At 40.0% G+C, this 57,671-nt stretch carries 58 protein-coding genes and 4 tRNA genes (2 of these 62 only partly in view); 35 read left to right on the top strand and 27 right to left on the bottom strand.

Going from position 1 to position 57,671, the window contains the following annotated elements; all coding sequences use genetic code 11:
* The 22 genes from JR334_09070 to dnaA form a co-directional block, all read right to left on the bottom strand.
* On the bottom strand, positions 1 to 527 hold the 5' portion of the coding sequence (locus JR334_09070) for a biotin transporter BioY (protein QRN85111.1). It extends 16 nt beyond the left edge of the window; 527 of the gene's 543 nt are visible here — the first part of the coding sequence; it begins with the start codon at positions 525 to 527; the stop codon falls past the left edge of the window.
* Positions 511 to 1,137 carry a biotin--[acetyl-CoA-carboxylase] ligase gene (locus JR334_09065; protein QRN85110.1) on the bottom strand — a complete coding sequence of 209 codons (627 nt, stop codon included), beginning with the start codon at positions 1,135 to 1,137 and terminating at the stop codon, positions 511 to 513. Before JR334_09065 ends, JR334_09070 begins: the two co-directional genes overlap by 17 nt.
* 175 nt (positions 1,138 to 1,312) lie before the next feature.
* Positions 1,313 to 1,768, bottom strand: coding sequence for a (2Fe-2S)-binding protein (locus tag JR334_09060; protein ID QRN86902.1), 456 nt, complete (start codon positions 1,766 to 1,768; stop codon positions 1,313 to 1,315).
* Positions 1,764 to 2,633: an FAD binding domain-containing protein gene (locus tag JR334_09055; GenBank protein ID QRN85109.1), complete on the bottom strand. Its 870-nt coding sequence runs from the start codon at positions 2,631 to 2,633 to the stop codon at positions 1,764 to 1,766. Before JR334_09055 ends, JR334_09060 begins: the two co-directional genes overlap by 5 nt.
* Before the next feature lie 2 nt (positions 2,634 to 2,635).
* Positions 2,636 to 4,900: a xanthine dehydrogenase family protein gene (locus JR334_09050; GenBank protein ID QRN85108.1), complete on the bottom strand. Its 2,265-nt coding sequence runs from the start codon at positions 4,898 to 4,900 to the stop codon at positions 2,636 to 2,638.
* Between the two features lie 15 nt (positions 4,901 to 4,915).
* Positions 4,916 to 6,271, bottom strand: a complete 1,356-nt coding sequence (locus JR334_09045; protein ID QRN85107.1) for an amidohydrolase — start codon at positions 6,269 to 6,271, stop codon at positions 4,916 to 4,918.
* A 175-nt stretch (positions 6,272 to 6,446) separates the two neighbouring features.
* Positions 6,447 to 8,900 (bottom strand): DsrE/DsrF/DrsH-like family protein, encoded by a 2,454-nt coding sequence (locus JR334_09040; GenBank protein ID QRN85106.1) that lies wholly within the window; start codon positions 8,898 to 8,900, stop codon positions 6,447 to 6,449.
* 109 nt (positions 8,901 to 9,009) lie between these two features.
* A complete protein-coding gene (locus JR334_09035; protein ID QRN85105.1) occupies positions 9,010 to 9,474 on the bottom strand; it encodes an acyl-CoA thioesterase in 465 nt (154 codons plus the stop codon).
* Between the two features lie 150 nt (positions 9,475 to 9,624).
* Positions 9,625 to 10,659 carry a DNA methylase gene (locus JR334_09030; protein ID QRN85104.1) on the bottom strand — a complete coding sequence of 345 codons (1,035 nt, stop codon included), beginning with the start codon at positions 10,657 to 10,659 and terminating at the stop codon, positions 9,625 to 9,627.
* Between the two features lie 81 nt (positions 10,660 to 10,740).
* Positions 10,741 to 10,817 (bottom strand) — tRNA-Arg (locus tag JR334_09025).
* A 44-nt stretch (positions 10,818 to 10,861) separates the two neighbouring features.
* Positions 10,862 to 10,955: transfer RNA gene (locus tag JR334_09020), tRNA-Ser, on the bottom strand.
* A gap of 11 nt (positions 10,956 to 10,966) precedes the next feature.
* Positions 10,967 to 11,055 (bottom strand) — tRNA-Ser (locus JR334_09015).
* Between the two features lie 71 nt (positions 11,056 to 11,126).
* Positions 11,127 to 12,398 (bottom strand): serine--tRNA ligase, encoded by a 1,272-nt coding sequence (gene serS, locus JR334_09010; protein ID QRN85103.1) that lies wholly within the window; start codon positions 12,396 to 12,398, stop codon positions 11,127 to 11,129.
* On the bottom strand, positions 12,391 to 13,743 hold the full coding sequence (locus JR334_09005) for an amidohydrolase (protein ID QRN85102.1): 1,353 nt from the start codon (positions 13,741 to 13,743) through the stop codon (positions 12,391 to 12,393). Before JR334_09005 ends, serS begins: the two co-directional genes overlap by 8 nt.
* A gap of 42 nt (positions 13,744 to 13,785) precedes the next feature.
* Entirely contained in the window at positions 13,786 to 16,224 is a 2,439-nt protein-coding gene (gene gyrA, locus JR334_09000; GenBank protein QRN85101.1) for a DNA gyrase subunit A, read from the bottom strand.
* A gap of 60 nt (positions 16,225 to 16,284) precedes the next feature.
* Positions 16,285 to 17,277: an AIR synthase family protein gene (locus JR334_08995; protein QRN85100.1), complete on the bottom strand. Its 993-nt coding sequence runs from the start codon at positions 17,275 to 17,277 to the stop codon at positions 16,285 to 16,287.
* Between the two features lies 1 nt (position 17,278).
* A complete protein-coding gene (locus JR334_08990) occupies positions 17,279 to 19,153 on the bottom strand; it encodes an ABC-F family ATP-binding cassette domain-containing protein (protein QRN85099.1) in 1,875 nt (624 codons plus the stop codon).
* Between the two features lie 33 nt (positions 19,154 to 19,186).
* The gene (gyrB, locus tag JR334_08985) at positions 19,187 to 21,103 is read right to left on the bottom strand and encodes a DNA topoisomerase (ATP-hydrolyzing) subunit B (GenBank protein ID QRN85098.1); all 1,917 of its coding nucleotides are present in this window, start codon (positions 21,101 to 21,103) and stop codon (positions 19,187 to 19,189) included.
* A 100-nt stretch (positions 21,104 to 21,203) separates the two neighbouring features.
* A complete protein-coding gene (recF, locus tag JR334_08980; protein QRN85097.1) occupies positions 21,204 to 22,307 on the bottom strand; it encodes a DNA replication/repair protein RecF in 1,104 nt (367 codons plus the stop codon).
* Between the two features lie 5 nt (positions 22,308 to 22,312).
* Entirely contained in the window at positions 22,313 to 22,531 is a 219-nt protein-coding gene (locus JR334_08975) for an RNA-binding S4 domain-containing protein (GenBank protein QRN85096.1), read from the bottom strand.
* Positions 22,531 to 23,661: a DNA polymerase III subunit beta gene (dnaN, locus tag JR334_08970; protein QRN85095.1), complete on the bottom strand. Its 1,131-nt coding sequence runs from the start codon at positions 23,659 to 23,661 to the stop codon at positions 22,531 to 22,533. Before dnaN ends, JR334_08975 begins: the two co-directional genes overlap by 1 nt.
* A 150-nt stretch (positions 23,662 to 23,811) precedes the next feature.
* Positions 23,812 to 25,188: a chromosomal replication initiator protein DnaA gene (gene dnaA / locus JR334_08965; GenBank protein ID QRN85094.1), complete on the bottom strand. Its 1,377-nt coding sequence runs from the start codon at positions 25,186 to 25,188 to the stop codon at positions 23,812 to 23,814.
* A 443-nt stretch (positions 25,189 to 25,631) separates the two neighbouring features.
* Between dnaA and rpmH the strand changes: the two genes are divergently transcribed.
* The 11 genes from rpmH (at position 25,632) to JR334_08910 (ending at position 33,930) form a co-directional block, all read left to right on the top strand.
* Complete coding sequence (gene rpmH, locus JR334_08960; protein QRN85093.1) at positions 25,632 to 25,766, top strand: 50S ribosomal protein L34; 135 nt, start codon at positions 25,632 to 25,634, stop codon at positions 25,764 to 25,766.
* Positions 25,767 to 25,811: 45 nt separating this feature from the next.
* The gene (gene rnpA, locus JR334_08955) at positions 25,812 to 26,156 is read left to right on the top strand and encodes a ribonuclease P protein component (GenBank protein ID QRN85092.1); all 345 of its coding nucleotides are present in this window, start codon (positions 25,812 to 25,814) and stop codon (positions 26,154 to 26,156) included.
* Positions 26,157 to 26,160: 4 nt separating this feature from the next.
* The gene (gene yidD, locus JR334_08950) at positions 26,161 to 26,370 is read left to right on the top strand and encodes a membrane protein insertion efficiency factor YidD (protein ID QRN85091.1); all 210 of its coding nucleotides are present in this window, start codon (positions 26,161 to 26,163) and stop codon (positions 26,368 to 26,370) included.
* Between the two features lie 29 nt (positions 26,371 to 26,399).
* Positions 26,400 to 27,059 carry a membrane protein insertase YidC gene (locus JR334_08945; protein QRN85090.1) on the top strand — a complete coding sequence of 220 codons (660 nt, stop codon included), beginning with the start codon at positions 26,400 to 26,402 and terminating at the stop codon, positions 27,057 to 27,059.
* On the top strand, positions 27,059 to 27,682 hold the full coding sequence (locus tag JR334_08940) for a protein jag (protein ID QRN85089.1): 624 nt from the start codon (positions 27,059 to 27,061) through the stop codon (positions 27,680 to 27,682). The genes JR334_08945 and JR334_08940 overlap by 1 nt, the downstream gene beginning before the upstream one ends.
* A 47-nt stretch (positions 27,683 to 27,729) precedes the next feature.
* A complete protein-coding gene (gene mnmE / locus JR334_08935) occupies positions 27,730 to 29,103 on the top strand; it encodes a tRNA uridine-5-carboxymethylaminomethyl(34) synthesis GTPase MnmE (GenBank protein ID QRN85088.1) in 1,374 nt (457 codons plus the stop codon).
* 8 nt (positions 29,104 to 29,111) lie between these two features.
* Positions 29,112 to 31,007 carry a tRNA uridine-5-carboxymethylaminomethyl(34) synthesis enzyme MnmG gene (gene mnmG / locus JR334_08930; GenBank protein ID QRN85087.1) on the top strand — a complete coding sequence of 632 codons (1,896 nt, stop codon included), beginning with the start codon at positions 29,112 to 29,114 and terminating at the stop codon, positions 31,005 to 31,007.
* Positions 30,991 to 31,695, top strand: coding sequence for a 16S rRNA (guanine(527)-N(7))-methyltransferase RsmG (gene rsmG, locus JR334_08925; protein QRN85086.1), 705 nt, complete (start codon positions 30,991 to 30,993; stop codon positions 31,693 to 31,695). The genes mnmG and rsmG overlap by 17 nt, the downstream gene beginning before the upstream one ends.
* 84 nt (positions 31,696 to 31,779) lie before the next feature.
* Positions 31,780 to 32,541 carry a ParA family protein gene (locus JR334_08920; GenBank protein QRN85085.1) on the top strand — a complete coding sequence of 254 codons (762 nt, stop codon included), beginning with the start codon at positions 31,780 to 31,782 and terminating at the stop codon, positions 32,539 to 32,541.
* Positions 32,534 to 33,379: a ParB/RepB/Spo0J family partition protein gene (locus JR334_08915; GenBank protein QRN85084.1), complete on the top strand. Its 846-nt coding sequence runs from the start codon at positions 32,534 to 32,536 to the stop codon at positions 33,377 to 33,379. Before JR334_08920 ends, JR334_08915 begins: the two co-directional genes overlap by 8 nt.
* A gap of 41 nt (positions 33,380 to 33,420) precedes the next feature.
* On the top strand, positions 33,421 to 33,930 hold the full coding sequence (locus tag JR334_08910; GenBank protein QRN85083.1) for a DUF2179 domain-containing protein: 510 nt from the start codon (positions 33,421 to 33,423) through the stop codon (positions 33,928 to 33,930).
* Between the two features lie 54 nt (positions 33,931 to 33,984).
* On the opposite strand, the gene JR334_08905 is transcribed toward JR334_08910, so the two are convergent.
* On the bottom strand, positions 33,985 to 34,959 hold the full coding sequence (locus tag JR334_08905) for a BMP family protein (GenBank protein ID QRN86901.1): 975 nt from the start codon (positions 34,957 to 34,959) through the stop codon (positions 33,985 to 33,987).
* Between the two features lie 250 nt (positions 34,960 to 35,209).
* Here JR334_08905 and JR334_08900 point away from each other — a divergent pair, with 250 nt between their 5' ends.
* The 5 genes from JR334_08900 (at position 35,210) to JR334_08880 (ending at position 38,648) form a co-directional block, all read left to right on the top strand.
* Complete coding sequence (locus tag JR334_08900) at positions 35,210 to 35,467, top strand: cysteine-rich small domain-containing protein (protein QRN85082.1); 258 nt, start codon at positions 35,210 to 35,212, stop codon at positions 35,465 to 35,467.
* 270 nt (positions 35,468 to 35,737) lie between these two features.
* Positions 35,738 to 35,814: transfer RNA gene (locus JR334_08895), tRNA-Arg, on the top strand.
* 65 nt (positions 35,815 to 35,879) lie between these two features.
* Positions 35,880 to 36,329: a nucleoside deaminase gene (locus tag JR334_08890; GenBank protein QRN85081.1), complete on the top strand. Its 450-nt coding sequence runs from the start codon at positions 35,880 to 35,882 to the stop codon at positions 36,327 to 36,329.
* A 90-nt stretch (positions 36,330 to 36,419) separates the two neighbouring features.
* Positions 36,420 to 37,655 carry a diaminopropionate ammonia-lyase gene (gene dpaL / locus JR334_08885; GenBank protein QRN85080.1) on the top strand — a complete coding sequence of 412 codons (1,236 nt, stop codon included), beginning with the start codon at positions 36,420 to 36,422 and terminating at the stop codon, positions 37,653 to 37,655.
* 45 nt (positions 37,656 to 37,700) lie between these two features.
* Positions 37,701 to 38,648 carry an NAD(P)-binding domain-containing protein gene (locus JR334_08880; protein QRN85079.1) on the top strand — a complete coding sequence of 316 codons (948 nt, stop codon included), beginning with the start codon at positions 37,701 to 37,703 and terminating at the stop codon, positions 38,646 to 38,648.
* Between the two features lie 290 nt (positions 38,649 to 38,938).
* Here JR334_08880 and JR334_08875 read toward each other — a convergent pair whose 3' ends face one another.
* Together JR334_08875 and JR334_08870 are read right to left on the bottom strand one after the other, a co-directional pair.
* Entirely contained in the window at positions 38,939 to 39,616 is a 678-nt protein-coding gene (locus JR334_08875) for a glucosaminidase domain-containing protein (GenBank protein QRN85078.1), read from the bottom strand.
* Between the two features lie 226 nt (positions 39,617 to 39,842).
* The gene (locus JR334_08870; protein QRN85077.1) at positions 39,843 to 41,591 is read right to left on the bottom strand and encodes a hypothetical protein; all 1,749 of its coding nucleotides are present in this window, start codon (positions 41,589 to 41,591) and stop codon (positions 39,843 to 39,845) included.
* A 76-nt stretch (positions 41,592 to 41,667) separates the two neighbouring features.
* On the opposite strand from JR334_08870, the gene JR334_08865 reads away from it, so the two are divergent.
* The 5 genes from JR334_08865 (at position 41,668) to JR334_08845 (ending at position 45,855) form a co-directional block, all read left to right on the top strand.
* A complete protein-coding gene (locus JR334_08865) occupies positions 41,668 to 42,906 on the top strand; it encodes an MFS transporter (GenBank protein QRN85076.1) in 1,239 nt (412 codons plus the stop codon).
* On the top strand, positions 42,884 to 43,813 hold the full coding sequence (gene fba, locus JR334_08860) for a class II fructose-1,6-bisphosphate aldolase (GenBank protein QRN85075.1): 930 nt from the start codon (positions 42,884 to 42,886) through the stop codon (positions 43,811 to 43,813). Before JR334_08865 ends, fba begins: the two co-directional genes overlap by 23 nt.
* 107 nt (positions 43,814 to 43,920) lie before the next feature.
* Positions 43,921 to 44,643 (top strand): HAD family hydrolase, encoded by a 723-nt coding sequence (locus JR334_08855; GenBank protein ID QRN85074.1) that lies wholly within the window; start codon positions 43,921 to 43,923, stop codon positions 44,641 to 44,643.
* Positions 44,644 to 44,645: 2 nt separating this feature from the next.
* Positions 44,646 to 45,341 carry a 2,3-bisphosphoglycerate-dependent phosphoglycerate mutase gene (locus tag JR334_08850; protein QRN85073.1) on the top strand — a complete coding sequence of 232 codons (696 nt, stop codon included), beginning with the start codon at positions 44,646 to 44,648 and terminating at the stop codon, positions 45,339 to 45,341.
* Positions 45,334 to 45,855, top strand: a complete 522-nt coding sequence (locus JR334_08845; GenBank protein QRN85072.1) for an NUDIX hydrolase — start codon at positions 45,334 to 45,336, stop codon at positions 45,853 to 45,855. Before JR334_08850 ends, JR334_08845 begins: the two co-directional genes overlap by 8 nt.
* Before the next feature lie 83 nt (positions 45,856 to 45,938).
* Here JR334_08845 and JR334_08840 read toward each other — a convergent pair whose 3' ends face one another.
* Both JR334_08840 and JR334_08835 read right to left on the bottom strand, forming a co-directional pair.
* Positions 45,939 to 47,576 (bottom strand): Na/Pi cotransporter family protein, encoded by a 1,638-nt coding sequence (locus JR334_08840; protein QRN85071.1) that lies wholly within the window; start codon positions 47,574 to 47,576, stop codon positions 45,939 to 45,941.
* A gap of 110 nt (positions 47,577 to 47,686) precedes the next feature.
* Positions 47,687 to 48,712: a hypothetical protein gene (locus tag JR334_08835; GenBank protein QRN85070.1), complete on the bottom strand. Its 1,026-nt coding sequence runs from the start codon at positions 48,710 to 48,712 to the stop codon at positions 47,687 to 47,689.
* A 214-nt stretch (positions 48,713 to 48,926) separates the two neighbouring features.
* Here JR334_08835 and JR334_08830 point away from each other — a divergent pair, with 214 nt between their 5' ends.
* The 14 genes from JR334_08830 to JR334_08765 all read left to right on the top strand — a co-directional run.
* The gene (locus tag JR334_08830; GenBank protein ID QRN85069.1) at positions 48,927 to 49,937 is read left to right on the top strand and encodes a hypothetical protein; all 1,011 of its coding nucleotides are present in this window, start codon (positions 48,927 to 48,929) and stop codon (positions 49,935 to 49,937) included.
* On the top strand, positions 49,934 to 51,133 hold the full coding sequence (locus JR334_08825) for a CpaF family protein (protein ID QRN85068.1): 1,200 nt from the start codon (positions 49,934 to 49,936) through the stop codon (positions 51,131 to 51,133). Before JR334_08830 ends, JR334_08825 begins: the two co-directional genes overlap by 4 nt.
* Positions 51,130 to 51,834, top strand: coding sequence for a type II secretion system F family protein (locus JR334_08820; GenBank protein ID QRN85067.1), 705 nt, complete (start codon positions 51,130 to 51,132; stop codon positions 51,832 to 51,834). Before JR334_08825 ends, JR334_08820 begins: the two co-directional genes overlap by 4 nt.
* Positions 51,810 to 52,529: a type II secretion system F family protein gene (locus JR334_08815; protein ID QRN85066.1), complete on the top strand. Its 720-nt coding sequence runs from the start codon at positions 51,810 to 51,812 to the stop codon at positions 52,527 to 52,529. Before JR334_08820 ends, JR334_08815 begins: the two co-directional genes overlap by 25 nt.
* A 13-nt stretch (positions 52,530 to 52,542) precedes the next feature.
* A complete protein-coding gene (locus tag JR334_08810) occupies positions 52,543 to 52,752 on the top strand; it encodes a hypothetical protein (GenBank protein ID QRN85065.1) in 210 nt (69 codons plus the stop codon).
* On the top strand, positions 52,742 to 53,416 hold the full coding sequence (locus JR334_08805) for a hypothetical protein (protein QRN85064.1): 675 nt from the start codon (positions 52,742 to 52,744) through the stop codon (positions 53,414 to 53,416). The genes JR334_08810 and JR334_08805 overlap by 11 nt, the downstream gene beginning before the upstream one ends.
* 19 nt (positions 53,417 to 53,435) lie before the next feature.
* On the top strand, positions 53,436 to 53,618 hold the full coding sequence (locus tag JR334_08800; protein QRN85063.1) for a DUF951 domain-containing protein: 183 nt from the start codon (positions 53,436 to 53,438) through the stop codon (positions 53,616 to 53,618).
* Between the two features lie 100 nt (positions 53,619 to 53,718).
* On the top strand, positions 53,719 to 54,006 hold the full coding sequence (locus tag JR334_08795; GenBank protein ID QRN85062.1) for a 30S ribosomal protein S6: 288 nt from the start codon (positions 53,719 to 53,721) through the stop codon (positions 54,004 to 54,006).
* Positions 54,007 to 54,022: 16 nt separating this feature from the next.
* Positions 54,023 to 54,433 carry a single-stranded DNA-binding protein gene (locus JR334_08790; protein ID QRN85061.1) on the top strand — a complete coding sequence of 137 codons (411 nt, stop codon included), beginning with the start codon at positions 54,023 to 54,025 and terminating at the stop codon, positions 54,431 to 54,433.
* A gap of 18 nt (positions 54,434 to 54,451) precedes the next feature.
* Positions 54,452 to 54,685: a 30S ribosomal protein S18 gene (locus tag JR334_08785; GenBank protein QRN85060.1), complete on the top strand. Its 234-nt coding sequence runs from the start codon at positions 54,452 to 54,454 to the stop codon at positions 54,683 to 54,685.
* A gap of 88 nt (positions 54,686 to 54,773) precedes the next feature.
* Entirely contained in the window at positions 54,774 to 55,787 is a 1,014-nt protein-coding gene (locus JR334_08780; protein ID QRN85059.1) for a YybS family protein, read from the top strand.
* Positions 55,768 to 56,217 (top strand): 50S ribosomal protein L9, encoded by a 450-nt coding sequence (locus JR334_08775; protein ID QRN85058.1) that lies wholly within the window; start codon positions 55,768 to 55,770, stop codon positions 56,215 to 56,217. The genes JR334_08780 and JR334_08775 overlap by 20 nt, the downstream gene beginning before the upstream one ends.
* Positions 56,218 to 56,226: 9 nt before the next feature.
* Entirely contained in the window at positions 56,227 to 57,537 is a 1,311-nt protein-coding gene (gene dnaB / locus JR334_08770) for a replicative DNA helicase (GenBank protein ID QRN85057.1), read from the top strand.
* A 63-nt stretch (positions 57,538 to 57,600) separates the two neighbouring features.
* Positions 57,601 to 57,671 carry the start of a QueT transporter family protein gene (locus JR334_08765; GenBank protein QRN85056.1) on the top strand. It continues 382 nt past the right edge of the window, so the window shows 71 of its 453 coding nt (coding positions 1–71); the start codon lies at positions 57,601 to 57,603; its stop codon lies off the right edge, out of view.

Genomic DNA, 57,671 nt, shown 5'->3' with positions numbered 1-57,671 from the left:
GCATTGGTACGTTTTAATTTCAAATAAAGCAAAACGCCAAGCATGCCGGTTACAAAGTCTTTTGCGACAAAGGGAATAGCGCCCAAACTAAGCGCTTGGTAAATATCGATGGGTGATTCTTGAATAAAACGAATAACAAAAAATAAATAGGTAACACCAAATAAATAAATAATGAATAAAGCCATCACAACAATCAAGAAACCACGTTTCATCGAAATAATTTGTTCGCCCATCTTGCCTATAGCCATTGCCGCAAATACAAAGCCAATAATATAGCCAAAGTTTGGAGAAACTACATAACCTAGTCCACCTCCTGTCGAAAATACTGGGAGCCCAATCAACCCTAGTACCATATAAGCCAGCATTGCTAGCCCACCCCATTTGGCTCCTAAGAGTAGAGCACCCACAATGCATACTGTCGTTTGCAGCGTCATCGGGATCGTTCCTATGGGAATCTTAAGGTGCGCACTGACAGCCATCAAAGCAATGACAATAGACGAACGCGTAAGTTTATTCAGTTGTCTCATACATCCTCCTTACATGTTTTTCTGCTTTCTCCTTTCCGATGGTTACTTGCCCCAAAAAGGAAATCATCAGGGCAAAACGATCTTCGACACCTTGCATTCTTCTTTTCTTGATACAAGCGAGGAGTGGTTCCACTTGCATCAAAGGCTCTAACCTCATCCCGGTAGCTTCTAAAACGGAAGTCGCAAGGTAATCTTTTTTGGCAAACGTTTCTTTTGCTTGTAAAAAATTAATACCCATCCCAAGCATCAGGTGGTCTTCACCGTTTTCTACAAATCGTTCCGCCAGCAGTCCACCTACCTTTCTTCCTTGAAGTAAGATGTCATTGGGCCATTTGAGATTTGTCTGTATGCCAAGGGATGAAAAATAATCCTGTATGCCCAAGGCGGCGAAAACACTAACCCAGATGTCTTGGGTCAAATCTTTCGACAAGCCCATATACCAGGTGCAATACAAGCCCCCTTTTTCAGAATCCCAATGATGGTTTTTAGTCCCTCTTCCTGCTGTCTGTCTCTCACTAATAATCAAATGTTCTCGGCTGTTGCCGTTTTTGATTCCTCTTCTGCATGCAGCATTGGTGGAATCAACCGTTTCCAAAACAATTTTCTCCACGCTCTCACTCCTATCATTACGATTTTACCAAAATTGCTTTGAATGTCAAATATTCTCATACTGAAAGCTATTATACGGAAAGAATAAGCGCTGTCTTAAGAAGATTTTCCGGATCCTTTTTTTGGAATGCTTATATATAAAAACCGGCCACCCTCACAAAGGGCAGCCGGTATCTTTATCGTTCTGATTCTTTTTTTATGGCCTTAATTATCGGCATATAACCTGTACAGCGGCAAAGATTACCCGAGATCGCCTGTCGTATTTCTTCTTCGCTTGGATTCTTATTTTCCTGCAACAACGCCTTCGAACTCATCAGCATTCCAGGTGTACAGAAGCCGCACTGAACAGCATGTTCCTCCACAAAAGATTGTTGCAAACTAGATAATTCGCCATCTTTCGCAAGGCCTTCAACCGTTTCCACTTTCTGCCCCTGGGCCTGTATTGCGAGTACCGTGCAGGAATTGACTGCATGGCCATTCAGAATGACTGTACAGGCACCACATTCGCCTACTTCGCAACCCCTCTTGGTACCAGTCATGCCAAGGTATTCCCTTAAAACATCCAGCAATGTAGCTGTTATGGGTACCCTAATGTTCTGTTGTTCTTCATTTAACCAAAAGTGGAGATTAATCTGTTTCAATGTCCCAACCCCCTTTATTTAACACTTCAATAAGTAGACGACGCGTAAGGTTCTCTATAGCAGGAAACTTCCAAGTTGCTGACGCTCTCCTGCCAGATATGGTCTCCACTCTTTTAAGGGTTTCCTGTGCAATTTTATTTATATTTTCCACACTTCCGTCATTTTTTAATACTTCGCAAGTGTCACTTAGGTCTAGTGGTGTCGGCGTAGCCGCTCCAATAACCAGTTTAATCTCTGCTATCTTTTTTTCTTCCATGCATAACAGTGCCGCTCCGTTCAATCTAGCAATAGCAGCCGCATTTCTCCGGCCCACTTTTATGAAGTGCGAGATACATTCCTTCTTAATTGGACAACGAATTTTACAAATCAACTCGCCTTCTTCTAGGACTGTAGTCTTATTTCCTGTCAAAAACTCTCGTACGAGTAGAACTCTTTTTTGTCCCAAACGCTTTAAAACCACCTCGGCATCCAATAATACCCAAATCGGAGCTAGGTCTGCAGCTGGACTAGCATTGGCCAACGAACCCCCAATGGTTCCTCGGTTTCGTATTTGCGGCGAACCTACCTGACTCGCTGCTTGAGCCAACATTGGCAGAGCTTCTTTTACAAGCTCACTCTTCATTAGGTCCGAGTATGTCACCGTAGCCCCTAGTACCAGAGTATCTTCTTCTATTTCAATGTGCCGAAGACTTCCGACCTTAGACAAGTCGGCAAATTCTGTCGGTTTATCATCCTCATCCATCTCACGCATTTGGATTAGCAAATCGGTACCACCCGCTACCATAGTTTTTTTGCCATCCGCGATTTCTGTTAGCAAAGCGTCTAGTGTTTCACTAGCAATCCATTGCTCTTCCATGATTATTCCTCCCTCCGGCTGGCTGCTAGGACATGCTCTAAATCCGCAGGCAGTTCATATATTCTAGTTCCCAAGGCATCTGATATAGCATTCGTGATAGCTGGAGCTACAATAGAGGTAACCGGTTCACCCAAACCTTTTGCACCGAGAGGACCGATTGCTGAGTGATCTTGGACAATCACTGGCTCAATCTGCCCAATGTCCATAGCTGTGGGCAGTAGGTAGGAATCCAAATTAGTATTTTGAATTTGACCATCTCTCAATTTTACTTCTTCCATCAGAGCATACCCAATTCCCATGGCTACCCCACCACATATTTGACCATACACTTCTTCAATATTCAGGGCTGTTCCAACATCGTGTACTGCGATAAAGCGAATGATTTTGGTTTTACCTGAATCCAAATCGACTTCTACCTCACAACCACAAGCACCATAGACATAGTTGAAATAGGCATCGCCCTGGCCTTTTTCCCAGTCCCAGACCAATTTGGGTGCAGCCCACCAACCATTGCCATACAGATTATCGCAGTTGGAAAAAGTCATTTTCACGGCTTCATCGAAACTTACTTCTATTTCCGGATTATCTTTTAGACGGATTTTTTCTCCTTCATAAACTAATTCGGCATTATTTTTGAACCATTTTTGGCCAGCCAACGCTTTATGGATTTTTTCTTTAATTATTTCCACTGCCATGACGGTAGCATTACCAGCAATAACAGTACCCCTTGAGGCTACCGTAGGTCCTGAATCTGGGACATAGTCCGTATCTAATTTGCTAACACGACAACGGCTCGGATTAATACCCAGCATCTCACTTACAATGCGCACCATCATGGTTTGACAGCCCTGTCCGACTTCACTTAAGCCACAGTATATTAAGACACTGCCGTCCTTTTCTATATGCACATTCACGCCTGCCGTATCGATTCCTTCACCGCCTGCGCCCAAGGCTTCCCCTCTATGTAGCGCAGCAATACCAAATCCACGGCGCAAGGGCCCCGTCTGTTTCTTATTAAAATTATCTATGCGTATTTTGGTTTCTTCGTACTTAGACGCTTCTTCCAGTTTATCCAAACATTCTTTCATGCTTACACCAGTAAGAATCTGGCCTGTAGCATGCTCATCTCCATCTTTTAGAGCATTTTTTCGACGAAGTAACAGTGGATCCATTCCCAATTTTTCCGCCAATTTATCCATAACCACTTCTATCCCATAGTCCACTTGAGGTGAACCAAAGCCCCTTAGCGAATCAGAATAAATCTGGTTTGTATACACTACCTTCACATCTGTATGAATATTCGGAATAAGATAGGGTCCGGAAGACTCTACACAAGATCGCCAGCCAACCATGGCTGACTTTGATAGATACGCTCCTGCATCACTAAGGATATCCACTTGCAATCCAGTCAGGGTTCCATCTTTTTTAGCACCAATCTTGTATTGCATTTTATAGGGATGGCGTTTGGTGCATTCCGTAATGGATTCCTCTCGGTTGTAGGTCATCTTAGCGGGTCTACCCGACAAACGGGACACTAGCGCTACCCGGGAACCCAATAAACTCATATCGTAATCTTTGCCACCAAAGGATCCCCCTACTGTTGAACTAATCAAGCGCACCTTGTTGACACTAAGGCCAAGCGTCTCTGACACAACTCGCCTCACGTTGAAAGGGCTCTTGGGTGGACAGTAAAGTTCTAAATGATCCTCTTGCCAAACTGCCACCGCTGATTCCGGTTCGATGGCCGCATGCTGCACTCTATGGGTGCAGACCTCTTGTTCCACGATTACATCCGCCTCATTCCAACCTTTTTCTGTATCACCATGGTGCATGGTAATCGTCTTCTCTAGGTTACTATCACCATGAATGGCTGGTAGTTTATCTAAAATCGCTTCGGAAGGATCGAAAACAGCTGGAATCTCATTATAGCGAACGACTACTTTAGCAGCTGCGCTTCTGGCAATTTGTTGGCTACTTGCCACCACAATTGCGATGCCATCTCCCACAAATCGCACCCGCTTCTTGGCTAAAACCGGGCGTTCCTTATCCTTACCAGCTATTCCTGGGATGTCATCATACGTAATTACGGACAAAACACCTTCTTGCTTTAAAGCCTCTTTTGTATCTATGGACAGAATATCTCCATGTGCTATGCTGCTGCGTACCATGGCCCCGTAGACCATTTTTGGAAATATCATATCGTCGGCATACTTGGCACTACCTGTGATTTTCGCTTTAACATCTACTCGCGGTATCTCTTTAAACATTTATCCTCCTTGGTATTAGGAAATTTTGCGTTTAATTGCACGTGCTCTAAGTTGGCATTCCTCGATCAATGCTTTTTCATCCACACCAACGACTTTGCGATTTCGCATTACAACCTTTCCGTCTACAATGCTAGTATCAACATCATTCCCATTGGCACAAAAAACCACGGCCGAAGCAGGCTTATGTACTGGAGCAATATGCGGCTTCTTCCAGTCCACCAAAATCATATCCGCAATGTAACCGGGTTGTAAGCGACCTAAATCTTCCTGTCCTAGCGCTTTTGCCCCTTCAACGCAGGCCATTTTCAAAACATCTTCTGCTGAAAGAATCATAGGATCTAGCGTATTTACCTTATGTAAAATCACGGCTGTCTTTAATACTTCCATCATGTCCTGTGCATTGTTGCTACCAGGTCCATCTGTTCCTAGGCAAACAGAAATACCCATCTTACGCATCTCAGGTACTCTAGCAATACCATCTGCCAGATACATATTGGCTACTGGACAATGTACGACACTAGCTTTGGCTGCTCTCGTTAGTTCCAATTCTTCATCGTCAAGCCAAATTGCATGAGCCAACTGCGTATTTTCCCCTAAGATACCCATGGAATCAAAAAAGTTTACATTTCGTTTCCCATACATTTCTATACATTTTTCCACTACATCTTCCGTTTCAGCAGTATGAATCTGATACATTAAGCCATTGGCCTTGGCATAGTCATACGTCCTTTGATAAAGCCCAACCGTGCAGCCCCATGGGTTGATAGGACCAACAGACAGTTGCAGGCGACCGTTCTCGCTGTTGTGATACTTCTCAGTCAGACGAACTAGTGAAGAATAAATGGTTTCGTCTTCTTCTTGCAAAAGCGGCGTATAGTTATAGTTTGAAAAAGTCCGGCAAAGCGTGCCACGAATTCCCGTATCCTTCATAGCTTCAAGAATCAGATCGGATGAGTCTTGGAAGGTATGTACATAGTGCTGGTCAATAACTGCCGTCGCTCCATTCTTCAGATTCTCTACGCATCCTAGTAAACCGCTAAGAGCGAAATCCCCATGTTCCATATTCGCTGCAAAAGGCCAAATCTCTTCTTTAAGCCAAGGATATAACAATTTGTCATCTGCAAATCCTCTTGTGAAGGTCTGGAATAAATGCGAATGAGCGTTAACCATACCAGGCATTAGAATCATACCTTCAGCATCAATAATCTGGGAGGCTTTCTGTTTGATTTCACCCATATTTTCTCTGGTTTTTCCCACTTCCGTGATTCGACCATTTTCCATATACAGGTATCCGTCCTCGATTACAGTGTTGTCTGGGTCCAACGTCAGAATCCAAGCGTTCTCAATCAATATGCTCTTTTTTTCTTGCATCTCTACACCCCTTATTTGAATTAAAAAAGACCGAAAAAAAGTTTTCTCGGTCTTAATGCGGTCTTCTAAACCCACTTTATCAATTTATTTAATTTCATAATAATGCAAGTTGGTTCAGATTGCAAGTACTATGTTAATCGTATAACCCTTTTCTTTTCCTAGCAACTATTCTTCTCTATACAAATAGATTAAAGTTGGCTGCATCCGTTTCTCCCAAATAAGAAGCTACGCCTGCATACTCGATGCCATCAATTAATTCTTCCTTCTGCAAGCCCATAATATCCATGCTCATCGTACAAGCCACAATCTTTACGCCACTTTCTAATGCAGAATTTACCAAATCTTCCAAACTGGTTACGTTCTTATCCTTCATAACCTTTTGCATCATCTTGGTACCCATACCACCCATATTCATCTTAGATAAGGTTAGTTTTTTAGCACCACGAGGCATCATCATGCCAAACATACGCTCAATTGGTGATTTTTTTAAAGAAATCTTGCTATCTTTCCTTAAAATATTCAATCCCCAAAAAGTAAAGAACAGGGTCATTTGTTTGCCCATAGCCGCAGCACCATTGGCGATGATAAAAGCTGCAATGGCCTTATCTAGGTCTCCACTAAATACCACCATGGTTCCATTATCGCCGGAGACAGTTCCTTGGCTTTTTGCCACTTCTCCACCTTTCGCAATGCTAACCTTGAAACCCTCTGGCGTTCTTTCTTCATGCAGAAAACGGTTTCCTGTTTTAATTGACCAGGCTTTGGCATCAGACGGAAATCCTGGATCTGTCGCCATAACTTCTAGCACTTCTCCAGGCCTAAGCTCCTGCATCTTCTTGTTTACTTCCATAATCGGACCGGGACACTGCATACCACAAGCATCCACTTTAATTACAGCTTTGGATTCCACATTTTGTTTAATCTGGTCGCCATAGCTCATGGCATTTTGTATGCCCAATACATCCTTCAGGCTATAATCTTTGATCGCTCTTCTATAGTGGGTATATCCACCAAGTAAGTTTCTTACTTTGAACCCTTTTTGCATCAATATTCTGGCTCCAATGTATCCTCGGATGCCTACTGCACAATAAATTATGACTTCCTTATCTTTATCCAATTCACCAATACGTTTCCGCAAAGAGTTGATTGGTATATGTATAGATGGATCAATCTTGCCCAATTCGCGCTCTTCAGCCTCACGCACGTCCAAAAGCTGAGTCGTCTTAGGGTCTAATGTTGCAATTTCATCCCAGTCGATACTACCCATCCTACCTGTGAGCACATTATCTGCTACGAAACCGGCCATATTCACGGGATCCTTAGCACTAGAATAAGGTGGTGCATAAGCAAGCTCCAAATCCTTCAGGTCATCTATTGTTCCCTTGAAGCGAATGGCAGTAGCAATTACATCAATACGTTTATCGACCCCGTCGTATCCTACTCCTTGCGCGCCTAGAATCTTACCTTCCATGTCATAAATAACCTTTAAGGTCAGTGGAAGAGCTGCCGGATAATATCCAGCGTGGGAACGTAGGATAGTAATGACTGAATCAAAATCTTTCTTTTTCTCCAAGCCTTTGGCCTTAAGTGCTTTCTCATTATATCCCGTACTAGCTGCTGTCAAATCAAATACCTTGGCCACAGAAGTACCTTGTGAACCACGATAGGCTTCCTTAGCACCACAAATGTTATTGGCTAGGATTCTAGCTTGTCTGTTAGCCGGTCCTGCTAAGGGAATCATGGTTTCTTCTCTGCCTATATAGTGTTTTACTTCAATAACATCACCTAATGCATAAATACTATCATCCGAGGTCTTTAGGTAATCGTCTACCACAATACCACCTCGTTTGTTTACTTCAAGTCCTGCTGCTTTTGCCAGTTCACCATTCGGCCTGATGCCAATGGATAGTATGACCATGTCTGCTGAGATTTCCTTGCCATCTTGCAAAGTAACCTTTGTCGTTCCATCTTGATAGTCAAACGACTTAACCCCATTAGACAACTCCAAATTAACCCCTTTAGAGGTAATGTTTTCATGCAAGATCTGAGCCATATCATAATCAAAAGGTGTCATCACCTGATCCAGCATTTCGACAATCGATACCTCAATGCCTAAATCATATAAATTTTCCGCCATTTCAATACCGATAAAACCGCCACCAATGACTATTGCAGTTCGAGGATTCTTATCCTCTACATAAGATTTAATCTTGTCTACATCGGGTACAGTCCATAGAGAAAAGATATTGGGATTGGCTATTCCCGGAATCGGTGGCACAAGTGGTGTCGAACCAGGGGAGAGTACTAATACATCATATGATTCTTTATAGAAGCCATTTTCTCCCTTGACCTCTATTTCTTTTTCTTGTCTGTCAATCCTAGTTACTTCATTGTTAATGCGAATCTCGATATTGAAGCGAGCCATCATGGCTTCCGGAGTTTGCAAGAGCAAATCTCTTCGGTTCTTGATTGTCCCCCCAACATAATACGGCAAACCACAGTTTGCGAAGGAAATATAGCTTCCACGCTCAAAAACGATAATCTCTGCTTCTTCATCCATACGTCTCAGTCGAGCTGCTGTGCCCGCACCGCCGGCTACACCGCCGACTATTAGTATTTTTCTTCCCATTATTCTCCTCCCAGGTCGATTAAATCATCCATTTTATACCATACCCCGGTTGGGTATAAGTGAATTATATTACAAAGCGTAAATCCTTGCAAGTTAATTCACAAATTTTCTAAAATCCTTCTTCTTTACGTTGCAAACGATACTCTTGCCGCTTCGTTCCTGACGCGTATTCTTCTAGTTCTTCAGGGCCCTGTGGCTGTATCGGTTCCACTTCTACTACCTGGCCATTCTCATCAATAGCAACCAACACTAGATACGCTCTATTCACATGGGTTCTTTCGCCCTTGAGGGTTTCTGTGTACGTGTCTACCCGCACTTCCATAGCACGGTGTCCCGTCCAAGTTATTTGTCCAATAAGGACTACCGTATCACTTAAGAAGATTGGTTTCTTGAACCGTAGGCTATCCACCGTTACCGTGCTTACTTCCATATGCGAATGACGTCTGGCTACCACTGCTGCTACCACATCTATCCAAGACATCAGCACTCCACCAAAAAGTCGTCCATAGCTATTGATATGTTGTTGGAATACAATTTCAACATGTTCTACACGTGATTCTAAAACTGTTTTCATTTTGCCTCCATATTCATTTATTTTATTCAATTGTACACCAAACGCAAAAGACAGCGTAATTACGCTGTCTCAATAAAAAACTTTATCTAAGTCCCACTTCCCACTCTGGCCCATGGATGAGCTGCAACAGGAGTACGAATTGGTGAATCGTTACTGTTTTTGAGCCACTATGATGTCACGACGAATAGAACGATCCACTTGGTGCACAAATTCCTCATAAACCTGTTCGAGAACCTCAAAGCCAGCTTCCTTAATTAAGCCTACCATCGCTTCTCTAGGAAAAACATAGGTGTTCCAGGCTAAAACCATGGAACCTCCTGGTTTTAATACGTCATACCATCCAGGAAGACAATTCTTTAGCAATTCCTCAGGGCTTCTAGTAATAGAAGAAGATTTCACCTTGGCTACGTTACCGTGCTGCACCCCATAGGGTAGATCTCCTACAATAAGATGGAAATAGTTCTTCTTATAGTATTGATTGGTATATAGGGAATTACCTGAGATTAGTTCACAAGACTTCTGGGCCTTTTCCTTGAAATCTTTCTTGTCTCGTCCAATCTCTAGCTGATACCGTTTGACCGTAAACTCCTTTTTCTCTCCACTAAAGCGAATCGTCTTGCTTACATGCTTATAACATTTATTCTCAAGATACTTTTTAATAAAATGGTAGGATTCCGTTACGACTTTATCTCCTATCTCAATACCATATACATGGTGCCCTCGGATTAGACCTTCAAAAAGTGTGGTTCCTTTTCCGGCTATAGGGTCCAAAAGGCGAATCTCCTGACTTCCGTAGAAAGCCGAGGAAAGTTCAGCAATACTCAACATCAAACGTGTAAACAATTCATTGGTCTTACCACTATATTTCAAGATACTGCTAAAATCCGTGTCAAAAAAATTAGTGCTGTTTTTTTCCACTGGACGCAATACACCCATTTCTTCAAATTTAAAAAGCGCATAGCCAAAGGACAGCCAAGATATGATTTGTAAATCTCTATCGTTTAGCTCCCGGTCACTATCAAACAGGCTATAGCCAATACCCGCAATGCTCTCCTTGCGAATATTACTGCACTGCGCCTCCATTTTTTTAAATGCAACTGCAAGTTCACGTAAGGCCAATCTGCTAGATTCCTCGAAATATACCCTATTATGTCCTGGATTTCCCAAAATTGCGTATGTTACCATAGTACCTCCATCTATCTTATAGGGAGTGTATACCAAAACCTTCCGCATTTCAATAAAAAAAACAGTGCCTAAGCACTGTTTTGGTACGCCCGGCAGGATTCGAACCTGTGGCCTTTTGGTCCGTAGCCAAACGCTCTATCCAGCTGAGCTACGGGCGCATGTTCAATTATATAGGAAAGGACAAATGTCCTATGTAACAATGTGGCGGAGAAGGAGGGATTTGAACCCTCGCGCCCGCTATTAACAGACCTACTCCCTTAGCAGGGGAGCCTCTTCAGCCGCTTGAGTACTTCTCCACAAAGTTTTTTGGCGGAGAGGGTGGGATTCGAACCCACGGTACCTTTCGGTATCACTGGTTTTCAAGACCAGCTCCTTAAACCACTCGGACACCTCTCCAGATGTTTTTCTTCCGAATCACGCAAGGTAGATTATAGCATTGCCAAAAACGCTTTGTCAACAGGTTTACCTTATTTAATCCATTCTTTTCCACCCATGTATGGTAACAGTACCTTAGGAATCCTGACACTTCCATCTTCTTGTTGATAATTCTCTAGAATTGCTGCTACGGTACGACCTACAGCCAGGCCTGATCCATTCAAGGTATGTACATATTCCGGTTTTCCCTTTTTTTCACGGCGAAACTTAATTCCCGCTCTTCTCGCTTGAAAATCTTCGAAATTGGAGCAAGAAGAAATCTCCCGATAACCCCCAAATCCTGGCATATAAACTTCCAAGTCAATCGTTTTGGTTGCTGAGAAACCAACATCCTTGCTGCACAGCAAAACTGTACGGTAGGGGAGTTTAAGAAGGTCCAAAACCTCCATAGCATTTTGAATCAGCTTTTCCAACTCTACATATGAATCTTCTGGACGGCAGTACTTGACCATTTCCACCTTGTTAAATTGATGTTGGCGAATTAGTCCTCGAGTATCTTTTCCAGCTGAGCCTGCTTCAGCTCTGAAGCAGGGGGTATAGGCCGTAAAAAACTGTGGCATATCCTCTGGTTCTAAAATTTCTCTTGCATACATATTGGTTAAAGGAACCTCCGCAGTAGGAATTAAGTAATAATCTGTTCCTTGAACCTTAAACATATCGTCAGCAAATTTGGGCAATTGACCCGTACCAAGCATACTGTCGGAATTTACAAGAAAAGGAGGAACTATTTCTTTGTATCCTTGCTTATCACAATGTAAATCCAACATAAAATTGATTAAGGCCCGCTCTAATCTAGCCCCGGCATCCTTCATATATGTAAATCGAGCACCAGTCACTTTACCTGCTCTGACTGGATCGATAATATCCAATTCTTCCCCAATTTCCCAATGGTTCTTTGCCTCAAAGGACCAATGTGGTATTTCACCATAGCAAGCGATTTCCACATTATCTTCCTCACCTTCTCCTGAAGGGACCGATTCATGTAACATATTGGGAATTTGCAACATCATAGTAAAAATTTGTTGATCTAACTCTTTAACTTCCTCATCGTGAGAAGAAATTTCTTCTCCTAGGCTACGCATTTCCTGCATGACCGCACTTACATCTTCACCAGCTTTTTTCTTTTTACCAATGCTCTTAGAAACACTGTTCCGATGAGCCTTCTTTTCTTCTACCTGTCCCAATATATCGCGTTTTCTTTGGTCAAGATTTAGTATTTGTTCAACATCAACATCTACTCCCCGTCTTACCAGGTTTTCCTTAACCTTTTCCGGTTCACTACGAATAAACCTTATATCAATCATGATAACCTCCCGAGTTTTCTATCAGTTTTCTAGCACTCTTATTCAGCGATTGAATTGTTTCTTCCGTATTCACTCGTGCTGAAATATGATTGCATATCACAAACTTTCCTGCAACCATTACATGAGAAATCGCATCTTCGCTACTAGAATATATAAGTGTTGCCAGCGGGTCGTGCATGGGGGAACTTTTCAAACTGGCAGTGGGTTCCATTAAAAAGAGGTCTGCTTGTTTTCCTACCTCTAAGGAACCTATTTCATGATCCTTTTTAAGTGCTTTAGCCCCCTGGATCGTAGCCATTTCTAGAACCTGCATGGCATCTATGCACTGTGGATCCTTACGATGTACCTTTTGGAGTAGTGCCGTCATTTTCATCGTTTCCAGCATGTCCAAGGTATTGTTACTAGCAGCACCATCTGTACCCAATGAAACAGGGATACCTTGTTCTAACAGTTCTGGTAGAGGGCATACTCCTGAAGCCAGATACATATTGGATATAGGGTTATGAGAAACGCTAGCTCCATGTTTTTTTAAAAAATGAATATCTTTATCCGTTGCAGAAACGAAATGAACCCCCAAAAAAGACTTATCCAGGATACCAATATCTGATAAATCTCTCATCAGATTTTTTTGGTAAAGATCCTGCCATATCTCTTCATCGCTTGCCGTTTCCAGCAAGTGCATGGTTATTGGAAATTTTTCATCTCTAGCAAACTGGTTCATCCGGATTAGTTCATCTCTAGTCATGCTCCAGTTGACCGCTGGTGCTAACCAAATATCTATTTCCTTATATTGCTCACGCAGCCGTAGCGTATCTGTAAACACCTTTTCCAAAGGTTCTCTTAATGCTTTCGGCACAAATTCATTGGATACGTTAAAGCCTCTTCCATAGATAAGGCGAATCCCAATTTTTGTAGCAGATTCAATAATGGCATCTCCCACATAGGGAATTGGATTGGCATAACTATAATCCAAAATAGTGGTTGTTCCCGACTTGGCTGCTTCAAGCAATCCAGCACAGGCGGCATTTCTAAAGTCCTGCTCTTCAATAAAGGCTCCATAATAGCCGATGGTCTTACTCCACCAATCTTCCATACGATATCCGTTACCAATCCCTTTTAAGAGGTTTTGAAATAGATGCGTATGGGTGTTAATCAGTCCAGGAAACATCACTTTTCCACTGAAGTCCTGGACTGCAATCTTCTTCTCAAGCGCTTTTCTTCTGATATCTTGAGCACTACCGATATTTATAATTTTATCGCCTTCTACTAGCAGGCCCGCATCAAAAAGGATTTCTCTGCTTTCATTGACAGTTACGATAGTACCGCCAGTAAATGCAATATCCATCTATTCTCCTTACTTTAACCACTGCCAAGCAATCTTTTTGGCTTAGTTATCGTTTTCTTCCTTAATGGCTACCCTAGCGACCGCTACAACTTGATCGTTTTCCGCCATGTTCATAACCTTAACACCTTGGGTAACTCTTCCAATTTTGGAAATGTCGGTAACAGGTTCACGGATAATGATTCCTTCTTTAGAGATTAACATAATGTCATCCCCTTCACTAATAATCATTAAGGCAACCAAATTACCATTTCGTTCCGAGCCCTTGATGGTGAAGATTCCTTTACCACCCCGAGTCTGAGTACGATATTCTGATAAATCAGTCCGTTTTCCATAACCGTTTTCACTAATCACCAATAAATCAGCACTTTCATTCACTACATCAGCTCCGATTACTTCATCTCCTGCTCCTAAAGTAATACCCTTGACGCCTCGTGCTGTTCTACCCATTTTACGGACATCATCTTCAGAAAAGCGAATACTATGACCATGTCTAGTACCCATGATTACTTCTTTGCTTCCATCTGTTAAGTTCACACTAATCAGTTCGTCATCCTCATCCAAGGTAAGCGCAATAATGCCATCCTTGCGTTTGGTATCATATGCACTTAAGCTAGATTTCTTAACGACACCTTTCCTAGTCACGGTGAGCAAATACTCATCATCGTTAAACTCTTTAACAGGAATAACTGTCGTCACGTACTCTCCCTTTTCTAAATGCAAAAGATTGACAATGGCTGACCCCTTAGCTGTTCGACTTGCCTCTGGTAAAATATGAACCTTGAGGCGCATCACTCGACCTGTGTTGGTAAAGAACATCAGGTAATGATGAGTAGTCGTTATAAATAAGTGCTCTACAAAATCCTCATCCTTTTTACTAAGTGCTTTGACTCCCTTGCCTCCCCGCTTCTGACTGCGGTAAGTGGTGGCCGGTAATCTCTTAATATATCCTCTGTGCGTAATGGTAATAACTGCATCTTCCTCAGCGATCAGGTCCTCTATCTCAAGGTCACCTTCATCCGCAATGAGTGCTGTTCTTCTTTCATCACCATATTTATTACGAACTCTCTCAAATTCATCTTTAATCAACTGCATCAGTTTTAATTCATCAGCAAGTATTTCTTTTAGATAACCTACTGTGGTTAAAAGATCCTGGTATTCTTCATCCAACTTTGTCTGCTCCAAAGCCGTCAATCTGGATAATTTCATATCCAAAATAGCCTTGGCTTGGATTTCACTCAATCCAATTTCTTCCATCAGCGCAAACTTAGCAGAGTCAGCATTTTCCGACCCTCTAATGATCTTAATGACACGTTCAATACTGCCTAATGCCAAAAGAAGACCTTCAACGATGTGTGCTCTTGCTTCAGCCTTATCTAATTCAAACTGGGTACGGCGAGTAAATACAGATTTTTGGTGCGCCAAATAATGCTCTAAAATTTGTTTAATATTTAAAACTTGAGGTTTGTTGTCCACCAATGCCAACATAATGATGCTAAAGGTTGTCTGCATCTGCGTATGCTTGAATAGTTGGTTTAAAATTACATCTCCATTGATGCCCTTTTTGAGTTCAATGACAATACGCATACCTTTTCTGTCAGATTCATCGCGCAGGTCAGTTATTCCCTCAATTTTTTTGTCACGAACCAATTCAGCTATCTTTTCAATTAAACGTGCTTTGTTTACTTGATAGGGTAGTTCATTTACAATGATGCGTTCCTTCCCATTTTTCATATGCTCGATGGTATTTTTAGAACGTATCTTCACTGAGCCTCGGCCGGTATGGTAAGCGTTATAAATGCCTTCCATGCCCATAATAATCGCTGCCGTAGGAAAGTCCGGACCTTTGATATAATTCATCAATTCCTTGATGGTAACATCCGGATTCTCAATCAAGGCATTGAGAGCATCCAATACCTCACCCATATTATGTGGTGGAATATTGGTCGCCATACCGACCGCGATACCGGAGGATCCGTTGACCAGTAAATTAGGAAAACGTGACGGCATTACGGTTGGTTCTTTTAAGCTTTCATCGTAGTTGGGTGCGTAATCGATGGTATCCTTATCGATATCTCGAAGTAATTCCATTGCCACTTTAGACATTTTGGCTTCCGTATAACGCATGGCTGCAGCACGGTCTCCGTCTACAGAACCAAAGTTACCATGTCCATTTACCAATTGATAGCGGTAAGAAAAGTCTTGGGCCATACGTACCATGGTATCGTATACTGCTATATCACCATGAGGGTGGTACTTTGCTAACACATCACCAACCACCCAAGCTGATTTCTTGAATGGTTTGTCTGCAGTCATACCCGTCTCGTACATTGAGTAGAGAATGCGGCGATGAACCGGTTTAAGTCCATCCCTTACATCTGGCAAAGCTCTTCCCACAATGACGCTCATGGCGTAATCAATATAGGACTTCTTCATTTCGTCTTCAAGATTTACTTGAAGTATCTTTCCGTGTGAATATTCCACTGATTCTATTTCTCCCGTCTCCAAACTAAATAATATTATATCGCATAGGCTATTTTTTTTCTATCCTTGCAACAGCTCTTTGGCTCGCCATAGTTCATCACCTTGAGGTGGTTTCATCATTCTAAGCCCCTGAGCATCCTGAATTTGTATCTTTCCTTCATGGAAAGTACCAATTCTAGTAGCTGCTACCTGATTCTCATTTAAATACTCAACCAATTCATCAGCCTGTGGTGTTGCAATCAACAATGAGCCACTAGAAATCAAACGATACGGATCAAGCCCGATAGATTCACAAATCTTTTTAGTACTAGGTCTTAGCTCAATGCTATCTGTATTTACTGTAAGTCCACTTTTAGATGCAACAGCCATTTCATAGCAAGCACCAAAGACTCCACCTTCTGTAACATCATGCATAGCATGTAGCTCGAATTGTTTGGCAAGCATAGCCTCTTTATAAACACTTATTTCCTGCAGCATATCCTTCCCTTTTTTCCACTGCTCATCACCGAGCAGTTTACGCATTTGTTCAGGATAGTCTGAGCAAAGAATAGCTGTCCCTTCAATTCCCGCGCCTTTGGTAAGAACTAGTCCATCTCCAAACTCAATATCTTCTGCATGAAGAAGCTCTTTTTTGGTAGCTCGCCCAATTGCAGTGACTGAAAGTATTGTCTGATTAAGTCCTGGCGTTATTTCAGTATGCCCTCCAATGATTTCTACATGAAGTTCCTTAGCACCACGATGGGCAGAAGCCATTATTTTTTCCGCTTTTTCTACTGTTTCCCCTTCTCGTAAAAGGAGCGTAAGCAATATGCCCACTGGTTCCGCACCATTCGAAAGTACATCATTACAAGATACAAGTATGGAAAGGTACCCACCCTCCTCATCTGCTCCAGTAATAGGATCAGTGGATAAGACTGTAACATCACCTTCAAGGTCTAATGCACTACAATCCTCTCCAATCATGGCGCGAATCAATGTTTCTTTTCTTTTTTCCCCAGTATACGGAAATATGCGCTTTTTAAGATCTTCAATTTCCAATTTGCCTACTTCCATCTCATGCATTCTCCTCTATCTTTTCAGCCAGAGCTGTCCACTCTTCATAAAGATTTTCTAAACTGGCCTTTTTACCTTCAATTTTTTGATGTAAGTCTTGCAGATGGGCATAATCATCGTTTCCACCCTGCATTTCTGCATCAAGACATCCAATTTCATTTTCCAGCACCGGAATTATTTGCTCCAGTTCCTCGAAACGCTTCTTTTCTCCATAGGATATCTTATTCTTCTTTTCCCCATTCGACTTATCTAGCGTTTTTTTCTTAGCTACTGGTTTTTCTAGCTGTCTTTTTTCCATATAGGCATCGAAGCTTCCGCTATATCTTTTCACCTGTCCGCCATCTAAAAATTCAAAAATACAATCAACATTCTTATTTAAGAAAAAACGGTCATGGGATACCACTAACAAAACACCAGGGTAGTCATCTAAAAAAGCATCTAGTACCAATAAAGTATCTAGGTCTAAATCATTAGTCGGTTCATCTAATAACAATACGTTCGGTCCCTCTAGTAGAACGAGTAAAATTGCCAAACGCCGTTTTTCTCCTCCAGAAAGCTGTCCTACGAAAGATTGTTGTTTTTCTTTAGGGAAAAGAAAACGTTCCAACCATTTTGCAGCTGTAACTTCTATCCCTCGACTGTCTTTTATGTAAGACCAACGTTGATTCACTGTTTCATAAAGTGTAATTTCATCATTGAGTTGTTCAGATTGTTGAGACAAATATCCTATCTTTAGTGTCTCGCCCCGGATAATATGCCCTGTATCAGGTTGAACAGTTCCTTGCAGTAGTTTTAACAAGGTACTTTTCCCAATTCCATTTTTACCTACAATCCCAATCCGGTCGTAGCGGTTGAATAGATAAGAAAAATCATCCAACACCTGAAGTTCACCAAAAGACTTCCCAACGTGTTTCATCTCAATGATTTTCTTGCCCAATCTTTGCATAGGAAAAGCCATATCCAACTCTTGATCATTGATTTGTACCAGACCTTCTTCAAGGACACGAAAACGCTCAATCCTTGCTTCTTGCCTAGTCCCTCTTCCACGCACACCACTTTTCATCCATTCCAATTCCTGACGGTAGAGCGCTTTTTCCTTTTTGCGCATGACTTGCTCTGTACACAACCTGTCATCCTTGTTTTTCAAATAGTCAGAAAATTTACCTAGATGTGCATATATCTTTGTGCCATCCAGTTCTAGAATTTTATCTGTTACACGGTTTAAAAATTCTCGGTCATGTGTAACCATAAGAATCGCAGTCTTGCGTTTCTTAAGTGTTTTCTCTAGCCACTGAATGGTATCTAAATCTAAATGGTTGGTTGGCTCATCCAAAAGTAGCAAATCCGCCGGACGGATTAAGGCACGCGCCAAAGCCAAGCGCCTTTTTTCTCCTCCAGATAAGGTATCCACCATACGGTGATACTCTCCAATACCTAGGCGATTTAAAATACTCTTTACTTCCTCTTCGATATTCCAAAGTTGCAATCGTTCCATTTTAAGTGCTAACTTTTGCAACTTATTCTGCAATTCCTGGTTATTTGGATTTTGTTCCAAATCGTTAGATGTTGCCGTATACTCTTTGACCACATCTAATTCCGGAGAACCATCATAGAAAATCTGCTCCATCACACTTAAACCAGGGACTAAGTCAGGATTTTGTTCCAAATATTCCATCCTGCACTGCTGGTTTATCATGATCTTGCCGCTATCTGGCAATTCTTTGCCTGCAATGAGGCTCAAAAGTGTAGATTTTCCCGTACCATTTCGACCTACCAGAGAAACTTTTTCACCTAGCTCAATACCAAACGTAATCTCTTGAAAAAGTTTCTGCTCATTATATGCTTTGCTAATTTTTTCTACAGTAATTAAATTCATGATTCACCCAAGGAAATGGGCTCCTAGGGAGCCCTAAATATCTAGATTTTGAACTTTTTTGGCGTTGTCATGAATAAAGTCCCGCCGTGGTTCCACTTTATCACCCATAAGAATGGTAAAAATCTCATCAGCCTCAATCGCATCCTCAATCGTAACTTGTAATAAAGTTCGCTTTTCAGGATCCATGGTCGTATCCCAAAGTTGTTCCGGGTTCATTTCACCCAAACCTTTATAGCGCTGGATGTTAATTTTTTCGCCACCCATCTCTTTATAAATGGTACTCATCTCTTCATCTGAGTAGGCATATACCTCTGTTTTACCTTTTTTTAATTTAAACAAGGGGGGTTGTGCGATATAGATATATCCTTGCTCTAATAAAGGTCTCATATATCGATAAAAGAAAGTAAGCAACAGCGTACGAATATGTGCACCATCGACGTCAGCATCTGTCATGATAATCGTCTTATGGTATCTGGATTTTTCAATATTGAATTCCTCACCAATACTAGTGCCAAATGCCGTAATCATTGCACGAATTTCATCGTTATTCAGTATTTTATCCATCCTAGCTTTTTCAACGTTGATGATTTTACCTTTCAAAGGCAAAATAGCTTGAAAGCTACGGTCTCTGCCTTGTTTAGCAGAACCACCTGCAGAATCACCCTCTACGATATATATCTCACACATAGAAGGATCCTTAATGGAACAGTCTGCTAATTTACCAGGTAGGGAGGATATTTCAAGTGCACTTTTACGTCGTGTAAGCTCCCTAGCTTTTCTTGCAGCCATTCTTGCCCTAGAGGACATAACAGATTTTTCAATTATTTTTTTGCCGACTGAAGGGTTTTCCTCGAGATAGGTAGATAACGTTTCACCCATAATGGATTCCACAATCCCACGAACCTCGGAATTTCCTAATTTTGTTTTAGTCTGACCTTCGAACTGAGGATCCTTCACCTTTACAGAAATTACTGTGGTTAATCCTTCTCGAATATCTTCTCCACTTAATTTAACTTTATTATCCTTAATTAATTTTTTCTTTTCTGCATAAGTATTTATGACCCTAGTTAGGGCTGATTTAAAACCAGACTCATGCATACCACCTTCGGTCGTATGGATATTGTTGGCATAAGAGAGGATATTTTCAATATAGCCATCATGATAGCCAAGGGCTACTTCGACATCAACATCATCCTTACTTGCATGCATATATATTGGTTTTTTGTGTAAGACATTTTTATTTTTGTTCAAATGTTGCACAAAATCTACGATACCCCCTTCGTGGCAAAATTCTTCTTTTTTACCACTACGTTCATCAGTAAGATGGATTCGTAAACCTTTATTTAAATAAGACAACTCTCTAAGACGATGCGCTAGTATTTCGAATTCATAAACGACCGTATCGAATATTTCTGAATCTGCCTTAAATCGAATTTCTGTACCTGTTCCTTCACAACAACCTATGACTTTTAATTCAGATGTCTTCTTACCACGAGCATAAGATTGAAAATATACATTTTCCTCTCTTTTTACCCGTACTTCTAGCCATTCAGATAGGGCATTTACAACTGACATGCCTACACCGTGTAATCCCCCGGAAACTTTGTAACTTCCCCCACCAAATTTACCACCTGCATGAAGCACAGTAAGTGCCACTTCAACTGCTGGTTTTTTTAGTTTTGGGTGTAAATCAACGGGGATACCACGACCATCGTCACTGACTCTGATAATATTATCCTGTTCGATAGTTACTTCTATTTTTCCACAGTAGCCAGCCAAGGCCTCATCTATGCTGTTATCCACAATCTCATAAACCAGATGATGCAAGCCACGTGAACTGGTCGTACCAATATACATACCAGGTCTTTTTCTTACCGCTTCCAGCCCCTCAAGTACTTGGATCTGACTGGCATTATATGAATCTTTAGCGTTCTGTTTCTTATCAGCCATTCTTATCTCTCTTTCTGCATGAATTCTTATCAATTATATCACATATTCGGCTTTAATATCACTAACCCAAAAGAACACTTTTCCCAAAAGAAAAAGCGTTCTACACAATTTTTCCATCTTCTACCAACATCATCCTATGCGCCTCAGGATGAATCCCTTTCAAGTCCTCCACATCTGTACAAGTAATGAATGTTTGAATATTTTGACTGACCAATTCAATCAAACAATTGCGACGACTATTGTCTAACTCAGAAAGTACATCATCTAATAACAAAACCGGATATTCACCATGCACAGCCTTCAAAAATTCGATTTCGGCCATTTTAAGACTCAAAGCAACTGTTCGTTGTTGACCTTGCGATCCATAAATTTTTGCATCTTTTCCATTTATTAGAATTTTAAAATCATCTCGATGTGGTCCCAGTCCAGTATAGCCACGTAACGTATCTTCTTTCCAATGATTTTTTAGTAATTGGATATAGGATTCTTCTGTTAAACCAGCATTGGAATTAGATGGATCAAATGAGGAAAGATATATAATTTCTAATTCCTCTTTTCCATCTGTGAGTTTTCTATGAGATAGTCGTGCCAATGGTTTTAATTTTTCCAACATATCCTTTCGACTCTCTAATACATATATTCCATTTTGAGCCATCTGTCTATCATAAACAGATAAAAGTTCCTCATTTATCTCGCCATTTCGCATTTTTTTCAGTAAATTATTCCGTTGTAATAGGATTTTTTTGTATCGGTACAATTCTTTTGCATACCGATGACTAGATTGCAACAATTCATCATCTAAAAAACGTCTTCTGTTATCAGGAGAGCCCTTAATTAGGGTCAAATCCTCTGGAGAAAATATGACTGTCAAAAACGATCCTAGAAAATTATCTATTGTATCGATACGCATATCATCAATAAATATTCCTTTTTTGCCTGAAAGGTAGTTGATTTCAATCTTCTTATTACCTTCTTTTCCTTCAATAAGCGCTTTTAAACGAAAGAACTCATTGTTCCAACGAATGAGTTCTTTATCCTTACTATGTCTATAAGAAGTAGCCCGACTTAAGTAATGGATTGCATCCAAAAAATTACTTTTCCCTTGGGCGTTTTCTCCTTGTAGTATATTTATTTTTGTATCAGGTGAACAATCCTGAGCCTGATAATTTGTAAAATTCTGAATAAAAATTCTGGTGATTCTCATTTTATCTAATTTTCCCGGGCCAGTTCTATGGCCTCTTCAAGACCTTCTACGGATACAATATCCCCTACACTAAGTTTTTTCTTACGTTGTGTAACAACCTCACCATTAACACGAACTAAACCTTCCGAAATGATATATTTTGCTTCACCACCGCTGACGACAACGTTGGCCCACTTAAGCAATGCATCCAAAGCAATCTGTTCTGTATTTATTGTTAAAAGCATTAGCTTAACCGAATTGGAAGAACCAAAAACAGAGACTTATCTTTACCGTCTACAGGACGAATAATTCCTGGACTAAGTTCAGTCGTAAGATCTATGACCACTTCTTCTGTATCCACAACGCGTAATACATCCAATAGGTATTTGGCATTAAAGCCTATTTCCAAGGAATCACCCTCCAAATGGATTGGCAATTCTTCTTCTAATTCTCCGATTTGTGACGATTTTGAAGATATTTGCATTTCACCCTCTCCAATCGAGAGTTTTACGGTATTGTGTTTTCTTTTAGATAAATCATCACGTGATAAAAGTGAGGCCCTTTCCAGTGAGTCTGCAAAACCACGCTTCATAAGACGTACACGGGTTGAATACTCTTCCGGGATGACTTGTTTATAATTAACAAATTTTCCCTCTATTAATCGAGAAGTAATTTTTATACCATCTGCCTGAAAAAGAATCTTGTTTCTATCAATAAATATTCTTAACTCTCCTTCATCCATTTTGAATATGCGACTAATTTCTATCAAACTACGGCTAGGAATAATTACGGATGTATTCACATCACTCGGTTCAACACCCAGGTCTATTTCCGTATAGGCTAACCGATGTGTATCTGTAGCAACTAGCTTAAGTAGGTTTCCCTGGAGAATTTCCAACAAAATTCCTGTGAATATCGGTCTTGTATAATCGCTCGATGCTGCTATAGATACGTTTTTAATACCACCAATCAAAACATTCTTCTTCATAGAAAGATAATTTGTTTCATCAAACTGTTGCAAGGGAGGAAATTCATCAGCATCATATGCATTTAATATGATTTCCGATTTTCCGTAACCTATGCGAATTTGTGAATTTTCTATTTCTTCTATCAATAGCTCAATACTAGGTAATTTTTTGACCAATTCCACAAAATAGCGAGCTGGCAAAACACTAGCACCATTTTCTTCCACGTTCGCAGGTATTACATATTCTATTCCGATCTCCAAGTCAGTTGCTTTAAGGTAAACCTCGTTGTCCTTCGCTTCAATGTATATGCCTGATAGGATTGGAGGTAAAACAGATTTGGTGGAAATAGCGCGTTGTACTGTTTGAACGCCTTCTAAGAATGTTGTTTGGTCGATTGAAAATCTCATGTTATTCTCCTATCTTATTCTTTTATATAATATAGTCATAATAGTAAGGCCTGTTATTATGTTGATAACGGACCAAAACCGCGATATAGCAGGTCATAACCTGTGGATAACCTGTGGATAGTTAGGATAAGTTTCTAGATGTTATCCACACTAGCTATTTTTAATCTGTTTTTCCAGAGATTTGACTATATTCTTCAAATCGTGGCTTTCCTTAATTTCCTCTCCAATTTTATCAATGGCATGCATTACTGTAGTATGATCCCTACCTCCGAATTCCTCACCAATTTTGATTAGGGGTAAATCGGTCATTTCCCTGCTTAAATACATGGCAATCTGTCTTGGGTAGGCGATGGTTCTAGTACGTTTTTTACTTACGAAATCATCTATTCTTAAATTATAGTATTCTCCAACTACTTCAATAATTCTTTTAATATCAATTTTCATAGCTTGATTTGAAATAATCACATCTTTCAAGGCAATACCGACTACTTCATCAGTAATATCTTCGAAAGGAATCGAATTAATTTGAGAATAAGCGACAACCCTTACCAAGGCCCCTTCAAGTTCCCGGATGTTGGTACGCACCCTTTCTGCAATAGATGAAAGAATTTTATCAGTGAGAATATAATCCTCAAGGTCTGCTTTCTTACGAAGAATTGCTACTCTGGTTTCAAAATCCGGTGTTTGTATGTCTGTAATTAAGCCCCATTCAAACCTAGATCTTAGCCGATCCTCTAGAGTAGGTATATCTTTTGGAGGACGGTCGCTGGAAATCACTATTTGTTTACTAGATTCATGCAGTGCGTTGAAAGTATGGAAAAATTCTTCTTGCGTACTTTCCTTTCTTTCTAAGAACTGTATATCATCAATTAACAAAACATCGATATTCCTATATTTGTTACGAAATTTTTCCGTTGCATTATTTTGTATGGAACTGATCATTTCATTGGTAAATTTTTCTGTAGAAACATACAACACTTTGGCATTTGGACTATGGGATTGTACCATATGTCCGATTGCATGCATAAGGTGGGTCTTACCCAAACCTACACCACCATAGATAAATAGAGGATTATAGGCTTTTGCTGGGGTTTCTCCCACAGCTAGGCAAGCAGCATGCGTGAAGCGATTGCTATTTCCTACAACAAAAGTATCGAATGTATACTTTGATAATAGAAAAGAAGGTTTATTTTGAATTGTATTGCTATTTCGATTCGAATCAGCTAATTCCGAGGGATTATTTTTGCTTTGATTATATTCTTTTGAATCGATGGGCATAAATTCTACTTTTACGGTTGTTTTAAGAATATTTTCTAAAAAACCGGTAATTAATTCGCTGAAACGTTCCTCCAACCAAGTTGCTGCGAAATCGTTATGACAAGAAATGGTTGCAACATTATTATTGATTGATAAGAGCTGGGTTTTATCGAACCAAGTTTTATATGCTGAGTCTGCTATATCTTCCCGTATTAATGAAAGAGCTGTATCCCAGATTTCAGTCAATTTTGTTTTATTGACAGTCGACATAGTGTGACCTCCGAAAAATTATCCACAAAAATAAGAAATTCAATGTGGATAGTAAAAAATAGGCAAAAAAAAGTCTTACTTATCCACAAGAAAAGACACAATAATAACTATAAATATCCTATAAGAAGAAAAGGTTTATTCAAAATTAATACAAGGGATGGAAAAAACCTAGAATTCTGATAAAATAGGGTTTCTAGAAAGGTTATAGCCACATTCAACGATGTCCAATGTGGACTATCTTGTGAACGGCTAAAACTAGTATAGCAAGCTTAGCAAAAATTATCCACAAATTCAACAGGATTCTAAGCAAAAAAAGGTGTATAAGGATAAGATTATCCACATATGTTATTGTTTTTTTTATTGACAGAAAGAGAATTTCTGAATATAATTTGGACATATGTCTAAGCTACAATAGACAATCGATAGAGATAGGGGGGATTACAATGAAGAGGACTTATCAACCTAACAATAGGAAACATAAAAAAGTACATGGCTTCAGATCTAGAATGAGTTCAGCAAGTGGCAGAACCATCATCAAGAAGAGAAGAGCAAGAGGAAGAAAAAGACTTTCAGCATAAGGCCGCTTACGTGGCCTTTTCGTTTATAGGCTGAATGGAGAGAAAATGCTTAACAAAGAAAATAGACTGACGAAGCCAAAAGATTTTTCTTCGTTATATAATAGAGGGAAAAAAGCGGTTGGCCGCCATATAGTCATTTATTTTCGCAATCGGTCTGCTGGACCGAACCGAATAGGTTTTACAGTATCCAAAAAAGTTGGCAATGCTGTAAAGAGAAATCGCGTTAAGAGAAAATTGCGAGAAATCGTTAGAAATCATCCTATTTCATCAGGAAAAGGGATGGATTTTGTTATCATTGCTCGTTCCAGTGCTGCTTCGGCAGCTTATAGCGAACTAGAGAAAGACGTGGACGCTTTGCTCAGTAAGGAAGGTCCTCAAAAGGAAGAATAGGATAATGGTCAAACGAGTTTTCATTGGTATGATCAGACTATATCAGAAGTTTATATCGCCATTTCTACAGCCTCGATGCCGATATTACCCGACATGTTCCACTTATGCGATTCAAGCGATTGAAAAGTATGGGTTAATAAGAGGAGGAATCAAAGCGGTTTGGCGCATCTTAAGATGCAATCCGTTTTCGAGGGGCGGCGTGGATTTTCCCTAAGGAGGTGAACTGCGTTTACGCAGTATAACATGACAAATTTCTTTTTAACGATAATAAAAGCCATATATGGTTTTACTGAAACAATTGGTATTCCCAACCATGGCTTAACCATTGTAATTATTTCAATTTTGATTAAGACCGTTTTATTTCCTTTAACTAGGATGCAAGCTAAATCAATGAAGGCTATGCAGGATTTACAGCCTAAGTTGGAGAAGCTTAAGAAGCAGTATGGTAAAGATAAGGAAAAACTAAATATTGAGACAGCTAATTTGTACAAGGAGAACAAAGTAAATCCGATGGCAAGTTGTTTACCGCTGTTGGTACAGTTCCCTATTATTATTGGACTATTTCAGGCAATGAGAGCTTATTTTGTGCCTGAATTGGGAGCGTCTTTCCTTTGGATACCAAACTTAGGAGAACCGGATTTGTGGATTCTACCTATCATGGCTGGTCTTTCTACCTTTGTACAACAAAAAGCAACCATGTCTGGACAAAACCAAACAGGTGCTGCTGCAAGTCAACAAAAGACGATGTTGTATATTATGCCATTGTTTATGGCGTGGATTAGTAGAACTTTTCCGGCTGGTTTGGCTTTGTATTGGTTCTGCTACAATGTAATTAGCACAATTGAGCAACTAGTTATTCATGGTAAAATAAAACTGAATCGTGGAGAGGAGACAGCCAGGTAATGGAAAGTAAAGTATTTACTGGCAAAACTGTAGAAGAAGCTGTCACCGAAGCATTGAATGAGTTCCGCGTATTACGAGAAGAAGTGGAAATAGAGGTATTGGCTGAACCTAAGAGTGGTATTTTTGGGATTTTGGGCAATAAGGATGCAGCGGTAAGAGTTACGAAAATCGAAAAGCCAAGTAAAAATGTAATCGCAATTGAGTTTTTGGAAAAAGTCTGCGAGCAAATGGGCGTCGTAGTGACGATCGAAGTTGATGAAAAAGGCGATTATACATACTTGAGCATGACAGGTGAGAATTTAGGCGTCTTAATTGGAAGACGAGGAGAAACGCTAGATGCCTTGCAGTATTTGCTTAATCTTGCTGTAAATAAGAAAACAGGAGAAAAACCTCACATCATATTGGATGTTGAGGGGTATCGAGCAAAACGAAGACAGACACTAGAGCGTTTAGCTCAGAATTTGGCTAAAAAAGCCAAAAGAACGCAACGGAGCATAGTATTGGAACCGATGAATCCTCAAGAGAGAAGAATCATCCATACTACCTTACAGGATCATCCTTATGTCTATACGGCGAGTGAGGGTGAGGAACCCTATAGAAAAGTAGTCATCATACTGAAGTAAGAATTAGCCCAGTAATCTAGATTACTGGGCTTTTTAAGGAGATAAACATGGAAACGACGGTTGCAGCAATTGCCACTAGTCCAGGGCAGAGTGGAATAGGAATCATCCGAATCAGTGGAAAAGATTCACTTTCGGTATTGGAAAGCCTGTTTGTGCCATTGGATTCAAAGCGGTGGAAGAATAAAAAACCATGGCAATTCTATTTAGGCCACATAATGAAAAATGATAAAAGCATAGATGAAGTATTGGTCGTTTTCATGAAATCGCCTAAAAGCTATACTGGTGAAGACGTTGTGGAAATACACAGTCATGGCGGGATGCTGGTACAACGTCAAATCTTGGAGATTCTTTTGGAAACAGGGGTAAGTGCAGCGGAGCCAGGAGAATTTACAAAACGTGCTTTTTTGAATGGAAGGTTGGATTTAGTCCAGGCGGAGTCTGTAATTGACATTATTGAAGCGAATAATGAACAGGGCTTAACAGCAGCTAATTCTCAGCTTCAAGGACGTCTTTCAAGGGGCATAGAAGAGCTTTCAGAAAGATTATTAAAACTAATAGCCTACTATGAAGCAGCACTAGACTTTCCTGATGATGAAATAGATGCTATTGCCGAGGACAAGGTAATACAAGAGGTTACGGAAGTTAAGCAACGAATTGGTAGTTTAATCGAAAGCTATAAACAAGGGAAGATGATGAAGGACGGTATAAATACGACCATCATCGGCAAGCCAAATGTGGGGAAATCAAGTCTATTAAATGTCCTGCTTCAGGAATCAAGGGCTATCGTAACCGATATACCTGGTACGACTAGAGATACCATTGAAGAGATACTCAATTTGGGTGGCATATCGCTTCGAATTACGGATACCGCTGGTATACATGAAACTGAAGATGTGGTAGAAAAAATTGGTGTAGAAAAATCGATAAAGGCTTTAGAGCAATCAGATTTAGTGCTTTTGGTACTAGATGTTCATGAGGGGATAGACGAGTTAGATAAAGTGCTTTTACAGCGTGTGGAAGAATTAGGGAAACCATATATAACGGTTTGGAATAAAGCAGATCTGCTTTCGAAGGAAAACATTCCCGAATGGTTACAAGAGATGCCGGAATCAGTAGCCATATCAGCTAAAAATGATGAAGGAATCGAAGAATTGGTTGAAACCATCAAGAGGCGCGTTTCCCTATCGGATACTAGTGTTAATAGTCAGCAGGTAATTACCAGAGCAAGACATTACGAATTGTTATTAAAAGCTGAAAAAGAACTGAAGAACTTTTTGGAAAGCTCAAATGCTCATATGCCGATGGATTTCTTGAGCATAGATCTCCGCTCAGCTCTTGAAAGTCTTGATGAGATCTTAGGCAAAAACACAGCAGAAGATATTTTTGATACAATATTTCAAGAATTCTGCTTAGGAAAGTAGGGTAAGGCATGACTTATATTAGCAATCAATATCAGAATATAATTATTGGAGGGGGACATGCAGGCTGCGAGGCTGCTTTAGCTAGCGCTAGAATGGGTGTCGAAACTCTGCTAATTACCTTGAATATAGATAATATTGCACTAATGCCCTGCAACCCATCAATTGGAGGCCCAGCTAAAGGACATCTGACAAGAGAAATTGATGCTCTAGGTGGAGAAATGGCTAAGGCAACTGATAAATCTTATATACAAGTTAGGATGCTAAATACTAGAAAGGGACCTGCGGTACAGGCATTAAGGGCTCAGGTAGACAAGCTTGAATACCAGAATCAGATGAGGCAGGCTCTTTTTTCACAGGACCATTTGGATATAAAACAAGAGATAGTAACGGAAATAGTCTATGATAAAAGTGGTGCAGTTTCTGGTGTGAAAACGGTGTACGATTCTTTTTATTCAGCTAAGACTATTGTAATAACGAGTGGAACCTACTTGAAAGGAAGAATCATCATTGGTGAATTGAAAACGATTGGTGGTCCACAAGGGCAACATAGTGCAGAAAGCCTAACCGATTCTTTGGAAAAAAGAGGCATTGAGATAGGCAGATTTAAGACGGGAACCCCGGCAAGGGTCGACAAACGAACTGTAAACATTGATAAAATGGAATTGCAACCTTCCGATGAAAAACAATGGAGTTTTTCTTTTGAAAATATAGTTAAGCAAAAACAGATGGTTCCTTGCTATTTAACCTACACCAATGAGCAAACGCATCAGATTATTAGAGATAATATCCATAGAGCCCCTTTATATTGCGGAATAATCGATAGTTTGGGACCAAGATATTGTCCTTCAATCGAGGATAAGATCATGCGTTTTCCTGACAAAAAAAGTCATCAGATTTTTATAGAGCCGGAAGGATATGATTCTTCGGAGCTTTACATACAAGGTTTATCAACGAGTTTACCCCTAGATGTTCAAGTAGAGATGATGCATACCATAACAGGGCTAGAAAACGCAGAGATAATCCGGCCGGCATATGCAATTGAATATGACTATGTGAATCCAACACAGCTGAAAGCCACACTAGAGTTAAAAGAAGTTCCAGGATTGTATTGTGCAGGTCAAATCAACGGTACTTCTGGTTACGAAGAGGCTGCTGCACAAGGGTTAATAGCTGGAATTAACGCTGCACTTAAAGTAAAAGGCCTTCCTGAGAAGATACTGCTCAGAAGCTCAAGCTATATTGGGGTTTTGATCGATGATTTGGTTACAAAGGGCACCAATGAACCTTATAGGATGTTCACGGCGCGCTCGGAATACAGATTGTTATTAAGACAGGATAACGCAGATCAGCGTCTAACGGCAATAGGGCATGAGCTAGGGCTTATATCTGAAGAGAGATTTGGTCGTTTTAAAATTAAATTGGCTGAAATTGAAGAAGAAACCAAACGTCTAGAGAATATTATTGTAGGACCCAAGGTGCCTGGAATCAATGAATACCTGATTTCTAAGGGCTCAACACCTATCACCCAGGGGTATGGTCTTAAGGAACTACTAAAGAGACCAGAACTTGGATATAATATTGTGGAACAATTTTATCCTAGTGATAGAGACTTATCTCAGGAGATAATTGAACAGGTGACCTTAGGCATTAAGTATGCAGGCTATATCCAAAAGCAAAAGGATCAGGTAGATCGTTTTGCAAAAATGGAGAAGAAACAGCTACCAGACGATATAGACTACGATAGTATTAGAGGACTAACTAGGGAAGCTGCTCAGAAGCTTAAAAAGATGCAACCAGCTTCGGTAGGGCAAGCTTCTAGAATATCTGGTATATCACCTGCTGATATTACCGTACTCCTAGTTCATTTAGAGAAGAGGAAGCGAAAAGATGGAGAATCTAAATAGCGTAATAGGAAAATATAATATACAAATAGACAGTGATCAACTCTCTCAACTTAGTGAGTATAACATTCGTTTCCAGAATATCAATAAGGTGATGAATCTATCTGCAATTAGAGAACCCAAGCAAATTGAGATTAAGCATTTTCTTGATTCACTAATAATAGCAAAGTATATTAATTTAAAAGAGGGTGAATCCTTGTTGGATCTAGGTACCGGAGGAGGATTCCCAGGTTTACCGATAAAGGTAATGTATCCCGAGGCAAAAGTGTACTTTTTAGATTCCGTTAGAAAAAAATTAGATTTCATACGGACTAGTTGTGAGGAAATGGGTATTAATAATGTCCAGTTTCTTCACATGCGAGCGGAGGATGCAGGGCAAGATGAAGATTTGCGCGAGAAAATGAATGTGGTCGTGGCGAGGGCAGTTGCCTATTTACCTGTACTAGTTGAGTATGCAGCCCCATTACTACAAGTTGGTGGATTATTGGTAGCAGCAAAAATGAATAGCATTGTTGAAATTGAAGAGTCAAGAAGAGCGATAAAGGAACTAGGAATGGTTCTAGAGGAGCAACATTTGTACACATTGCCAGAAGGCGAAGAAGAACGGCAGGTGTTGATTTTAAGAAAAGTAACGGAATCTCCAAAGAAATATCCTAGAAAGGCCGGAATTCCAAAAAAATCGCCCTTATAGGTTATAACTTTAAAACAAAAGCGGTTAGTTTCTATGCTATAATGAAATCAAGCAGAAATGCTTGATTTTTTTATGGAGGCGAAAATGGGAAGAATCATAGCTGTAACCAATCAAAAAGGTGGTGTAGCAAAGACTACTACTACCGTTAATCTCAGTGCATGTTTGGCTGGAATGGGAAAAAAAGTGCTAATGGTGGATTCTGATCCCCAGGGCAATGCTACGAGTGGAATAGGAATTCAAAAATATGACCTTTCGGAATGTTATTATGATATATTGATTAATGATGAAAGCATTGATTCTTTGATTAAAGAGACCCTGATACCGGGCTTAGATGTTGTTCCAGCGACATTACAATTGGCTGGTGCAGAGGTTGAGCTGGTTCAGAAGGAAAAACGTGAATATTTGGCTAAGATTGCATTGGATACGGTCAAACAACGGTATGATTATATCTTGATTGATTGTCCTCCATCGCTAGGTCTACTAACAATTAACGCATTGACAGCGGCAGATAGCTATATGATCCCAGTTCAGGCTGAGTATTATGCACTAGAAGGTTTGACTCTTTTGCTCAGGACCATAGAATCCATAAAGAAGTCTACAAATCAGCGATTAAAACTAGAAGGGGTACTCTTGACTATGTATGATAAGAGAACAAATTTATCAAATCAAGTTGAGGATGAAGTAAAAGCCTTTTTTAAGGATAAACTTTACAAAACGAGAATACCAAAGAATATCAAATTGGCGGAAGCACCGAGCTTTGGTTTACCAATATGTATGTACGATAAAAATTCGAAGGGGTGCGAAGCGTACCTCTCACTGGCAAAGGAAGTGTTGAATCATGGTTAAGAAAGCATTAGGAAGAGGTTTGGGCGCTTTAATGCCTGCTGAGTCGGTTGAGTTCCAAGAGACAGAAGGACTTGTCAATATTGAAGTCGGCAAGATTAGAGCCAACGCACACCAACCTAGAAAAGAATTTTCCCAAGACTCCTTGAGGGAATTGGCTAATTCCATTAAGGAGAAGGGGCTCATTCAACCTGTTGTGGTCGTAAAGAAGGACGGGTATTATGAGTTGGTATCTGGAGAACGAAGAACTCGTGCTGCAAAGCTAGCAAATTTGAAGACGATTCCTGCTATTGTAAGGGATTATAACGAGCGAGATAAGGCTGAAATCGCCCTAATAGAGAATATCCAGAGAGAAGACCTAAACAAAATTGAAGAAGCATTAGCTTACAGAGCACTTATGAGTGAATTTGAGCTGACTCAAGAACAAATGTCTAAAAAAGTTGGTAAGAGTAGGGCGCATATCGCCAATACAGTTCGCCTATTGGACCTGTCACAAGCTGCGAAAGCCTATCTTCAGGCTGGAAAGATAACGCCTGGGCATGCAAGAGCATTACTCACGCTTGATCCTGTAGACCAACAGGAGATGTGCGAATTAATTGTAAAGAAGGATTTATCCGTACGAGCTGTTGAGAGGGAAATGAAGAAATGGAATAAAACGCAGACCCAAGGTGCGAAGATAGAAGAACTACCTGCGGAAATAAAATCATTTCAGGATCAACTGGAGGAAAAATTCTCGACCCGAGTTAAAGTCAGATATGCAAAAGACAAGGGTAGTATCCAAATAGAGTATTATTCCAAGGATGACCTCATGCGTATTTCGGATTTGTTGTTGGAACTGTAATGTTTCACGTGAAACATTGAAAATTGATTATAGGAGTGAATATGATTATTTATATTCTTATATTTACAGCCAAGATTGTTGAAATATCATTTATGACAATACGAACAGTCTTGATGACCAAAGGGGAGAAGCTTTATGCCTCAATTCTCGGAATGTTTGAAATATCCATTTGGATTTACCTGATGAGTACAATCCTAACAAATATTCAATCCGATCCTCTTCAAGCCGTCTCATATGCTCTAGGCTTTGCATGTGGTATTTACTTAGGGAGTACAATAGAAGAAAGAATCGGCGTGGGCCTAGTCACCATGCATGTCATAGCAGACATTAGAGATGGTATGCAGATAGCGAGTGGTTTACGAGCCCAAAATATTGCAGTAACGCATTTAAAGGGTGAAGGTAGAGATGCAGGGAAAAGCATACTCATGATACATATTAAAAGAAGAAAAAGAAAAGAAGCGGTTAAGTTGATAAAAGAGATATGTCCAGAGGCGATGATTAACATATATGATGTTAAAAACATCGCAGGTGGATATGGGTTAAAGAAATAGTAATATATATAATAAAAGAGGCATCCTAGGATGCCTCTTTTATTATTCAATCATCTAAAATTCAATATTACCAGCTGAAAGCTCTGCTTCAACTTCTGCCATACGATCTTTAACTTCTTGAGGAACAAAGTCTTCAAAATCATGATAACTTGAGAAGAATACAACACCTTCTTTTACACCTAGACGGTAGACTTCAGCTTTAAGATTTCCATCTATGAAAGTTTTATAAGCAAAATCGAATGCAATGGGTACTTCTTTCAAGACAGATACGACTACTGAATCCGGGGAAATATCAAATTGGTCTTGGTTTGCACCGATTGCATAAACACCACGTTCTTCACAAGCTTCGATAGATCCTAAACCTGCTTGGTTTGCAATCGCACCAACATAGTCAGCACCACTGTCAATAAAAGCAAGAGCAGTTTCCTTGGCAGCATTTACATCATCAAACGAGCCAGTCATGCTAGAGAGTACTTCAACATCAGGTGCAACATATTCAGCACCAGCTATAAATCCAGCAACAGCATTGGTTATTGGTGGGATTTCTTGACCACCAATGACTCCAATTGTACCAGTTTCAGTCATTAAAGCAGCAAAAGCACCCATTAAGAAGCCTTGTTGTTCATCGGCTACTTGTACACAAGCCAAATTGGGCTCAGTTGGAGCATTACCGTTGACTAGAATAAACATAGTATCTGGGAATTCAGCTGCTACAGCCACTGCAGCATCTGTAAACTGAGAACCGTGTCCAAAAATCATGTCATATCCGATTGAAGCGTAGCTGCGAAATACTTCTTCCATATCGGATTGGCCTACTGACTCAGTGTAGGAAACATCAGCCCCATAATTGTCTTCAATTAATTTCAGACCGCTATAAGCAGATGCATTCCATCCCATGTCGTTGATAGGACCAGGAAGCAACAAGGCTACGGATGGGACATCCATTGGTTCTTCGACTGGCTCTTCACCAGGTTCTTCGACAGGTTCTTCAGCGTCCCCACCACCGCAACCAACAACAGTAAACAACATAGCGAGCATCAATAATAGTGCAATACCTTTAAAAAGTTTTTTCATACATACCTCCCAATAGTTTAGATGTCTAACAACATACTTTAATAGTTCTAGTTATCTAAGAAAATTCCTTCTAAAAAGTAAGAATAATTCTATCATCAAAGTAATACGGACAGTAAAGCAGGCAAAAATTGATCCTTAGCTGTATCTGAGTGAAATATCTTGTACTTTTTGAGTATTTTTAAGATAATACTATAGAGGTGATAACATGGAACACTATAAATTTGTACAAAATCGAAACTGCGAATATTTTCCGTGCCATAAGGGAGTGCCAGAGGAGGACTTTAACTGTTTGTTCTGCTTTTGCCCATTATACATGCTTGGTGAAGACTGCGGTGGGAATTTCTATTATAATAAAAAGGATATTAAAGACTGCTCAAACTGTACAAAACCGCACAATAAAGAAAGTTATGAATATGTCATGAGTAAAATGGGCTTGGTTATCGATAGTGCTAAAAAGAAATGAGAATTTTGTAGTATGTGCTAGAAATAATTTGGACCTTTGTTTACAATTTTACCAAGAAGTATGTAGCCAATTGGATCAACAGCTGCATATATCAGCTATGTCCATGAAAAAAGCAAAGTAAAAAATACAAAAGGTAGATATACATAGCTAATTTAGTGAGCTAGATCTGTTAACTATTCTAAAGACAAGGAACAATATCATTCCAAAGTCTTGCATAAAGGTATGCTAGTCTTAGTAGATAGATTATGTTATAATAGCTCTCGTAGCATTGCGTCTATAGCTCAGGTGGATAGAGCAATGGTTTCCTAAACCATGTGTCGGGAGTTCGAGTCTCTCTAGGCGCACCAAGGCTTACGTCAGTAAGCCTTTTTATGTTTCCGTTATTTTGTTATGATTAGCGTAAGAGGTAGCTATGAAGCACATGGATTATATGAAAATCGCATTGCATGAGGCACAAATTGCTTTGCATGAAAATGAGGTACCGGTTGGTGCTGTCGTGGTGAAGCAGGGAGTAGTTCTTGCTAAAGCACATAATCGCAAAGAAGCATGGCAGGATCCCACGGCTCATGCAGAATTATTGGCCATACGCGAGGCATGCCGCGTTCTTGGTAACTGGCGTATGGATGGGTGTTCTTTATACGTAACCCTGGAACCATGTGCAATGTGTGCATCCGCTATCCTACAAGCACGAGTCTCTACCCTGGTTTATGGTGCTAGAGATAATGACCGAGGGGCCATTGAATCAAGAGGAAGAGCATTATTCGATAATGTATACAACCATCAGATAGAAGTTCTCAGTGGATTTGCAGAAGAGGAGTCCCAGAAGATACTAGAGACATTTTTTGCTAATATCAGAAAATAATTATTTCTGTATTTTTGCTATAGCAGCAAAAATCTGTAACATCTCATTAACAAATAGAGAGATGAAAAAGGAAACCTACAAGGAGGAATTATGCAAATTACCACAGGTCCAATCAAAGTGAAAACAATAAAAAACAACAAACCCAAAAATGTTGAGATACCTGCTGATTTTTCAGTTGAAGAAGTAGTAAAAGCCCGAGAGTTTCATATGAGTTTCGATAACTATGAGGCAACACCATTGGTGAGTTTAGAAAATCTTTCCAAGGCACTGGGTCTTAAGAGTATTTTGGTAAAAGACGAATCTTCAAGGTTTGGTTTGAACGCTTTTAAGGTTTTAGGAGGAACGTATGCCATAACTCAACTTATTTGCCAAAAACTAGGTGTTGATGTATCAGAGATTGACTTTGATTACATTAAATCAGAGGCAAAAAATGAAATCGGTGATGTTCCATTCGTAACAGCAACAGATGGTAATCATGGAAGAGGAATTTCTTGGGCAGCAAGCCAGCTAGGACAAAAAGCTATTGTCTACTTACCTAAAAATTCTGCTAAGAGAAGAGTGGAAGCGATTCGCGAAACGGGCGCTGAGGCAATCGTCACAGATTTGAACTATGACGATACAGTTTTGAAAGCACAGCAAAAGGCTGAAGAAATTGGTGGTTACCTTATTCAAGATACTGCATGGGAAGGTTACACAGATATTCCTCGCTGGATTATGCAAGGCTATACTACGATGGCAGCTGAAGTAGTGGATCAAATGGCCTTAAAAGGTATACGAAAACCTACTCATGTATTTCTGCAAGCAGGTGTAGGCGGAATGGCAGGTGCTATTGCTGGATACTTTGTTAATATTTATGGTAAAGAGAACGCGCCAAAGATTATCATCGTTGAACCGGATGAGGCTGCCTGCATTTTTGAATCAGCAAAGGCAAATGATGGTAAACCACATATAGTAGAGGGCGATTTAAAGACCATCATGGTAGGCCTGGCCTGCGGCGTTCCAAGTCCTATGGCATGGGAAATTCTTAGAGATTTCTCTGATTTATTTGTTACTTGTGACGATACGATTGCTGCTAGGGGTGTTAGGGTATTAGCAAATCCCCTAGGCAATGACCAGAAAATTGTATCTGGTGAATCAGGTGCTGTTGGGATTGGTTTATTATCCTTGATGATGAGGAATGAAGAGTTTGCCACAATTAGGGAAGAACTGGATTTAAATGAAAGTTCTGAAGTGCTGTTTTTCAATACGGAAGGTGACACGGATCCTGTGAATTATGGAGAAATTCTTTGGGATGGGAAATATCGTTTACCATCTGAGGAAAAATAGTTTCTGAAACATGTGGAAACAAGACGCAGACTTTCAGGAGGAAGCATGAAAAAGAAGCTACTGATTACGCAGAATATTCCAATATGTAATTATAAGAATTGGCAAGATGTATTCGAATTGGATATGCCTGAGATTAGTTATAGTCGTTCAGAGTACCTTGAGCGTGCTCAACAGGCTCACTATATTATTGCATGTCAGCAGACTGTGGACCGTGAGCTACTGAATATAGCTCATAACCTACAAGCAGTAAATTCATATGGTGTAGGTTTCGATAATATTGATGTAGCAGCCTGTCAGGAAAGAGGCGTTCTTGCAACCAATACTCCTAATTCGGTGACAGAATCAACAGCAGAGTTAGCAATGGGCTTACTGTTGGCCTTATGTCGTCGCATCCCAGAGATTGATGCGGGAATGCGGGCGGAAATAGTCGAATTTGGCGTTATGAAAAATCCAGGAACGACATTATATGGTAAAACCTTGGGCATCATTGGGTTGGGACGAATCGGAAAAGCTTTAGCGCGACGTGCCACAGCGATGGGCATGAAAGTGTATTACCATAATCGAAATAAATTGAGTCAAGCAGAAGAAGAGAAACATCAGGTCACATATTTACCCCTAGAAGATCTATTTACCAAAATGGATGTGGTAAGTTTGAATATGCCTCTTAGCAAAAGTAGTTATCATTTGGTTAATCAAAATGTCTTACGTTTAATGAAAAAGAGTGCATTCTTAATTAATACAGCTCGAGGAAAAGTTGTGGACGAAGAGGCATTGGTAAATGCTTTGGAGGACCAACAAATTGCGGGGGCTGCCTTAGATGTATTCGAACATGAACCCCATGTTCATCCAGGATTACTGAAAAGCCATAAAACGGTGCTTATGCCACACGCTGGTACAGATACCCTAGAAGTATGCCAAAAGATGTTCTGTGAGGGCATAGAGGGCTTTTTAGAAGTAGATAGGGGTAGCAGTCCCTCGAATTTAATAAAATAAACTGTATTATGATGTCAAATCTTAGTTTTTCCTCAAATGAGGAACTAGGATTTGGCATTTTTGTTTGTAACTTTTAGACCATAGATTTTCTTGAATAGATACAGGCTCTAAACCTTCTTATTCAATTATCAACTAGCATCAACAGAAAAATCCCCTTATGGTAAACAGTGCAACTTCTTACCTGCCTACTACAAGGGGATTATATCAGTCAATATTTACGTATGATATTGTGCATGAACTATGTCTATATTTTTATGTTATCTCGAGAATATTTCCACGTTTGTACTTAACTAGTGAAGAAAATATCCATTTTCAAGACGTTCCCAGATGGTCGAAATATTGTGTTTCCAGCTTGTATCAGCTGCATAAATAGGATTGATACCAGCTAAGGTGGCATCTACATAGTATTTGCCGTCTTCTTCTAGATAATTTGTCTTCAAGAAATCGGCTACGTATAGTACACAACTTTCTTTAGTATCGAAACCCTTAGCGGAGTTGGGACTATTGGTATATGCTGCAAAACCAAATAGGTTATTGCGGTTTCTAGCATAGGAGCTAGCACCCCAAGCACTTTCATGAATCGCAATTGAGGCTAGGGCTGCTGCATTAATATCGTAAAGGGATTCTGCTTCTTTAAATGCTTCACCTAAACCTTCCATACCTGTTCCTTCAAAGACTGCATCTAAATCTTTTGCACTCATGTTGGTCTGGCTGACTAAGCTCATATTCAAATATTCAATGTCCAGTTCAGAGGAAGTCTGGGGTAACCGAGGCTGTCGCACAGCAATGGGTTCCATAGTTATATTTAGATCTTCTGCATTAGCCCGTTTTAAGACAGGATTACTAACGGAAGAATTTCCTTCTGTGGTGGCGTAAGAATAATTGGATGAGAGCAAGACGGAGAGCAATACGATAGTCGCAACAATCAAGAAAAATTTCTTGTCGGCCACGTGTTGTTTTCTTCTCATTTCAATCTACCTTTCCTTATGTCCAGATTTACTACTAGTACGGTTTCCCTGTACCGAATGCAATCCTACCATATAAGGGGTAGTAGTGGAAAGGCGGGGATTCAAGGCTGAAATAAGCAGGCTTCGGGTGTGGTAGACTACTGTTGACATCAAAATAAGCGTTCTTATGATTACAGGCATATACTCCCTTATTCTCCCATTTTCTACAAAATTCAAAAAAAAAGAACTAGGCTATGCCTAGTTCTTTTAACATTTCACTCATCTTTTCTGGTAAAGCAACATTTTTGTTTGTGGCAAATTCATAGTTCTTTTCAAGTCCGGTAATGACAGCCGTAGCATTATTGAGAGTCAGTTCGATTACTGCATCAGGGTGTTTTCTTTTTGCCAGATTCCATAAAAGAATTGCTTTTTCTATGCCATCTCCGGTCCGGAAATTAGCTACTTCATCTGGCTGAGCCAATCTATTTTCACTATAAATGGAGTCCTCACCAAACTCTAGTAGAATTTGATAGGCTTCATCGATGGACTGCTCAGAGAACATCTCTATGCTTACTGGATTACGCTCCAATGCCGCCTTAAGGAATGGGTACCAGTAATCTCCCGTTACTTCTCTATATGCCATAAAGGCTAGTCCGGCAATTTCCGAGGTGTCTTTTAAGCTTCTTAGGTAGCTGATGATTTCTTCTCTTGAAGTGAGGTTGCGTAAAGTGAGATCCTCTTTTTGCGCTTTAAAGGTTTTTCCTTCATAAGAAGGAAGCATGGGCTCCGTTTTACAAAAATCAAGAAGGTCAGGTACAATCTCATGCGCTTTTTTACAGATTTGAGACAACTGATCTGTGATTATGCTTGGATTCTTTTCCAATTCCTTGATATGGATTTGGTTGTCTTTGAAGAATAATTCAATGGTTTTCAGGCTGACCCTACCTTCTAGTGGGTTGCTATAGAAATCATCTTCTTCAATAGAATCTAGTAATTTACTTTGGGTATTCGTACCCACTTGATAAGGACTTCTGTGTTCATAACGATAAACATCCTCCGCAGGTATATAGAGTGTTTTTCCAAAACGCTCCGTTTCAAATTGGAAACAGCACTGTCGATTATTGAATTCTCGCAAAAAGTTCGCAATGATTTCGTAGCTTACATCTGTAACCAAGAAATCTTTCAATTCATTTTGAAAGTTTTCAAAATCTTCTTGGGGTAGAGTAGCTTGATCATAAACACGGTGAATATAACCATTTGAGTTTGCAATAAACGTGATATGTTCATTAACCAAGGCACGCTTTGCTTTATGTGAAAGAACGGTTCCATTGAACCACATATTCTTAGTTACTAGTCTACGGTTATTCGTAAGTAGACCACCTTTAATTTCCACAAAATTTTGAGAATGCAGTGGGGTAGCAATCATATACATTTTCTCAGTAGGTACACCGGCCATGATAAATAATGCTGCATAATACAAGGTGGAAAAGGAGACACATTCTCCTGCGCCTTTCTTGTATCCAGGACGGCGGTAGAAATTCTCCATGGCCTCGGGTGTTTCAGTTTTCCAATAGGGTATGGTATCCGAATCATATTTTTCTAAACCAAAATGTTTGCGGATATCCATATCAAAATAGTACTTGTCTCCTTCATAGCCAAACAGAGCATTGCTTTTGGAGAGAGTGTCATCGTCCACAAACTGTTTGAAGCGTTCTTTCTCGATATCTTTTTTGGTAAGTCCCCATGTATCTAAGTCTAGATTAAAGTCATAATTATCCATAATATATTGCTTTACGCGTAAGACTTTTCGATAATCATTCAAACTATCCATTTTTGAAAACCAATCTGCTTGTTTCCATTTCCAGATGGTTGGGCTCATGATATTGGCAAGAACCAATGAGAACATTAGCTCTGGAAAAATAAAGATTTCCATATCGGATAGTGTCACAGCGGAAGAATATTTTTCAAGTGATTCCGCATCATAAATATTAAGCATATTTCCTCCTCAATTTGGTATTCCTATTTTTGGATTATATATTATGATTATATCAGAAGCAAACAAGGAGGTACTAATGGGTAATAGCAATAAAAAAAAACACCCGCTACTTCAGAAGGACTATATTCTTGCTGTTTTGTCTGGCGGTTTATTTATAACGATTAATTTTGCCCTGTTTACGCTTAGCCCACTATACATGTTGCATGTGGGGTACTCTGAATTTGCAGCCGGATTGCAAAATACACTATATGCCTTATTTTGTGTAGTTTTTCGCTTTTATTTTGCGCCTCTTGCTGATATCAAGGGCCGCAAAGCGATGATGCTATTAGGGACACTTAGCTTTGTCTTAGGAACAACCTTCTTCTATCTTTCTATGGGCTCGCTTCTTCTCATAATTTTGGCAAGACTTTCCATGGGTGTGGGGATGGCTTCTTTCCTGTCAGCCATGAGTTGTTATATTTCTGAGCTAGTTCCTAGCGAGAGCCGAGGTATGGCAATCGGAATACAGCGTGCATTGTATTCACTGGGCCTAATGCTAGGACCAGTTGGAGCCCTAGCCATTGTGAAGAGCCAATATGGTTATAAGGGGATGTTTTTAGCCTTGATTGGTGTATCGATTTGCATGAGCTTTTTGATTCTACTGCTTAGAGATACCTATAAACCATCAGAAACTAAAGTTAAATTGAAAAAAATTATTTATGAATACCAGGAATTACTGGAGAATCGTAATTTAGCCCGGATCTTTGGCCTTATACTGATGGTTTGTATTATATATGGTGCAATCCTGTCGTTTGTAGCTATCTACTTGTCTGGGTTTCCGGCAATATCAAATGTGGGCTTGTTCTTTACTTTCTTCTCAACTGGTGGTTTAATGGGTAATGTTGTAGGGGGTTTTAGTGCGAACCGATTTGCGCCTGCTAGAGCTGCCACAGTCTGTGCAGGATTGTTGGCATTGGCCACAGCACTTTTATATTTGATACCGCACCATCCAATGCTGATGCTAGTGCTATGCTCCTTGCTGGGCGGATTTGGATTTTCAGCGACTACAACAATCAGTATCAACTGGCTTATTGCGTCAGTGCCCGAGAAGACTAGAGGAACAGCTTTGGGCGTGCAAGAAAACGCTATGGATGGTGGTTTTGCCATCGGCAGTTTTGTCTTTGGCCTGTTGACTTTATTTGCCACACACCAGGTCATATTTCTAATTCTGGGGATTTCGGGAATCATATTACCCGTTTTGATGAACAGGAGCGGTCTTAGGCCGTCTTCCAGTAAAAAGGAGGAGAATGCAAATGCCACTAGTTACCACGACTGAAATGTTTAAGAAAGCCTATGAGGGCGGTTATGCTATCGGGGCTTTCAATGTCAACAACATGGAGATTATCCAAGGAATTACAGAAGCAGCTTATGAAGAAAAGGCACCCTTAATTCTTCAGGTTTCCGCAGGAGCAAGAAAATACGCGAATCACACTTATCTTACAAAGTTGGTTGAAGCAGCTTTGATTGAAACTGATTTGCCTATTGCATTGCACCTAGACCATGGGGATTCTTTTGAACTATGCAAATCTTGTATTGATGGTGGTTTTAGTTCAGTTATGATTGATGGATCCCACTTGTCCTTCAAGGAGAATATTGCACTAACGAAGAAAGTTGTCGAGTATGCACACGACAAGGGTGTAACGGTTGAAGGTGAACTCGGACAGTTATCTGGTATAGAAGATGATGTAAATGTATCTGCAGAAGATGCTAGTTATACAAGACCAGAAGAAGTTGAAGAATTTGTTTCTAGCACAGGGGTTGATTCTTTGGCAATTGCAATTGGTACGAGCCATGGTGCCTTTAAGTTTAAAGGTGAGCCCAAGTTACGATACGATATTCTAGAGGAAGTAAGCAGAAGATTGCCAAACTTCCCCATCGTTTTACATGGAGCATCTTCGGTTATTCCAGAATACGTAGAAATGATTAATGCTTATGGAGGGGACATGTCTGGTGCCAAGGGTGTGCCTGAAGATATGCTGCGCAAAGCAGCCAGCATGGCCGTTTGCAAGATTAATATCGACTCAGACTTAAGATTAGCAATGACAGGAACCATTCGCAAGGAAATGGCTGAGCACCCAGAAGTCTTTGATCCTAGAAAGTATTTAGGACCATCAAGGGAAGCCATTAAAGCGATGGTAAGACATAAAATTGTAAACGTATTGGGATGCAACAATAAAATATAGTCAAAAAGAGCACGGGTAACCGTGCTCTTTTTGTGCCTAGTTTTTCAAAAAGTCAATACTTTCATTTTTATTAGTCGAATGTTATCGTATACAGACAGGAGAAGATTATGATAAAAGGGATAATGTTAGACAAAGATGGAACTATTTTAGACATAGAGAAGACATGGATACCAGTAGCTCGTAAAGTTTGCCTGGCTTTAGCAAAAGATTATGCTCCAGATATAAATCAAGAGGAACTACTTCTAGCAATTGGTATTGAAGGTGAGATTGTGAATCCAGCAGGCTCGATGGCAATGGGCACGAACGCAGATATTGCAGGTGATTTGATTCGCGTAATGCACAACCATGGTGTAAAGATTGATCAAAATTCATTTTTTGCCAAATCTGAGCAATATTTTAATACTTTTTCCATGGATGTACAGATAATCCCCACAGTAGAAGATTTACCAAAATTGATTCAGAAATTAAAACAAAGAGGTTTATTTGTCGGGCTAGCGACAGCAGACACGATGTTGTCTGCTAGAAATTGTTTACAAAAATTGAACGTAATGGAGCTCTTTGATTATATAGGAGCAGATGATGGTATAATAAAGCCAAAGCCAAATCCCGAGATAATGGAGATGTTTTGTCAGCAATATGGAATAAAACCTTCTGAAGTAGCTATGGTAGGAGACACCATGACGGACATGGAGTTTGGACGCAACACAAAGGTTGGGGCTTTGATAGGGATTGAAAAGGAATCGAGTGATGTGGGCGAAACTGCAGATTTTGTGATTTCGTCTGTCGCTGAGTTGATAGATAAAGAAGAAAAACTGATTTGGGAGAGATAATAATGAAAGAAATCGTGCTCGTCTGCAGCGGCTCAACAGAAGAATCTAGTAAGAACAAATTAGTCGGTTGGCAGGATGTAAGACTTTCGAAAGCAGGCTTGGAAGAAGAGTACAATGCTGGCAGAATTCTTAAAAGGAATAATTATACTTTTGATCTGGCATTTACCTCCGTGTTGACGCGAGGCGTCCAGTCTTTATGGCAGATTCTTGATGCGATGGACTTACATTGGGTAAAAACGAATAAGAATTGGCGATTAAACGGAAGATACTATGGACAGCTCGAGGGGATGGACTACCAGCAAATTGCTGAGCGATATGGGGAAGAAAAACTGAAGCATTGGATGCATGATTATAAAGCGTTTGTTCCTATGGTGGAGCTCGACGATTTGCGGCATCCATCGAATGACCCCCGATATGGCGATCTTATCCCTGAGGAAATTCCACAAGGAGAAAATTTAGTAGAGACTTTTTCAAGGGTATTTCCACACTGGGATAACAAGATTAAGCCCATGATTGCTATCGACCGTAAAGTTTTGGTAGTAGGACACCATAATAGCATTCGTGCACTTATGACCATGATAGAAGATGCTCCCATAGAGGAAGTAATCGAACGTCCTATCATGCGAGGGATTCCCATGGTTTATACATTAGACGATGATTTGAATTATATTTCTAAATCGGAGTTACGCGATGAGTAATAAGGAATATCTTTATCAAGGCTGGTTGAAGATTTTTCGCAAACAGAGAAATGGCCGAAAATATGAGATCCTAGAATCGCCGAGTGCTGTTGCAGCGGTCTTGCTTGATGAAGAGGACCGAATATTACTAGTTAAACAATACAGACCAGCTGTGGAAAAAATGACTTGGGAGATCCCGGCCGGTTGCTTGGATAAACCTGCATTATCTCCAGTCGAGGTAATGGTGGAAGAAATCGAAGAAGAATGTGCACTCAACATCCAAAGTAGCGATTTACAACCACTGGTATCATACATACCTCAAATTGGTCATAACTATTCAACCATGCAAATATTTTCTGCCAAAGTACCAAGCGGACAACAGCTAGAACAGATGGTAGATGATGTAGATGTAGAAAAGACCCGTTGGTGGACGATGGAGGAGTTAAAGCTAGCGATAGAAGAAGGGGAAATACTTGATGTTAAGACCGTGCTAGCGTACTATTGTTACCAAAACAACACTGCATCTAACGATTAGAATTATTAAATAGACTTCTTTTTATTAAAATCCCCTACGGAATATTCCGTAGGGGATTTTAAGTTATCTACTATAATGTAAGGTTATTCATTGTGAGCGATTATGATACCAGCAATGTTACTGCAGTGGTCACCAATTCGCTCCATGTTGCTTAGTACATCTAGAAAAGCTACACCGGATTGAGGGAAGCATACTCCTTCATTAAGACGTTTGATATGTTTTTCACGAAGTGTTTTTTCTAAATTATCGATTGCGTTTTCGAGATACTCTACAGTATGGGCTGATTCTTCGTCGCTGTCAGCTAGGGCCTTTAGCGCAGCAAGAACACATTCATGTGTTATCTTATAGATTTCTTTCAATTCCTCTATGGCTAAATCACTAAATTTAAATTGACCATCTATATAGAGCAAGGCAGTTTGAGCAATATTTTCTGCATGGTCTCCGATTCTTTCGACATCATATGCCACGTGCAATAGCCCGGAATTCTCCTCTGAGAGACGCTCGCTAATATTTTGTTGAGCAATTTTCGTTAGATATACCGTGGTTTCTTTTTCCAGCTTATCAATAATAGGTTCCACTTCAAATACTTTGCGTAACTTTTTGGGCTTCTTGTCTACTAAACCTACAAAGGCATTCTTTAGATTTTTAGAAGCTAGGTTACCAATACTAACCAATTCTTTCCTGGCCAGTGACGATGCAATCTCTGGTGTATGCAAAACCCGTTCGTCCAAATAAATGGGATTTTTGTTTAGTTCTTTTTCTTCTTCCAAAACAGGAACAATCCGCAAGATTAGTTTGTTAAAAAAGCTTATCAATGGGAAAAAGAGAACGGTGTTGATAATATTGAAAGCGGTGTGAGCATTGGCCACCAACCGTGCTACGGTTACTTCTCCCCCAAAAGAATTCACAATCATGTCGGTCCCATTTATTACTAAGCTACTAAATGGTTTCAAAAGGATCATGAAAATCAAAGAACCCATCACATTGAACAGTACGTGAGCCAAAGCAGCACGCTTGGCATTGCGGCTTGTCCCAATAGAGGAAAGCACTGCGGTGATACATGTGCCAATATTAGTACCAAACAGTACGGGAATAGCTCCTTGAATATCGATCAAACCAGTACTAGCCATTGCAATCAAGATACCAGTGGCTGCACTAGAACTTTGTAGTACAAAGGTAACCGCCATCCCACTAAGCAAACCTAGAAATGGTCTGTCGGCAAAACTTGCCATAGTACCTGTGAATTGTACATTACTTCTAAGTGGTGTCATAGCGCCGCTCATAATGCTCATACCGTGCATTAAGATGCCGAAGCCTAAAATGATGGAGCCAATATATTTCACAGAAGATTTTGATGCTAGAAAGTTGAGAAGAAAACCAATAATAATAATTGGTAAAATAAAATTACTGATGTCAAATGCAATTAACTGTGAGGTTACCGTTGTACCAATGTTGGCACCCATAATTACAGCAATTGATTGTCGTAGAGTCATCAGGCCAGCATTTACAAAACCGACTACCATGACAGTGGTTGCACTGCTGGATTGAATTAGTGCTGTAACACCAGCACCTACCATTACCCCTAAAACTGGTTTACTTGTTAGACGTTCTAGGATGCTTTGCATCCGATCACCAGCAGCATTTTTGAGACCATTGCTCATCATCTGCATACCAAAAATAAAAAGGGCAAGTCCCCCAAATAATCCAATAATTGCTTCCATATAAGTACCACCTTTTTCTTATTAAATAAGCCATAAGAATTATAGCATTAAACGGACTACTTGAGAACCGAAAGATAGGTATCTTATAAAAGCTGCAGAATTGTTTTCTATTAGAAGAATAATTGGCGGCATACTTTTTTTTGCTCTTTACTCACAAACAACCAATTTGGTTGATAAGGAGAAGCGACAATAGTGCCATATTTACCTTTTATATTTCTTTGTATCGCTTTAAGGCTTTCTTCAGGGCAAAAGTTTAACCATAGAAAGGTATCCTGTGGAATATTCAGGTTTTGAAGATGTTGAATGCTCCAAGGGCTGCCTAATGAGGTGAGAATACGCATGCTGCTACGTTGAAATTCTTGGTAGCAGGAATCACTGACATGGGGAGAAAAAACACCTAGATCGAGCACAACATATTTGAAATTTTCGATATACTGGGTCCAATTTTGCGACCGCTCCAGGGGAAGAATGGCTAGATTAGGGCAATTGGGTAGATAGTATAATCCGGTAGCAGCATCGAAATATTCTTCAAGGAGAAAATATTCAAGTAAAACTGGATGCTTTTCATTCAATTCTACTAGGAGAACCTTGTCCCTCAAAAATAAAGAAAAAAGAAGAGCGGTCTTAGTAGTTCCTGTTCTTTCTTCAAGACCAGCAACAGAGATAAAACTTTTGGAAAAGGATATTGGATTTTTTAGATCTGGCTCAAAAATTTTTTTTTGTAAAAAGTCCATCGCATCTGCAGGATGAAGAATCATTTGTGGCAAGGAATCTTGCAAATGAACAAGTCCGTTAGTGTTTGCCTTATATGCAAAAGTATCGAAAATTTGTAGGATTGCAAATTCATTTCGGTGTTGCTCTAAAAAGACTATTTGAGGGCTTAAAAGAATGATTCTGAGGCTAGGCTGACTCAACCGCAGTCTCCTAAGCGTATCGATACAATGCTCTTTTGGTAGCAGAACAGTGTCTAATATCAATAAAGTAGAGTCGACTTTCCTGAGAATAGCGAACAGTTCATTTACATTCCTAGAGGATGATAAATGAGATTGTATCGATACAGGTGAGAAGTTTGTTCTTACTAAACAGTCTTGTACGATGGAAGAAATCTTTGGGTGTACTGCTACAATTGCTGGCATAAGACCTCCGAAAAAAAACATAAATTAAGCGCTAGGAGTTGTAGCGAGTGGATAGATGAAAGAAAAATTTAGCAGTTTCTTGACTCGCCAATATGTATATTAGACTATGGCCAGCCGTGCTCAGAGCGATTCATCATAATTTGATGTTCCTTATACGGAGGATTCTACACATTCTGCGAGTTATAATGAGCGCATAAAAAGGAAGGAATTGTGGATGCGTATTGGATTGAACTTGGAAAAAAATTACTGCGATTGCTTTATTCGGGAATTCTTAGCACGGACGAGTCTAGAGGTCACCTTCATTATGGCAGAAGATGAGGCATACACGTCTTGCGAGTTTTTTGTGACAGACCAAGTAGCTGATGATAAGACTCAGCCGGTAAATACAATTTTCTTGGTTGGACAAAAGCCGAAAGAGGACTTCGAGGTGTATAAGTTTCAAAGATTCTCTTTTGTGTATGCCCATATCATTCACTACATTCTTAAAAAACAGAAATTAGTTCTTGAAGAGAATATGAAAATTATTGGTGTGCTTTGTCCAGGATGCGAGGAGAAAAGAACGGGAATTTCCCTAGCCCTTTCTAGTTGTCTTGCAGAAAAATTCGATCATGTTGCCTATTTGACAACCGAGGGGATCGATGTGAATGACCGCTTATTGGATAGTCCGCAAGATGAGGGCTTTACGAAACTCTTCCTAAATATTAAAAAACAAGCGGCAATGACCTATTTTTCGTATCAGCACACCCACCATTTTTATTTTTTAGGCTCATCTAGAAGCCGCAAGGATAAACGCTCAATCAAAACAGAAGACTTTAAACAGATTTTACAATGCCTTCGGAATGAAAATGCTTTTGACTATGTGGTACTAGAATTGAGCCAGGAATTAAATGATTTAGAAATGTGGCTTCTTACTCGGGCCGATACTGTAGTTAGTGTGCAGTGCGCAAGTCTTTATGAGCGAATAAAGTGGGAAGAAAGCTTGAAGAGATTATTCAAGGAATACCCTTTACTAGAAGAAAAATGCGTGCATCTTCGCTTTGGAGACACTACAGTATCTAATTCAACAATTCCTGGAATGCCTAGCGAGGATGAATGTTTTCTTGTTGCTGAAGTTTTTGATTTTTTTCAGGAATCTAGCCTTGGTGTAGAATTTGATCCCGGTCGGAAATTGGTAGGGGAAATGGAGTCGTTTGTAGAGCATATGTTAGAAAGGATGATGTCATGAGTGATTTGTATTTGATAAAAAACCAGATACGTCAGAATGTGAATGAGAAAATTGCGCACTATCCTGATATCGAGGACGACCAATTGCAGGACGTGATAACGGAGGAGGTGCTCTCTTATGAACAGGCAGATATTCTAAGTTTTTCCCAAAAAGAAAAATTAATAGTCAGTATCTATAATTCCATGAGGAAACTAGATATCCTACAACCATTTCTAGAAGATGACAGCATTTCGGAGATTATGATTAATGGACCAGATTGCATATTTGTGGAGAAGGGCGGTCGGATGGAGCGCATCCATCAAAGCTTCGAAACTTCCGATACCTTACATAATATCATTCAGAATGTGGTTACCAAGGTTAATCGGTCAGTTAATGAAACGACACCAATTGTGGATGCCCGTTTGGAAGATGGTTCTCGAGTCGCGGTAGTTCTTCCACCCGTTGCCTTGCAAGGGCCCATTATGACCATAAGAAAATTTCCAGAAAATCCACTTACCATGGAACACCTTTTGCGAAGTGGAAGTATGACTCAAGAAGCTGCAGACTTTATGCAGATGCTTGTGACTAGTAAATACAATATATTTATCAGTGGAGGAACGAGCTCTGGAAAGACAACTTTTCTAAATATTCTTTCGAATTATATCCCCAGCGAAGAGCGTATTGTAACGATAGAAGATTCTGCAGAATTACAGATAAAAGGAAAGGAAAACATAATTCGCCTAGAAGCGAGAAGCGATGCGAGCGGTGGCTGTCCCATAGCGATACGAGACTTAATTAAAACAGCACTAAGGCTCAGGCCCGACCGAATTATTGTAGGTGAGGTGCGAGGCCGCGAGGCTTTAGATATGTTACAAGCGATGAATACGGGACACGATGGATCCTTATCTACTGGTCATGCTAATAACCCGAGAGATGCACTGAAACGTTTGGAAGTCATGGCAGTGGAATCTGGGGAAATCCCACTTGATTCTGCGAAACAGCAGATAGTAAGCGCCATAGACATTGTAGTTCAGCTTTCAAGAATGGGTGATGGCAAGCGTAGGGTGATGAATATTTCAGAACTGGCTGGCATTGAAAAAGGAGAATATGTCATGAATCATTTATTCTCATACAATCTTGAAAAAGGTGGCTTATTGCGAACGGGAGAGTTATTAAATACAAATAAGCTTAATCTTAGCAGGAGTTTAAATAAATGAAACTAAGATTGGTTTGTTTGGTGATCACATTTCTACTAGGACTGTTCCTATTTGATCTTTGGTTGGTGGGTCTTTTGATGGCTCCGTTGGGACTCTTTTTTGCTGGGAGAATTGAAAAGCATTTGCAGGAAAGCACAGAGAAAAAATATTTGGCTCAATATTTAGACTTTCTTACGGTATTCTCGATGACCACAAGTGTTGGACGGGGAGGCCTAGATGCATTTCAATACTGCCTGGATGAGCTAAGTATGATTCACCCTCTTGATGAGGGCTTTATGAAGGATCTCCAAGACGTAATTTCTAGGACCAACATGGATCAAGATATTTATCAAATATTTCGGGACCATACGTTTGCTATTGCTAGAGAAGAAATTGATGTATTTGTCCAAATGCTGTATCTAGCGAGTAAGAAGGGCGGCGATATGGACCGGGTTATTGCATACTGCTCATCGCTCCTAGAAGAACGTGTTCGCATGCAGAGAGATAAAGAAGTCTTATTGGCTAGGCAAAAATTTGAGTTAGATGTAATAATTGCTTTGCCATTTGTACTATTGGCGATTATGAAAAGCTCAAATCAGGATTATTTAACAACGTTAATCTCAAATCCAATGGGTTGGGTGGCGCTAATTGTTTCTGCGCTACTAATGGCTTTTTCATTATTCTTGGGGGTGCAGTTATGCAGTTTCAAAAGTCATGTTTGAACTGGGTCCGGACTAGCCGGTTTGGGCGATTTCACCAACAGGCAAAAATCAAACTGGGTCTTGAGTCGGACCAAGCCTCTTTTGAGGAGTATATTGAAAAAAAGATTCGCGTCCAGCTATTGATTGTATTGATTGGTTTTGGATTAGCCTTTTTGATTAAGGAAAAGAGTATTTTCCTGTTAATGGTAATGAGTTATTTCAATTTGAAGGAAGAACTTTCCTTATATAAGAGTGCTAAAAAGCTAACACGAGCATATCGTAGAGCGTTTCCAGTATATATAAGTAATTTAATTATTTTTTTGGAAGCAGGTTACTCCATGGAAATGGCACTGCGAAAATCAGCTGAGATTGGAGCAAACAATCCCCTTAAGGAATTATTCCGGAAAGCTTTTAAAGAAATAGACAATGGTGAACAACGAGATAAGGCGTTTCGGGATATGGTTGCGAAAGCCAAAGACTCCTATATATCAAAATTAATCTTTATGGCTGAGCAGGGAATGCGAATAGGTAAGCGACAAGTGATGCCTGGTTTAGAAGCATTGTCTTCAAAGTGTTGGCGGGAACAAATGGACTTAATTCGGGAGGATAGTGCGAAAGCGTCTTCCAAAATGGTATTTCCCATGATTATGATGTTTATTTCAATTGCGATTTTGGCGTTGGCACCCGGTATTATCACTCTAAGTTCAGCTTTTTGAAAGGAGGTTGAGTATGCAAATAATACATATCTGTAGCCGTTTTATCCAAGACGAACGTGGCGTGGAAACCATAGAAGCCGTGATTCTAATGATTGCAATCGTTGCAATTGGCTTTGCATTTAAATCCACACTAACCAATTGGTTTAATGGACTAGTAGGCCAAATCGGCGATGGTACCAAAAATGGCAATGTCAAAGTAACGGTGGGAACATTTGGGAAATAAGAAGGGTGCTGTTTTATTGGAGGCTGTGTGGCTAATCCCTTTTATCATCAGCTTACTATTAGGAGCCTTGATGTTAGAAGTACAACTTTTAGATTTTGGATGGTCAACACAACAAATGCTGCGTCTTATCCGAGAAGAATCATTGACTTGGATAAGTCCTGAAGAGGGACTTTACTGGGACGCAAAGGATTTTTTTCTAGAAGGAGGTGGTGCGGCAATTCCTTTGGACGGGGTTGCAGGTGTAAGTAGGGAACGATTTAGTGAGATGGGGCTACGATTTGGATGGGAAGGTACTGTTAGAAAGGATTTCTCGTATGGCCCTTTGAAATTGACATGCCAATGTCAGCTCAAAGATACTAGCCCTTTGCCGACGTATCAGCTAAGAACAGCGAAGCTGATAGAAGATGAGATTTTACCTGAGCTTAAAAAGATGGTGGAAAAAAATGAAGAATCTCCCATTAATAAAAGCGAGGTATATGTGGTTGATACTTCCTCTAAAGAACATGATTATCTTAAGGTATACCATTTGCACAAAGATTGCCAATATGTCCGGCAAAAGTCTTATGAAACTATGTCTACACAAGATGCCATGGATGCTGGATATAGACCATGCTTAATTTGCCTAAAAAAAGAAATTGCCAAGAGCTACAAAGACTTGCTATGATGGGAAAGGAGGTAAGACTATGGATTATAAAGTCGGAGATATAGTACAGATGAAAAAAGGACATCCCTGTGGGGAAAATAGATGGGAAGTGCTTCGCGAAGGGATGGATTTTAGAATAAAATGTCTTGGCTGTCAGCGAGTAGTTTTACTTCCTAGAAAAAAATTCGAGAAGAATGTGAAACGCAAGTTGAATGAAAAATAGTCATTGCTAGCTTCAACAAGAAGTGTTACAATGATTCGACGATGAATTATCATCCTTACCCCTGTATGATGGGGTCAAAGTCCAAAAGGAGGTGAAAAGAATGAGAAAGTATGAGTGTCTTTACATTATTGACGCTGAACTCGAAGAAGATGCCATTCAGGCAGAAGTAGACAAATATGCACAATTGCTAGAAAAGCATGAGTGTGAAGAGGTCAGTATCGATGCGTGGGGAAAACGCAGACTTGCTTACGAGATTCGTAAAAAACGCGAGGGTTATTATGTTCTTATGGAATACAACGGCCCAGCTGATTTTGTCAGCGAATTAGAGCGTTTAATGGGAATCGATGAAAAAGTAATGAAGTATTTAGTTACTAAAAAAGAAAAATAAGGAAGAGGTGCTTGCATTGTTCAATAAAGTCGTATTGATAGGGAGACTCACAAGAGATCCTGAACTCAGATTTACACAAAACGGTAAGGCAGTAGCAAGTTTTTCCTTGGCAGTGGATCGGGCTTTCAAAAGAGAAGGACAACCAGAAGCTGATTTTTTTAGAATTTCGGTTTGGGGCAAACAAGCTGAAAATTGTGCAAATTATCTGTCCAAGGGTAGCCTCGCTGCTATCGATGGACGCATAGAAATGAATAAATATACCGACAAGGATGGACAGGAACGAACTAGTGTGGACGTTACTGCCAACGATGTGCGATTCTTGAGCTCACCGGGCGGCAAGAAAAACAGTCAAGAGAATAATGCTTCCGTTGCTGATAGCAATAAAGGCGATATGAGCGATTTCTCAGATGACGGTCTGCCATTCTAATCGAGGGAGGAAATAATCATGAAACGTGATAGAAATAGAAGACCACGTAGAAAGGTCTGCAGCTTTTGCGTAGATAAAGTGGATTATATCGACTACAAAGACGTTAATAAGCTGAAGAAATATGTTACCGAGAGTGGAAAGATTCTTCCTAGAAGAATCACCGGCACATGTGCTGCTCACCAGAGACAGATTACTACTGCCATCAAGAGAGCGAGACATATTGCACTGATGCCTTATACGACACAGGATTAGGTTAGGAAAGGGACTTCGGGATTTCATGAAGTCTCTTTTTTTATTCCTATTAAAGTAGTAGAATAAGCTTATGTCAAAAGGAGAAAATATGTTTGAAAACAAACAAATGACAGATAGCAGATTCATAGCGGAAGGAGCTATCCTTAGTGCGGTTGCAGCTATACTAGGGCTTATTGGTATTTATGTACCACCGCTTAGCCTGATTAGTAATTTGCTATGGCTGATTCCGCTTATCGTAATAACATTGCGATGGGGTTTCGGAAGAGGACTGATTTCGTTGCTGGTTGCTGGCTCACTAATGGCCATGCTGTCTTCACCGGTCGATGCGTTGCTTTTGCTGGTACAATACGGTGGGGTTGCTCTAGTATATGGTTACAGCTTTAGGAAAGGTGACCAATTACCAAAAACGTTGCTGCGTGGGATAGTAGCTGCCGCTTTGGGAAGTGTTTTGATGATTCTATTAGCAATAGGATTGCTGGGATTTGAACCGAGTACTTTTGTGGAAGATATGCAACAATCATCTGAGATGGCGATATCCTTTTATGAAAAAACTGGCATGCTGGAACGATTTGAGGAGCAGGGCATCTCAAGAACACAGATTGTGGAAATATTCGATAATGTTGGAAGGGTCATGTTGAAGATTATTCCGAGTATTATTGTAGCGATGGCTATGCTAACAGCAATTTTCTCTTTGATTTTGACTAGACATGTACTCAAAAAGCTCAAAATGAAGGTTCCAACCCAACTTCCGCCATTTCGAGACTGGAAGATTGACTTCCGTTTTATTTATGGGTTCATAGCAGGATTGGTGGCATATTTGCTGTCAGATTTTTTGCAGATACCATTACTGGGTACAATTGGTGTGAATTTATTAGTAGTTTTTGGGTTTATATTTGCTTTACAGGGATTGGCTGTGCTGAGCTCATTGTTCCATTTGATGAAGGGAAAGATACTGCCAAGGATGATGATGATCCTATTTGCGGTAATCTTTATACAAGCTACGCTATACTTACTTGTATTCATTGGACTGTTTGATTTATTCTTTGATTATAGGAAAAGATCCAATGGGGGAGGAGATAATCATGAAAGTAATACTCAATAAGGATGTAAAAAAACTGGGAAACAAGGGCGATGTAGTCACAGTTAGTGACGGCTATGCTCGCAATTTTTTATTACCTAAGGATTTGGCAAAGGAGGCCACGGAAGGCAACGTGCGCCAAGCGGAAACTAGGAAGCAAGAACTAAAGGAACAGGAAAGGGCGCGTAGACAGGAAGCCTTGAAGAAAAAGGAAGCGCTCGAAGGTGGCGTTTTGGAATACGTAACCAAAGCTGGTTCGGCTGGGCGCTTGTTTGGAGCGATTACCAATAAAGATTTGGTTGCAAGTATTAATGAGAAGTATGGCTTGTCAATTGACAAGAAGAAGATTGATATGGGTGAGCATATCAAGGTTCTTGGTGAATATGAAATTAGGGTCAAGCTGTATCCTCAAATCTCAGCAAATCTGAAAGTGCTTGTCAAAGAAGAAGAATAGGAGTCTGCTATGCTGGAAAGAGTTCCTCCACACAACGAAGAAGCTGAACAAGCCTTTTTGGGATCGCTTATATTACAGGGCGATATGCTCGATGAAGTGAGCTCGAAGATTCATAAAAATAGTTTCTATTTTGAAAAGCATGAGGTCATTTATCAGGCTATTTTAGAATTGGCTGAAGAATATCGGCCGATTGACCTAATCACACTAACCAACAAGTTGAAAGAAAAGAGTAGTTTGGATAAGGTGGGAGGCTCTTCCTATATTGCCTATTTATCCACGGTTGTTCCTACTGCAGCCAACGTGGTCTATTACGCAGATATTGTGGAAAAGAATGCTGTCTTACGGGAACTTATCAAAACCTCAACTAATATTGCCAATAAGGCTTTCCAAGGAGAGGCTGAAGTAGAGTATTTGCTAGATGAATCAGAGCGTATGATTTTGGATGTTGCCGAGAAGCGTCAGAAAGAGGGCTTTACTGAAATCCAAGATGCTCTAAATATTGCCATCGACAACATTTCTAAAATGGCCAAAAATAAAGGTGATGTGACGGGGATACCTACTTTCCGAGATTTAGATAAGTATTTATTGGGCTTACACGAAAGTGATATGCTAATCGTTGCCGCGAGACCAGGTATGGGTAAGACTTCGTTTTGTCTTAATTTGGCTCTGAAAGCAGCAAAGGCTGGCTATCCGGTGGCTTTGTTTAGCCTAGAGATGTCTGCAGACCAACTGGTTACCCGGATGCTTTCTTCTGAATCTATGATAGACCAGCAAAAACTTAGATCAGGTAATATTGATATTGACGAGATAGAGCGTATGATAAAAACAGCGGGTGAGATTTCTAAATTGCCCATTTATATTGATGATACACCAGGTATTTCAGCTATGGAAATACGGGGAAAAGCTAGAAGACTCAAGGCGAAACATGGCTTGGGATTGATAATTATTGACTATTTGCAACTTATGCAATCACATAAGAAAACGGAGAACCGACAACAGGAAGTATCGGAGATATCGAGAAATCTGAAAGCCTTGGCTAGGGAATTGAACGTACCTTTGATGGCGTTATCACAATTAAGCCGAGCGGTGGAACAAACTTCCGATAAGAAACCGGCTCTGAGCCATTTGCGAGAATCTGGCTCACTGGAGCAAGATAGTGACTGTGTAATGTTTATCCATCGTCCAGAATACTATGATGATGAAACAGACAAGAAGAATATTGCGGAAATTATTATTGCTAAACATCGTCATGGACCTACTGGAACCGTAGATTTGGCATTTTTTGCGGAGCTTACCAAGTTCGCTGATTTAGCGCATTAATTGGGGAAAGTACTAGCATTCTTTCCAACTCTCGCTTATAATGGTTCAGTGTTGGGGGTATTGATGAGAAAACTTATAAAAGGCGCTTTGATTGCCGCTATATATATAGTTCTTTGCGTCATGCCAGGCATATC

It is taken from the genome of Clostridia bacterium (assembly GCA_016887505.1).
Taxonomy (GTDB): domain Bacteria; phylum Bacillota; class TC1; order TC1; family UBA5767; genus UBA5767.
This window is presented reverse-complemented; position numbering and strand designations above follow the sequence as displayed.

What these genes read in the sequence shown, in the direction of transcription:
- fba (QRN85075.1), top strand. Translation starts at nt 42,884, where the DNA reads ATGCCACTAGTTACCACGACTGAAATGTTTAAGAAAGCCTATGAGGGC.
- mnmE (QRN85088.1), top strand. Translation starts at nt 27,730, where the DNA reads ATGGAAACGACGGTTGCAGCAATTGCCACTAGTCCAGGGCAGAGTGGA.
- JR334_09050 (QRN85108.1), bottom strand. Translation starts at nt 4,900, where the DNA reads ATGTTTAAAGAGATACCGCGAGTAGATGTTAAAGCGAAAATCACAGGT.
- JR334_08780 (QRN85059.1), top strand. Translation starts at nt 54,774, where the DNA reads ATGTTTGAAAACAAACAAATGACAGATAGCAGATTCATAGCGGAAGGA.
- JR334_08865 (QRN85076.1), top strand. Translation starts at nt 41,668, where the DNA reads ATGGGTAATAGCAATAAAAAAAAACACCCGCTACTTCAGAAGGACTAT.
- JR334_08900 (QRN85082.1), top strand. Translation starts at nt 35,210, where the DNA reads ATGGAACACTATAAATTTGTACAAAATCGAAACTGCGAATATTTTCCG.
- dpaL (QRN85080.1), top strand. Translation starts at nt 36,420, where the DNA reads ATGCAAATTACCACAGGTCCAATCAAAGTGAAAACAATAAAAAACAAC.
- JR334_08875 (QRN85078.1), bottom strand. Translation starts at nt 39,616, where the DNA reads ATGAGAAGAAAACAACACGTGGCCGACAAGAAATTTTTCTTGATTGTT.
- JR334_08870 (QRN85077.1), bottom strand. Translation starts at nt 41,591, where the DNA reads ATGCTTAATATTTATGATGCGGAATCACTTGAAAAATATTCTTCCGCT.
- JR334_08990 (QRN85099.1), bottom strand. Translation starts at nt 19,153, where the DNA reads ATGAATTTAATTACTGTAGAAAAAATTAGCAAAGCATATAATGAGCAG.
- JR334_08820 (QRN85067.1), top strand. Translation starts at nt 51,130, where the DNA reads ATGAAACTAAGATTGGTTTGTTTGGTGATCACATTTCTACTAGGACTG.
- JR334_08855 (QRN85074.1), top strand. Translation starts at nt 43,921, where the DNA reads ATGATAAAAGGGATAATGTTAGACAAAGATGGAACTATTTTAGACATA.
- JR334_09035 (QRN85105.1), bottom strand. Translation starts at nt 9,474, where the DNA reads ATGAAAACAGTTTTAGAATCACGTGTAGAACATGTTGAAATTGTATTC.
- JR334_08840 (QRN85071.1), bottom strand. Translation starts at nt 47,576, where the DNA reads ATGGAAGCAATTATTGGATTATTTGGGGGACTTGCCCTTTTTATTTTT.
- JR334_08920 (QRN85085.1), top strand. Translation starts at nt 31,780, where the DNA reads ATGGGAAGAATCATAGCTGTAACCAATCAAAAAGGTGGTGTAGCAAAG.
- JR334_08905 (QRN86901.1), bottom strand. Translation starts at nt 34,959, where the DNA reads ATGTTGTTTACTGTTGTTGGTTGCGGTGGTGGGGACGCTGAAGAACCT.
- JR334_08825 (QRN85068.1), top strand. Translation starts at nt 49,934, where the DNA reads ATGAGTGATTTGTATTTGATAAAAAACCAGATACGTCAGAATGTGAAT.
- JR334_08880 (QRN85079.1), top strand. Translation starts at nt 37,701, where the DNA reads ATGAAAAAGAAGCTACTGATTACGCAGAATATTCCAATATGTAATTAT.
- JR334_09005 (QRN85102.1), bottom strand. Translation starts at nt 13,743, where the DNA reads ATGGATATTGCATTTACTGGCGGTACTATCGTAACTGTCAATGAAAGC.
- JR334_08940 (QRN85089.1), top strand. Translation starts at nt 27,059, where the DNA reads ATGGAAAGTAAAGTATTTACTGGCAAAACTGTAGAAGAAGCTGTCACC.
- JR334_09030 (QRN85104.1), bottom strand. Translation starts at nt 10,659, where the DNA reads ATGGTAACATACGCAATTTTGGGAAATCCAGGACATAATAGGGTATAT.
- JR334_08945 (QRN85090.1), top strand. Translation starts at nt 26,400, where the DNA reads ATGACAAATTTCTTTTTAACGATAATAAAAGCCATATATGGTTTTACT.
- rpmH (QRN85093.1), top strand. Translation starts at nt 25,632, where the DNA reads ATGAAGAGGACTTATCAACCTAACAATAGGAAACATAAAAAAGTACAT.
- JR334_08830 (QRN85069.1), top strand. Translation starts at nt 48,927, where the DNA reads ATGCGTATTGGATTGAACTTGGAAAAAAATTACTGCGATTGCTTTATT.
- mnmG (QRN85087.1), top strand. Translation starts at nt 29,112, where the DNA reads ATGACTTATATTAGCAATCAATATCAGAATATAATTATTGGAGGGGGA.
- JR334_09040 (QRN85106.1), bottom strand. Translation starts at nt 8,900, where the DNA reads ATGGGAAGAAAAATACTAATAGTCGGCGGTGTAGCCGGCGGTGCGGGC.
- yidD (QRN85091.1), top strand. Translation starts at nt 26,161, where the DNA reads ATGGTCAAACGAGTTTTCATTGGTATGATCAGACTATATCAGAAGTTT.
- JR334_09045 (QRN85107.1), bottom strand. Translation starts at nt 6,271, where the DNA reads ATGCAAGAAAAAAAGAGCATATTGATTGAGAACGCTTGGATTCTGACG.
- JR334_08835 (QRN85070.1), bottom strand. Translation starts at nt 48,712, where the DNA reads ATGCCAGCAATTGTAGCAGTACACCCAAAGATTTCTTCCATCGTACAA.
- rnpA (QRN85092.1), top strand. Translation starts at nt 25,812, where the DNA reads ATGCTTAACAAAGAAAATAGACTGACGAAGCCAAAAGATTTTTCTTCG.
- JR334_08785 (QRN85060.1), top strand. Translation starts at nt 54,452, where the DNA reads ATGAAACGTGATAGAAATAGAAGACCACGTAGAAAGGTCTGCAGCTTT.
- rsmG (QRN85086.1), top strand. Translation starts at nt 30,991, where the DNA reads ATGGAGAATCTAAATAGCGTAATAGGAAAATATAATATACAAATAGAC.
- JR334_08915 (QRN85084.1), top strand. Translation starts at nt 32,534, where the DNA reads ATGGTTAAGAAAGCATTAGGAAGAGGTTTGGGCGCTTTAATGCCTGCT.
- dnaN (QRN85095.1), bottom strand. Translation starts at nt 23,661, where the DNA reads ATGAGATTTTCAATCGACCAAACAACATTCTTAGAAGGCGTTCAAACA.
- gyrB (QRN85098.1), bottom strand. Translation starts at nt 21,103, where the DNA reads ATGGCTGATAAGAAACAGAACGCTAAAGATTCATATAATGCCAGTCAG.
- dnaB (QRN85057.1), top strand. Translation starts at nt 56,227, where the DNA reads ATGCTGGAAAGAGTTCCTCCACACAACGAAGAAGCTGAACAAGCCTTT.
- serS (QRN85103.1), bottom strand. Translation starts at nt 12,398, where the DNA reads ATGATTGATATAAGGTTTATTCGTAGTGAACCGGAAAAGGTTAAGGAA.
- JR334_08815 (QRN85066.1), top strand. Translation starts at nt 51,810, where the DNA reads ATGCAGTTTCAAAAGTCATGTTTGAACTGGGTCCGGACTAGCCGGTTT.
- JR334_08890 (QRN85081.1), top strand. Translation starts at nt 35,880, where the DNA reads ATGAAGCACATGGATTATATGAAAATCGCATTGCATGAGGCACAAATT.
- JR334_08795 (QRN85062.1), top strand. Translation starts at nt 53,719, where the DNA reads ATGAGAAAGTATGAGTGTCTTTACATTATTGACGCTGAACTCGAAGAA.
- JR334_08975 (QRN85096.1), bottom strand. Translation starts at nt 22,531, where the DNA reads ATGCTTTTAACAATAAATACAGAACAGATTGCTTTGGATGCATTGCTT.
- JR334_08845 (QRN85072.1), top strand. Translation starts at nt 45,334, where the DNA reads ATGAGTAATAAGGAATATCTTTATCAAGGCTGGTTGAAGATTTTTCGC.
- JR334_08910 (QRN85083.1), top strand. Translation starts at nt 33,421, where the DNA reads ATGATTATTTATATTCTTATATTTACAGCCAAGATTGTTGAAATATCA.
- JR334_08775 (QRN85058.1), top strand. Translation starts at nt 55,768, where the DNA reads ATGAAAGTAATACTCAATAAGGATGTAAAAAAACTGGGAAACAAGGGC.
- dnaA (QRN85094.1), bottom strand. Translation starts at nt 25,188, where the DNA reads ATGTCGACTGTCAATAAAACAAAATTGACTGAAATCTGGGATACAGCT.
- recF (QRN85097.1), bottom strand. Translation starts at nt 22,307, where the DNA reads ATGAGAATCACCAGAATTTTTATTCAGAATTTTACAAATTATCAGGCT.
- JR334_08810 (QRN85065.1), top strand. Translation starts at nt 52,543, where the DNA reads ATGCAAATAATACATATCTGTAGCCGTTTTATCCAAGACGAACGTGGC.
- JR334_08800 (QRN85063.1), top strand. Translation starts at nt 53,436, where the DNA reads ATGGATTATAAAGTCGGAGATATAGTACAGATGAAAAAAGGACATCCC.
- JR334_09055 (QRN85109.1), bottom strand. Translation starts at nt 2,633, where the DNA reads ATGGAAGAGCAATGGATTGCTAGTGAAACACTAGACGCTTTGCTAACA.
- JR334_08850 (QRN85073.1), top strand. Translation starts at nt 44,646, where the DNA reads ATGAAAGAAATCGTGCTCGTCTGCAGCGGCTCAACAGAAGAATCTAGT.
- JR334_08995 (QRN85100.1), bottom strand. Translation starts at nt 17,277, where the DNA reads ATGGAAGTAGGCAAATTGGAAATTGAAGATCTTAAAAAGCGCATATTT.